Raw genomic sequence first — 45,619 nt, 5'->3', positions numbered from 1 at the left:
TCAAATCCAGCCCCCGCAACCAAACACATCACAACCACCGAACCGATCCGCCAAGGCCCGCGCCCCCAACAGCGCGGGCCTTGGCGCGTTCAGGGGCATGGATCGTCATGCTGGGACGGCCCGACACCGGGTTGAGCGGTTCCGGCGGGCTTTTGCCGGTCCAGTGCCAGCGACGCGGTGCGGCGATCCGGGAGGGCAGGGGAGGGCGCTCGGGGCCCACGGACACTCTGTTCGTATGCGGGCACTTGGCCCTCAGATCGCAGTCGGCATCCGGCCTCGTTCCCACCGCCCTGCGGTCACCTGAGGCAGAGCCGTAGCAGCGAAAGGGACAATTGGGGGTAACGCGAAAACACCTCGGCGACCGGTCGGGCCTGGTATGAAGGGGAGGCGGATCCCGCCGCCGCCGTCTCAACCCATCATCCGAAGGTTTTCCGCGGATCGAAGGCATCACGGACCGCTTCGCCTGCGAAGACCAGAAGGCTCAACATCGCCGCGACCACGAAGAAGCCAGTGAGCCCGAGCCAGGGCGCGTTGATGTTGTCCTTGCCCTGCGCCAGCAGCTCCCCGAGGGAGGGCGAGCCCGGTGGCAGGCCGAAGCCGAGAAAATCGAGGGATGTCAGCGTCGTGATCGAGCCGTTGAGGATGAACGGCAGAAAGGTCAGCGTCGCCACCATGGCATTGGGCAAAAGGTGGCGCGTCATGATGCGGATGTTGGAGAGCCCCAGCGCGCGCGCCGCGCGGACATACTCGAAGTTCCGCGCGCGCAAAAACTCCGCCCGCACGACGCCGACCAGCGCCGTCCAGGCGAACAGCGTCAGGATCGCGAGCAGGGTGAAGAAGCTCGGCACGAGGAAGGCCGACATGATGATGATGAGGTAGAGCGTCGGAATCGCGCTCCAGATCTCGATGACGCGCTGGAAGATCAGGTCGGTCCACCCACCGAAATAGCCTTGCACGGCACCCGCGACCACGCCGATGACCGAAGACAGGCTGGCCAGGACGAGGCCGAACAGCACTGAGATGCGGAAGCCGTAGATCACGCGGGCAAGAACGTCGCGGGACGCGTTGTCGGTACCGAGCCAATGCCACTCGATATCGCGACAGCCGAGTTCGCGCCCCTCCACCTTCTTCCCAGCCCGTTCGGCAACCGGTCTACATTGATCGTCGGACAGCGTCCAAGTGGGCGGCGAAGGCGACGGCGTCGGCAGATCGCTCATGAAGGTGTTGTAGGAATACGGAATCGGCGGCCACAGCACCCAGCCATTGGCCTCGATCTCCTGCCGCGTTTCCGGTGCGCGGTAATCGGTCTGGGCCAGGAAGCCGCCGAACTTCTCGTCCGGATAATCGACCAGGACGGGAAACAGCCATTCGCCCTTGTACTGCATGACGATCGGGCGATCGTTGGCGATCAGCTCGGCGAAGAGGCTGACGACGAACAGCAGCGCGAAGATGAGCGCCGACCAGTAGCCACGGCGGTTGGCGCGAAAATTGGCGAGGCGACGCCGGTTGAGCGGCGAGAGACTCCGACGGCGCTCCGTCAGCGGGTCCCGTGGGAGAGGCTGCATCTGCGGCGCGTTGCCCGGCGCGGTGACGGGCACCGCATCGGGCTCGGGTCGCAGGACTTCGTTCATCGACTCACCCTTCCTGAAGGGCGGCCGATGACCGACTCAGTCGAGCCGAACGGCCTTGCCCTCGATCTCGCTCGGCCGCAGCCCACCCTTGCGCTCCAGATGGCGACGCAGGAGAGCGACGTTGCGACGGTTCGCCTTGAAGGCGGCGTCGAGCAGGTCGCCGGCCAGCGGCACCGTGCCGATCGCGCCGTCCAGGGCGACATTCGCCATCATGCGCCAGACGAGCCATCGCGGCGCGCCGAGCCGTCTCGCCTCGTAGACGATGTAGGACGCGATCGCCATTCCGGCGATGTCACCGACGATCGGAACCAGTCCGATCACGGCATCGAGGCCGACGCGACGATTGATGCCCGGCACGACGAAGGCCGAGTCCATGAGATGAGCGAGCTGCTCCAAGCGCAGGAGGCTGGTCTCCGGGCTCGTGTCGGTGAGACGGCGCATCTGCGCCGCGCCCGCAGGCTCGCGGACGATGGTGTGGGGAGTGTCGACGCGCGTGGTCATGGCGAGGATGTGGCCCCGCCCCTCGGCTTCGACAAGGAAGCGGGAAACCGGTTTCGCTCACCGTGCTCGCTTCATTCCCGCCAAGCGGTCGAGCGCGGCGTCGAGGGTCGCATCGGTCTTGGCGAAGCACAGGCGCACGAGGCTGCGCACCGCGCCCTGCTCGTAGAAGGCGCTGACCGGGATGGCCGCGACGCCGTGCTCGCGCACCATGCGTTCGCAGAACTGCGTATCGTCCTCCGGACCGTCGCCGAGATCGATCGATAGAAAGTAGGTTCCGGCGCTCGGCAGCACGGTGAAGCCGAGTCGCACCAGTCCTGCCGCCAGCCGATCGCGGGAGCGACCGAGCCCGGCGCGCATCTCCTCGAAATAGGTGTCGTCCTTCCCCATCCCGTAGGCGACCGCCTCCTGCAGGTTTGGTGGCGTCGTGAAGGTGAGGAATTGATGCGCCCGCGATAGCCCGCGCATCAGCGGCTCCGCCGCCATGACGAAGCCGACCTTCCAGCCGGTGAGCGAGAAGATCTTACCGGCCGAGCCGATCTTGACCGTGCGCTCCCGCATCCCCGGCAGGCCCATCAGCGGAATGTGATGGCGGCCGTCGAACACCACGTGCTCCCAGACCTCGTCGCAGACGGCGACCGCGTCGAAGCGGTGGCAAAAATCGGCCAGCAGGGCGAGATCCTCCCGCGAAAACACCGTCGCACTCGGGTTGAGCGGGTTGTTGAGGAGAACGACCCGCGTCCGCTCGGAGAAGGCTTCGGCGAGCGCCGCTTCGTCCAGGCCGAACCGGGGAGGCTTGAGGGTGACGAAGCGCGGCACACCGCCGGCCCGGCGCACCAGCGGCAGGTAGGCGTCGTACATCGGCTCGAACAGCACGACCTCGTCGCCCGGTCGCACCAGGGCCATCAGGGCGCCGGCCAGGGCCTCCGTAGCGCCGGAGGTCACCATCACCTCGTGCTCGGGATCGAGATCGAGACTCTGGTGGTGCCGGTAATGCGCCGCCACGGCCCGACGGAGCGAGGCGAGCCCCATCATCGGCGGATATTGATTGCTGACCGTCTCGAGTGCAGCCGCCGCGGCGGCGCGGATATCGTCCGGTCCCTGGCCATCCGGGAAACCCTGGCCGAGATTGATCGCCCCATGGCGCCGGGCGAGGCCCGACATTCTCTCGAACACGGTCTCGGGCAATGTGGCGAAGACGGGATTGAAGCGGGACGTCATCTCTCGAACGCAGTCATGCCGTGTCATCGTGGCCCCGCCACCGGCGTTGGGGTCACCGGATCATGGATTGTCGCAAAGCCCGTTTCAGGGCCTCTTCGTTATCCCTGGCAGATCCCGGCAGGCCATCCAAGCGCCTCACCCTATGCGCCGCCCCATGCAACAGGGGCGGGTAATGACTTGCCCGTGCTGCAGCTCGAACTTCACAAGACAAGGGTCTCATCGATCAAATCTTCGATGAAGCAGCCGAATTCCATCGGATCGCGTGCGTTCACGCACATGACTTGATGATAGTGTGACGAAAACCGAACGGGACGGGCGTCTCGACGGCTGACGAATGTTGACGATCGTCATCCGTGAAGTCATGGTCTGTCCACGGTCGGACTGGTCGCCGCGCTTGAGGAACTTCGCCCCCTCGTTTCTCCGGTGTGGTCGGCCAGTCCGGTCGCTTGAAGAGGCCGCCGCTCGACACGGCGGCCTTTTTCATGTCCGCTCCCCGCCCATGATCCACACCGGATCCGGCAGTGCCTCGACTCTCTGGGGAATGGTCATGCGCCTCGTCACGTGCCTGCTGCTCGCTCTCGGCACGGGAATCGCCGGCCTGGCGCTGCGGGCGGCCGTACCGGTGACACCGGCGGATGACGGGTTCCGGCAGGTCATGCACCTCTACTGGTCGCAGGACGGAGCGCAGGTCAGCAATAAGCCGGAAACGTCGGCGCCCTAGAGAGACCGTATTGCCCGCCGAGGATCGATCAGCGCCGCAGCCGTACATTCTCAGGGGATGCGGCAACCCGCTGCTGCATCCATAGGCCGGATTCTCGCTATGTTCGGTCGGGGAGGGCAGTCGTGCCGCGCCGTGTCGCTCCATTCGCCGACGAGTCTTGAGGGATGAACGAGAGTTCGCCGATCCGCACGGAGACGGCCCGCCAGTATCCGGAGGCCCCGGCGCCGGAGATACCGACGCGTCCGGCGACCCCGGTCCGACGGCAACGCCGGTTCGGGCGCTGGATGCTCGTGCTTCTGGCACTCGGCGGCGCGGGCGCCGTTGCCCACCGCAGCTACGAGGCGCGCAAGCAACCCGCCGAACCATCGGCGGCGACTGCGCCTGCCGCCACAGGTCGCCCCGGGCGCCCGGCCGATATGAAGCAAGCCGTCGGCGTCGCGCCGATCGTGACCGGCGACATGCCGGTCGTGCTCCAGGGCCTCGGCACGGTGACGCCGCTGGCCACCGTCACCGTGCGCTCCCAGATCAGCGGCTACCTCACCAAGATCGGCTATCGCGAGGGCCAGACGGTGAAGGAAGGCGACTTCCTCGCCCAGATCGATCCGCGCCCCTACGAGGCGCTGCTCGCCCAGTATCAGGGCCAGCTCGCCCGCGATCAGGCGCTCCTGCAGAATTCGAAGCTCGATCTCCAACGCTACCAGACGCTGAACCGCCAGGATTCGATCTCCAAGCAGAACGTCGACACCCAGGGCGCGCTGGTGAAGCAGAACGAGGGCACGGTCGCCGCCGATCAGGCATTGGTCGATCAGCAGCGTCTCAACCTTACCTATGCCCGCATCGTCTCCCCGGTGGAGGGCCGGGTCGGCCTGCGGCAGGTCGATCTCGGCAATTACGTCACGGCCGGCTCGACCAATATCGTGGTGGTGACGCAGCTCCATCCGATCTCGGTGGTCTTCACGCTTCCCGAGGATGACGTAGCGCGGGTCATGCGCCGCTTGCGGCAGGGGGCCAAACTCACCGTCCGAGCCTATGACCGCGGCGATCAGCACGAGATCGCCACGGGCAAGCTCGATACCGTCGACAACCAGATCGACGTCACGACCGGAACGGTGAAGCTGCGCGCGCTGTTCGACAATGCCGACGACGAGCTGTTCCCGAACCAGTTCGTGAATGCCCGTCTCACCGTCGAGACGATCGAGAACGCGGCCCTGGTGCCCAATGCCGCGATCCTGCGCGGGACGCCCGGCACCTACGTCTACCTGATGGACGGCGACGACAAGGTCACGGTCCGCCCGATCAAGACCGGCGAGACCGACGGGACCCGTACCGTGGTGCTGTCCGGCCTCAATCCCGGCGACCGCGTCGTCACCGACGGGACCGACCGCCTGCGGGAGGGGGCGTCGGTGCGCGTCGTCGGCCACGCCGCCGGCCCGCAGGCCGGAGCCCCTGCCTCGGGGGCACCGGGCGGGACCGCCGGTTCGGCCGCGCCCGGTGCCCCGGCCACGCCCGCCGCCGGCACCCCGCCGAACGAGACCGGCGCGACCGAGAGCAGCGGCGAGCGCCGAGGCCGCAGGCGGCAGCAGTGATGGGCACGTCGGTGCGCGCGCGCAAACACACGCCCGCCTGCGCGGGGGAGGGAGCCTGCGGAGCAGGCGAGAGGGGGGACTGGGTTCGGAGGCAGCGCCCATGAATCCCTCCCGCCTCTTCATCCTGCGCCCGGTCGCCACGACGCTGATGATGCTGGCGATCCTGATCGTCGGCGCGGTGTCATACCTGAACCTGCCGGTCTCCGCGCTGCCCGCCGTCGATTACCCGACGATCCAGGTCCAGTCCTTCTATCCCGGGGCGAGCCCCGAAGTGATGACCTCGGCCGTGACCGCGCCGCTGGAGCGGCAATTCGGCCAGATGGCCAATCTCAACCAGATGTCCTCGCAGAGTTCGGCGGGGGCCAGCGTCATCACGCTTCAGTTCAATCTCGACATCCCCCTCGACATCGCCGAGCAATCCGTCCAGGCGGCGATCAACGCGGCGGGCAACCTGCTGCCGTCCGACCTGCCCGCGCCGCCGATCTACGCCAAGGTGAATCCCGCCGACGCGCCGGTGCTGACGCTGGCGCTGACCTCGACGACGATCCCGCTCACGCAAGTCAGGGACTTGGCGGAAACGCGTCTGGCGCAGAAAATCAGTCAAGTGGCGGGCGTCGGCCTCGTCAGCATGGGCGGCGGCCAGCGGCCGGCGGTGCGGGTGCGGTTCAACTCGCGGGCGCTGGCCGCCTACGGGCTCAACATCGACGATCTGCGCACCACCATCGCCAATCTCAACGTCAACACGCCCAAGGGCAATATCGACGGGCCGACCCAGTCCTACGCCATCAACGCCAACGATCAGGTCCGCGACCCGTCCGTCTACGCGAACTCGATCATCGCCTATCGCAACGGCGCCCCGGTGCATCTCACGGACGTCGCCGACGTGGTCGATGCCCCCGAGAACACCCGCCTCGGCGCATGGGCCGACCGCACGCCCGCGGTCATCCTCAACATCCAGCGCCAGCCCGGCGCCAACGTCATCGACACCGTCGACCGCATCAAGAAGCTGCTGCCCCAGCTCCAATCGACGATGCCGGCGGCGGTCTCGATCGCGACGCTGACCGACCGCACGGTGACGATCCGCGCCTCGGTCCACGATGTGCAATTCGAGCTGATGCTCGCCATCGCCCTCGTCGTGATGGTGATCTTCCTGTTCCTGCGCAGCTTCTCGGCGACGCTGATCCCGAGCCTGTCGGTGCCGCTCTCGCTCATCGGCGCGCTGGCCGCGATGGATGCCTGGGGCTTCTCGCTCGACAACCTCTCCCTGATGGCGCTCACCATCGCCACGGGCTTCGTGGTCGACGATGCCATCGTGGTGATCGAGAATATCGCCCGTCACGTCGAGGAGGGCGACGATCCGTTCGAGGCGGCGCTGAAGGGCTCCCGCGAGATCGGCTTCACCATCATCTCGCTCACCGTCTCGCTGATCGCCGTGCTGATCCCGCTGCTGTTCATGGCCGATGTGGTTGGGCGGCTGTTTCGCGAGTTCGCCATCACGCTCGCGGCCACCATCGTGATCTCGGCCGTCGTCTCGCTGACCCTGGTGCCGATGCTGTGCGCCCGGCTCCTCAAGCCCGTCGCCCATGGCGCCGACAGCCCGGTCGCCCGCCGCGAAGGCGCTCTTGCCCGTTTCGGCCGGCGCCTCAACGACGGGGTCATCGCCCTCTACGGCCGTTGCCTGCGCGTCGTGCTCGCCCATCAGGGCCTGACGCTTCTGGTGACGCTCGGGACCGTCGCGCTGACCGCCTACCTCTTCGTCGTCATCCCGAAGGGCTTCTTTCCGGTGCAGGATACGGGGGTGATCCAGGGCATCTCCCAAGCCGATCAGAGCGTGTCCTACGAAGCCATGGCGGAGCGCCAGCAGGCGCTGGCCGACGTGGTGCTCCAGGACCCGGACGTGGCGAGCCTGTCCTCGTTCATCGGCGTCGACGGCCAGAACGTGACGCTCAATTCCGGCCGCTTCCTCATCAACCTGAAGCCGAAGGAGCAGCGGGCAGCGGATGCCAGCGCCATCATCCGCCGCCTCACTGCGGCCACCGCGAACGTCCCCGGCGTGCGGCTCTACATGCAGCCGGTGCAGGATCTGACGATCGATACCGCGGTTTCGGCGACGCAGTATCAGGTGATCCTCGAGAACCCGAACCTGACCGATTTCGAGACCTGGGTGCCGCGCTACGTCGAGGCGCTGCGCCGCTCGCCGTACCTGGCCGACGTCACCAGCGACTACCAGGGCAACGGACTCGCGGCCTACGTCACGATCGATCGGCCGACCGCGGGCCGCTACGGCATCACGCCCGCGACGATCGACAACGTGCTCTACGATGCCTTCGGCCAGCGCATCGTCTCGACGATCTTCACGCAGTCGAACCAGTACCGGGTGATCCTCGAGGCCGACCCGGCGCTCCACACCTCCCTCGACTCCCTCGACAATCTCTACCTGCCGTCCTCGACCGCGCCCTCCGGGCAGGTGCCGCTCTCGGCGGTGGCCAAGGTCGAGGAACGGCGCGCGCCGCTCCTCATCGGCCATCTCGGCCAGTTCCCGGCCACCACGGTGTCGTTCAACTTGGCACCCGGCGTCGCCCTAGGGCAGGCGGTGGAGGCGCTGGAGACCGCCCGTCAGGACATCAAGCTGCCGGCGAGCTTCAACGTGGTGCCGCAGGGCTCGGTCTTCGCCTTCGAGACCGCACTCTCGAACGAGCTGTTCCTCGTCTGCGCCGCGATCGTCACCGTCTACATCGTGCTCGGCGTTCTCTACGAGAGCTTCATCCACCCGATCACCATCCTCTCGACCCTGCCCTCCGCGGGCATCGGCGCGCTGCTCGGGCTGATGTGGTTCGGGCTGTCCCTCGACATCATCGCGATCATCGGCATCGTGCTCCTGATCGGCATCGTGAAGAAGAACGCGATCATGATGATCGATTTCGCGCTCCAGGCGGAGCGCGAGGAGGCCAAGGCGCCCCGCGACGCGATCTACGAGGCCTGCCTGCTCCGCTTCCGCCCGATCCTGATGACGACGCTCGCCGCCCTCTTCGCGGCGGTGCCGATGATCCTCGGATCCGGCGTCGGCTCGGAACTGCGCCAGCCGCTCGGGATCGTCATCGCGGGCGGCCTGATCGTCAGCCAGGTGCTGACTCTGTTCACGACACCGGTGATCTATCTCGCCTTCGACCGGCTGGAGCGGCGCATCACCGGACGGCGGGAGGGCGGAAGCCGCCTGACGCCGGGCGAGGCGGTGCCGTGAGACGAGTCGCACCCGGGCTGGCGCGCATCCCCTCTCCGGATCCTCGCTCGTGCGACGACCAGACCCATCCATTTCGAGGTGAGGGCGGTGCCTGCCGGAGAGGGCGGTCATGAACCTCTCCGAACCCTTCATCCGCCGCCCAGTGGCGACCACGCTGCTGACGATCGGCCTGCTGCTCGCCGGGCTGTTCGCCTATGTGCGCCTGCCCGTCGCGCCGCTGCCCCAGGTCGATTTCCCGGTCATCCTCGTCCAGGCGCAGATGGCCGGCGCCTCGCCGGAGACCATGGCGACCACGGTCGCCGCGCCGCTGGAGCGGCGGCTCGGCGTCATCGCCGACGTCAACGAGATGACCTCGACGAGTTCGCAAGGCAGCGTCCGGATCATCCTGCTGTTCGGGCTCAACCGCGACATCGACGGCGCCGCCCGGGACGTGCAGGCGGCGATCAACGCCGCGCGGGCCGATCTGCCGACCTCGCTGCGTACCAACCCGACCTACCGCAAGTTCAACCCCGCCGATTCGCCGATCCTGATCCTGGGGCTGACCTCGGACACGCTCACGCCCGGGCAGCTCTACGATTCCGCCGCGACCATCGTGCAGCAGCGGATGAGCCAGATCGAGGGGGTCGGCAATGTCGATATCGGCGGCTCCTCGCTGCCGGCGGTCCGGGTCGAGCTCGATCCGACCGCCCTGTTCCACTACGGCATCGGCCTGGAGGGCATCCGCGCGGGGCTGGCCTCGGCCAACGCCAACTCGCCCAAGGGCGACATCGTCGCGGGGGATCGCCGCTACCAGCTCTACGCCAACGATCAGGGCCGGCAGGCCAGCGACTACCGCGACATCGTCGTGGCCTATCGCAACGGCGCGGCGGTGCGCCTGTCCGATGTCGGCGAGGTGGTCGATTCCGTCGAGGACAAGCGCAATCTCGGCCTCGTCGACGGCAAGCCGGGCGTGATCCTGTTCATCTACAAGCAGCCGGGCTCGAACGTCGTCGAGACGGTGGCGCGGGTGCGCGCGGCGATCCCGCAGGTGAAGGCCGCTCTTCCCGGCGATATCGACCTCGACATCTCCGGCGACCGCTCCGCCACGATCCGCTCCTCGCTCGCCACCACCGAGGAGACGCTGCTCATCGCGATCGTCCTCGTGGTGTTCGTGACCTACGTGTTCCTGCGTTCGTGGCGGGCCACGCTGATCCCGGCGGTGGCCGTGCCGATCTCCATCGTCGGCACTTTCGCGGCGATGTGGATGCTCGACTACTCCCTCGACATCCTCTCGCTGATGGCGCTCATCATCGCGACCGGCTTCGTCGTGGACGATGCCATCGTCGTGCTGGAGAACATCCAGCGCCACATCGAGATGGGCAAGCCGCGGGTCGAGGCGGCTTTGGTCGGCGCCCGCGAGGTCGGCTTCACCGTCGTCTCGATGAGCCTGTCGCTCATTGCCGTGTTCCTGCCGATCCTGCTGATGGGCGGCATCGTCGGACGCCTGTTCCAGGAATTCGCCGTAACGCTGTCACTGGCGATCCTCGTCTCGCTGGTGCTGTCGCTGACGACGACACCGATGATGTGCGCGCTGCTGCTCCGGCCCGCGGCCGAGCAGCACCGGGGCAAGCGCCCCAACCTGTTCCTGCGCATCCTGGAGGGCGGCTTCGACCGGGTGCTGCGGGGCTACGAGCGGACCCTGCGCCTCGCGCTCCACCACCGGCGCATCACGGCGCTGAGCGTGTTCGCGGCGATCGGGCTCACGGTCTACGGTTACGTCATCGTGCCGAAGGGGTTCTTCCCCGATCAGGATACCGGCCAGCTCATGGGCGGCATCCAGGCCGACCAGCGCATCTCGTTCCAGGCGATGAAGCAGAAGCTGGAACAGGCGAGCGCCATCGTGCAGGCCGATCCGGCCGTGGAGAGCATCGTCGGCTTCACGGGCGGGCGCGGCACCAATTCGGCCAACGTGTTCGTCGGCTTGAAACCCCTCGGCCAGCGCGATCCCATCGAGAAAGTGATGGCGCGGCTGCGGCCCAAGCTCGCCCAGGTGCCCGGCGCCCGCCTCTACCTGTTCCCGCGCCAGGACCTGAAGATGGGCGGGCGCCAGAGCTTCGCCCAGTTCCAGTACACCCTCCAGGGCGACACAGCCGCCGAACTCTACGCCGCCGCGCCGCAGCTCCTCCAGGCGCTGCAGAAGCGCACCGACATCTTCGCCGACGTCACCTCCGATCAACAGGAAGGTGGACTGGAGAGCCGCCTCGTCATCGACAGGCCGACGGCCTTCCGCTACGGCATCACCCCGGATCAGATCGACAACACCCTCTACGACGCCTTCGGCCAGCGTCAGGTCTCGACGATCTACAACCCCCTCAACCAGTACCACGTGGTGATGGAGATCGCGCCGCGATACCTGCAGAACCCGGAGGTCCTGAAGACGATCTACGTCTCGACCACCGGGGGAAAAGCGCGGGGCTCGGCCACGACCAACGCCGTCGCCGGCACCGTCTCGGCGACCACGCAGGACGCCGCGACCGCACAGGCCGCCACCACCTCCGGCTCGACGCCGACTGCGGCGAGCATCGCCGCCGATTCCGCGCGCAACGCCGCCGGCAATGCCATCGCGGCGAGCAAGGGCGGCGCGTCGTCGAGCGCGCCGGTATCGAGCGCCAAGGAAACCATGGTGCCGCTGTCGGCTTTCGCCCGGTTCGAGACCGGCAGCGCGCCGGTGCAGGTGGCCCATCAGGGCCTGTTCGTGGCGACGACGATCTCGTTCAACCTCGTGCCGGGCAAGAGCCTCGGGGATGCCACCGCGGTCATCGAGAAGACCATGGCCGAGCTGCAACTGCCCCAGACCATCCACGGCGAGTTCGCCGGCACCGCCAAGAGCTTCCAGGAATCCTCCTCGCGCCAGCCGCTGCTGATCCTGGCGGCGCTGCTGGCCGTCTACGCGGTGCTCGGCATCCTCTACGAGAGCTACGTCCACCCCCTGACGATCCTCTCGACGCTGCCCTCCGCCGGCATCGGGGCGATCGTCGCGCTGCTCTCCACCGGCACCGAATTCACGATCATCGCGCTGATCGCGGTGTTCCTGCTCATCGGCATCGTCAAGAAGAACGCGATCCTGATGATCGATTTCGCCCTCGACGCCGAACGCAACCGAGGCCTGCCGCCCGGCGAGGCGATCTTCGAAGCCTGCATCCTGCGTTTCCGCCCGATCATGATGACGACGGTGGCGGCCTTGCTCGGCGCCGCCCCGCTCATCATCGCGGGCGGCGAAGGGGCGGAGCTGCGCCGGCCGCTCGGCATCGCCATCGTCGGCGGCCTGATCGTCAGCCAGATCCTGACCCTCTACACGACGCCGGTCGTCTACCTGTATCTCGACCGTCTCCGGCTCTGGGCGAAACGTCGCCGCCGGGGCGGGGCGGCGGCGATGCCGGCCGAGTGATGGATGTCTCGAACGTGACGCATGCGGACGACAATAACGCTCCCGCCGACGGATCTCGGGCTTGCCCGCGTTCCGCAGGTCGGTGCCCAAGTCGAGCCGGCTCGATTTGGGTGGGGGAGGGCGCCCGCCGTGCCGGCGGGACAGGTAGCGAAGCGTCCGACAAGGCCGCTGCGCTCAGGCGACCCGCGTCGCGAGCCATCCCCTCCCGCCTCAACGAGAGGGTTTTCGCGCGCGCGCGGTTCTTGGGCGTCGCTGCCCTGGCCCTGTCCACCTCCGGCTGTCTGGTCGGTCCCGACTACACCCGGCCCTCGGTCGAGACCCCGCTCGGCTTCAAGCAGGGCGGCCTCCGCGAGGACAGCCTTGCCTACGTTCAGTCCAAGAAGGGCTGGCGCACGGCGCGCCCGAGCGATGCCTCCGAGCGCGGCGATTGGTGGCGGGTCTTCAACGACCCCACCCTCGACCGGCTGATCCGCGCGATCGACGTCGACAACCAGAACCTGCGCGCACAGATCGCCCTCTACGATCAATCCCGCTCCCTCGTGGCGCAGGCGCGCGCCGCCCTGTTTCCTACGGTGATCGGCGCCCCGAGCATCACGCGCTCGCGCACCTTGGGCACCGAGCGCACCACCGTCTCGCTTCAGGGGCAGGCGAGCTGGGAACTCGACTTGTTCGGCGGCATCCGCCGCCAGATCGAGAGCGACGTCGCGGCCGCCCAGGCCTCCGCCGCCGATCTCGCCCTGGTGCGCCTCAGCCTGCAGGCCGAGCTCGCCACCTCCTACCTGCAGATGCGCTACTACGATGCGCTCAAGCGCGTGCTGCAGGAGAATGTCGAGGGGTTCAAGAAGAGCCTCGCCATCGCGGAGAACCAGTACAATGCCGGCGTGGCGGCGCGCTCCGACGTCATCACCGCGCAGACGCAAGTTCAGACGACGCAGGCGACGCTGATCGCCGTCGATCTCCAGCGCGCCACCTTCGAGCACGCGGTGGCGATCCTGACCGGACGTCCACCCTCCGAGCTCAACCTACCGTTCTCGCCCCTCCCGGTGCGCCCGCCCAGCGTCCCGGTCGGCATTCCCTCGGACCTCCTGGAGCGGCGCCCCGACATCGCTCAGGCCGAGCGGCTGGTTCAGTCGCAAAGCGAACAGATCGGAGTCGCGGTGTCGGCCTTCTATCCGACGGTGACGCTCTCGGCCTCGGGCGGCGTGTCGGGCCTGACCAGCAACGGCGTGTTCTCGGCGGCCAACCGGGTCTGGGCGATCTCGGCCGCGGGCGAGCAGGTGTTCTTCGATGGCGGCGCCCGGGCGGCGGTGCTGCAATCGGCCCGCGCCGCCTACGAGGCGGCGGTGGCGAGCTATCGCCAGACCGTGCTGACGGCCTTCGGCGAGGTCGAGAACGGCCTGGCCGGCGTGCGCATCCTGGCGCAGCAGCAGGCCAAGCAGGACGAGGCGGTGGCCTCCGCCCGCCGCGCCGTCGAGATCACGCTCAACGAGTATCGGGCCGGCACCCAGAACTTCACCACCGTCGTGACGGCCCAAGCGCTGCAGATCAACAACGAGATCACCGCGCTCCAGATCCGGCTCAACCGCTTCACCACCGCGGTGTCGCTGATCCGGGCGCTCGGCGGCGGCTGGGACGCTCGAAGCCTGCCGACCGGCGAGGAGTTGAAGGGGCCGCGCCTGCCGATCGATCGGGGGCAGGCCTTGCGCACCGAGGAATAGGGCGGCCCGCCGGGGAAGCGGGGCAGCGTTGCCGGAACACGGTCCCGTGGGGGGTGTTGACGTCGCATTTCCACCGGCTGATCCGGAGCCGCTTATGGCCGACGCCCGAGACGAGAAGCCCGACCGGACAACTGTCAGCCCCCCGGCGCCGCCCTGCACGCTGGTGGTGTTCGGCGCGGCCGGCGACCTGACCAAGCGCCTTCTGATGCCGGCCCTCTACAATCTCGCCGGCGGAGGGCTCCTGGATCGGAACTTCTCCGTCCTCGGCGTCGACCACAATCCCCTGACCGACGAGGGCTGGCGCAAGGATCTGTCCGACACGATGGAGTCGTTCACCCGCGACCCATCCGCGGAGTTCCACCCGGACAAGATCGACCCGGAGAACTGGGGCTTCGTGCGCGATCGCCTCCACGTGATGCAGGGGGATTTCACCGACGACGCCACCTATCAAGCGCTGTCGTCCCGCCTCCACGGGAACGTCATGTTCTACTTGGCGGTCGCCGCCCGCTTCTTCGGACCGGTGGTCGAGGGCCTCGGCAAGGCGGGCCTGCTGAAACAGGAGGAGGGCGCCTTCCGCCGGGTCATCATCGAGAAGCCGTTCGGCTCCGATCTCGAATCCGCCAAGGCGCTCAACCGGACGATCCTGGCGCAGGGCGACGAGAGCCAATTCTACCGCATCGATCATTTCCTCGGGAAGGAGACGGTTCAGAGCATCATGGCGATCCGCTTCGCCAACGGGATGCTGGAGCCGGTCTGGCGGCGCGAATATGTCAGCCATGTCGAGATCACCGCCGCCGAGACGATCGGCGTCGAGGAGCGCGGCAGCTTCTACGAGCCGACCGGGGCACTTAGGGACATGGTGCCGAACCACCTGTTCCAACTGCTCTCCATGGTGGCGATGGAGCCGCCGAATTCCTTCGACGCGGAAGCCGTGCGGGGCGAAAAGGCCAAGCTCGTCGAGGCGGTACGCCCGATCCAACCGGAGGATGCGGTGCGCGGGCAATACGCCGCCGGCCGCATCGATGGGCGGGACGTGCAGGCCTATCGCGACGAGCCGGATGTCGCGAAGAATTCGCGGACCGAGACCTATGTCGCCCTGAAACTCCAGATCGAGAACTGGCGATGGGCCGGCGTGCCGTTCTACCTGCGCACCGGCAAGCGCATGGCGAAGCATCACACCGAGATCGCGGTGCATTTTCGGCCGCCGCCCTTCCGCCTGTTCCGCGACACGGCGGTGACCGATCTGGCCCCCAACGTCATGCGCCTGCGCATCAGCCCGGATCCCGGCGCCGTCACGACCCTGAACGTGAAGCGTCCGGGGCCGCAGATGCACATCGCCTCGGTGGATACCGGCTTCCGCTACGGCGACTTCTTCGCCTCCTCCCCGACCGTCGGCTACGAGACGCTGCTCTACGATTGCATGATGGGCGACGCCACGTTGTTCCAGCGGGCCGACAACATCGAAGCGGGCTGGGCCGCGGTCGAGCCGCTGCTCAAGGCCTGGAAGGACGCGCCGGTCGTGTTCTACGAGGCGGGCAGCGCAGGCCCGAAGGAGGCGGACGCGTTGCTCGCCCGCGACGGGCATGAGTGGCTGACGCTCTGAGGCGGCTCCGGGGCTCGCCTCCGCACCTTTGTCCGCTTGTCGGTATGAAGCGGCGGGGGCCTTTCAGCGCCGCAGAAAGTCGATCAGCGCGGCGTTCACCGCCTCGGCTTCCTCGTGCTGCACCCAGTGGGTCGCTTCCGGGATCCACTGGATGCGCCCTCGCTCGCAGAGGTCGAGGCTCGCCTCGGCGAGGCCTGGCTGGAGCGCCGGATCGCGCCGTCCCCACAGGATCAGGGTCGGCGCCGCGATCCGTGGCGGTTGGCGCGCGCGCGGGAGGCGAGCCAGGGCGCGGTACCAGTCGAGCATCGCCGTCACCGCGCCGGGGCGGCGCCATTCGGCGGCGTAGCGGTCGAGATCGACGTCGGTGAACGTGCCGGGGCGGCTGGAACGCCGCAACATCTCCCTCAATCCGTAGCCGTCGCGGGCGGTAAGCAGACGCTCGGGCAGCAGCGGGAGCTGGAAGGCACCGGCATAGGCGCTGCGCAGGATCTGCCCCGGATGGCGGCGCAGATAGGGGCCGAAGATGCCCGGATGGAATGCGTTGAGGATCGCGAGCCGCTCGACCCGATCGGGAAAGAAGCTCGCGGCCCAGAAGGCCACCAGCCCCCCCCAATCGTGACCGACGAGGCGAAAGGATCGGAAGCCGCAGGCTTCGGCGAGCGCGACCACATCGCCGGCCAGTCGGTCGAGATGGTAGGCCTCGATCCCCCGCGGCCGGTCGCTGAGGCCGTAGCCACGCTGATCCGGCACGACGAGGCGCAGGCCGCTTGCCGCCAGCGGGCCGATCTGCCGGCGCCAGCCGAACCAGCATTCGGGGAAGCCGTGCAGCAGAATCGTCGGCGGGCCGTCCGCAGGTCCGGCCTCCGCGACGTGGAGCTGCAAGGAGCCGACCGGGACGTGACGGTGGCGGAGATCGGCTTCGGGCATCGGAAGATTGTCCGCGGGATGGGTCACATGCCCGAACGCCGCGGCGCGGACGGGGTTCGAGCGGACGCCGAACCCGCTATAGAGGGTCGGATCTCACAAGGCTTCCGCTCGATGCCGTTGCTGCTGCGCTGCCTGCTCGCGCTCGCCTGTCTGTCCGTCTGGCCCGGACCGGCCGCCGCGCGCATGGTGACCGATGCCGCCGGGCGCCGCGTCGAGGTACCGGAGCGGATCGAGCGGGTGCTCGCCGCCGGCCCACCGGCCGCGGTGCTGCTCTACACCCTCGCGCCGCGAAAGATGATCGGCTGGCCCCGCGCGCCGAGCCCTGAGGAGCGCGCTTTCCTCACCCCCGACGCGGCGGCCCTTCCGTCCACCGGGCGGCTGACCGGGCGAGGCGGCACCGCGAATGTCGAGGCGGTGCTGGCGCTGAAACCCGATCTCATCGTCGATATCGGCAGCACAGGGCCGACCTACGCGTCGCTGGCCGACCGGGTGCAGGCGCAGACGGGCATTCCCTATCTCCTCCTCGACGGCAGTTTTTCCAAAGTGCCCGAGACGTTTCGCACGCTCGGCGCCGTGATCGGGGTGCAAGCCGAAGGCGACGCGCTCGCGGCGGAGTCCGAACGCATCCTGACGGCGGTGACCGCGGCCGTGGCCGCCGTACCGCCGGAGCGACGGCCGCGGGTCTATTACGGGCGCGGCCCCCGCGGCCTGGAGACGGGGCTGGCGGGCTCGATCAACACAGAGATCATCGAGGCAGCGGGTGGGCGCAACGTGGCGACCGCCGAGGGAATGGGCGGGCTCGCCGGAATCTCCCCGGAGCAGGTGCTCGCGTGGAACCCGGACGTGATCGTCGCCCTCGACCCGGCCTTCGCGGCGAACCTGCCCAACGATCCCCTCTGGAGCGGATTGAAGGCCGTGCGCGACGGACGGGTCTACGCCGCACCGGTCCTTCCCTTCGGCTGGGTCGATGCGCCGCCCGGCGTCAACCGCCTCATCGGCCTACGCTGGCTCGCCGGCCTGTTCTTCCCGGACAGCTTCCCGGAACCGCTGGCCGAGGCCGTGACCCGCTTCTACCGGCGCTTCTACCATGTCGAGCCGAGCCCGGCGCAGGTCGAAGCTCTGCTCGGCGCCACCGCGCCCTTGGACAAGCGCCGATGAGCGAGGCCGCCTCCACCGCCGTGGCACCGGGCGGGACCCGGCGGCGCCTGGCCGGGCTGAGCCTCGCGACCCTGCCGGTCCTGGCGCTCCTCCTGCTGGTCGTCGTCTCGCTCGGGACCGGCCGTTACCCGGTCCCCCTCGCCGACGTGTTTTCGCTGCTTCTGGCCAAGGCCCTCGGGCTGTCCACAGCCGTCGATGCCACGGCGCAGACCGTGGTGCTGCAGGTGCGCCTGCCGCGGGTGCTCGGCGCCCTCGTGGTCGGTGCGGGGCTGGCGGCGGCCGGGGCGACCTATCAGGGATTGTTCCGCAATCCCCTGGTCTCGCCCGACATTCTCGGTGTCTCCGCAGGCGCGAGTCTCGGGGCCGTGCTTGGCATCGTGCTGACGCTCCCGGCCGCCGCGATCCAGGGACTCGCCTTCGCGGGGGGGCTCGCTGCCGTGAGCGCCGTCTACGCGGTCGGGATCGCCGTGCGTCGGCGCGGCGCGTCCGATCCGGTGCTGACACTGGTCTTGGCGGGCGTCGCCGTCGGGGCGCTGCTGGGAGCGGGCATCGCCCTGTTGAAGGTGATGGCCGATCCCTACAACCAGCTCCCCGCCATCACCTTCTGGCTCCTGGGCAGCCTCGCTTCGGTCAATCCGGGCGATCTCGGGGCGATCCTGCCCGCGATGCTGATCGGCCTCGTCCCGCTGGTGCTGCTGCGCTGGCGCGTCAACCTGATGAGCTTGGGCGATGAGGAAGCCCGGGCCCTGGGCGTCGAGACCCGCGTGATCCGCCCGGTGCTGGTGGCTGCGGCCACGTTGGTGACCGCGGCGGCCGTCTCGGTGACGGGCGTGATCGGCTGGGTCGGGCTGATCGTGCCGCACGTCGCCCGGCTGCTCGTCGGGCCGGATTTCCGGCGATTGCTGCCGGCCTCGCTCCTGCTCGGCGCCGGGTACCTCACCGCCGTCGATCTCCTGGCGCGCACGGTCGCCACCATCGAGGTGCCGCTCGGCATCCTCACCGCCCTCGTCGGCGCGCCGTTCTTCCTGTGGCTGCTGGCCACCGCTAAGCGCGGCTGGGCGTGATGCTCGCGCTTCGCGAACTCGCCTTCGGCTACGGCACCCGCAGGGTCGGCGCCGGCGTCAGCCTGACGGTCCGGCCCGGCGAGGCCCTGTGTCTGCTCGGGCCGAATGGGGGCGGAAAGACCACCCTGTTCAAGACCATGCTCGGCCTGCTGCCGCCGCTCGCCGGGCAGATCGTTCTGGAGGGCCGAGACCTCACCACGCTGCCCCGGCGCGACGTTGCGAAAACCATCGCCTACGTGCCGCAGGCGCATGCGGCCTTCTTTCCGTTTCGGGTGCGCGAGGTGGTACTCATGGGCCGGGCGAGCCGGCTCGCCGCCTTCGCCAGTCCCGGCGCCGCCGACCATGCGGCGGCCGACCGGGCACTCACGATGCTCGGGATCGGCCATCTCGCGGAACGGATCTACACCGAGATCAGCGGCGGTGAGCGCCAACTCGTCCTGATCGCCCGGGCGCTGGCGGGCGAGCCGCGCCTCCTCGTGATGGACGAGCCGACCGCCAGCCTCGATTTCGGCAATCAGGCCCGGGTGCTGGCGCAGGTCCGACGGCTGTCGGAACGCGGCATCGCCGTCGTGCTCTCGACCCACGATCCCGGCCACGCCTTCCTCTGCGCCGATCAGGTCGCCCTGCTCCATAATGGCCGCTTGGCGGGCCTGGGACCACCGGCGGAGACCGTGATCCCCGACACATTGCGGCTGCTCTACGGCGTCGAGGTCGCGGTGGTGCCGCTGCCGGGAGCGAGGCGGGGGGAGGCGTTGTGCGCGCCGGTGCTGCCGTGAGCGGCCTCGATTCTACCCATCCCCCCTTTTCCCGAGTGCGGAGCAAAGCGCCGCCTCGAAGGAGAACTCCGGCAATCATTCGATCCTCGGAGACTGCCTTCGAGGCCGCTGCCGCGGCGCCTCAGGATGAGGAGGATGGGTGAGAGGGAAGCTGTTCCCTCACCACGCCGTCGGTTTCGGGTTGCGCTCGTCGAAGCCCATCTGGTGCCAGTAGGGGTAGACCGGGTTCTCCCGGCTCGCGGCATCGAGGCGGGCGATCTGATCGGGGGTGAGCGACCAGCCGACAGCGCCGAGATTCTGCCGCAGCTGCTCCTCGTTGCGCGCACCGATGACGATGTTGCAGACGGTCGGACGCGTCAGAAGCCAAGCCAGCGCCACCTGCGAGACCGTCTTGCCGGTCTCCTCCGCCACGGCGTCGAGGGCGTCGACCACGCTATAGAGATACTCTTCTGAGACGGTCGGCCCGCCCTCCGCGCCGCCGGAAGCGATGCGCCCGGACGAGGCCGGCTGTCCGCGCCGGATCTTGCCGGTCAATCGGCCCCAACCCAGCGGACTCCAGACCATCAGGCCGACGCCCTGGTCGAGGCCAAGCGGCATCAGCTCCCACTCGTAGTGGCGCCCGATCAGGGAATAGTAGCCTTGGTAGACGACGTAACGGGCGAGCCCGTAGCGCTCGGACGTGGCGAGCGCCTTCATCAGCTGCCAGCCGGAAAAATTCGACGCGCCGATATAGCCGATCTTGCCCGACCGGGTCAGGTCGTCGAGCGCCCGCAGGGTCTCCTCGACGGGGGTGAGCGCGTCGAAGCCGTGCATGAAATAGACGTCGATATGGTCGGTCCCCAGCCGCTTCAGGCTGGCCTCGCAGGAGCGGATCAGGTGATGGCGCGAGGAGCCGACGGCGTTCGGGTCGTCGCCTGAGCGGAAGGTCGCCTTGGTCGAGATCAGGAGCCGGTCGCGGCGCCCCTTGATCGCCTCGCCCAGGATCTTTTCCGAGTCGCCGCTCGAATAGATGTCGGCGGTATCGAGGAAGTTCACCCCCGATTCCAGGCAGATGTCGATCAGGCGGCTGGCCTGGGCGACGTCGGTGCTGCCCCAGGTCTTGAAGAAGGCGTCGGTGCCGCCGAAGGTCCCCGTGCCGAGGCTCAGGACGGGCACCGTGAGGCCCGAGCGTCCGAACTGGCGGTGTTCCATGATGTGCCGCTCCGATTGAATTGCGCGCGCAGCGTCTCCGAGGACCTGCGTGCAGTGCGGCAACGCCGGCATCGGGGGGTCGGTTCGCGATCGGTCCGCCACATCCCCGCCACGGATGGCCCGCGCTTCCGCCACCGAAAAAATCAGTTTTCGCGAAGACTTCGTCAACCAAGAGCCACTATCGAAGCTCAACCTTACCGTATCCAGGGCCGGGGTGACGCCACGCAGAACGCCGGCGACACCCGCCGCGCCGCACCATTTTCGGGATCACATCGTGAGCTTCACCGTTACCGCCGGCGCCGCCCCGCTCGTCTATTCCTGGCAGCACGGCTCGATGCTGAGCGCCCTTGAGCAGAGCCTCTCGCTTGCCACCACCGGCTTGGCCGAGGTGCGGATCACCGACGGGGAAGGCCGCGCCTACAGCCCCGCCGCGCTCTACCAAGTGCTGTTCGGCCAGAAAACGGCGGCGCGCGACACCAATGCGGCCCCGCACGCCCGCGCCGCTTGATCGCCCCTCACGCAGCGGTGCGGTGCGTCGCTTCGATCGCACCGGAGCCGTCGCCGAGCCCGCCATGCGCTTCGGCCAGGATCGCGTAGGAGCGCAGACGCGCCGCGTGATCGTGGATGGCACTGGCGACGATGACCTCGTCGGCGCCCGTCTCGGCGGCAAGCGCCTCGAGTCCGGCCCGGATCGTCCCGGCGGTCCCGACCAGCGAACGCGCCAGCATCCGTGAGGCCTGCCGCTTCTCCGGCAGCGTCCAGTACCCCTCGATATCGTCGATCGGCGCCGGCAGCAGGCCGCGGGTGCCGCGCACGAGATTGGTGAAGGCCTGCTGCGGCGTGGTGAACAGGCGACGCGCCTCCGCCTCGCTCTCCGCCGCGACGACGTTGATGCCGACGATCGCGTAGGGCTCTGCCAGCTGGGCCGAAGGGCGGAAGCGGGCGCGATAGGTCTCGAGCGCGGGCAGCAACGCGTCCGGCGCGAAATGCGACGCGAAGGCGTAGGGCAGGCCGAGCATCGCCGCGAGCTCGGCCCCGAACAGGCTCGAACCCAGAATCCAGAGGGGCACCTTTGTCCCGGCACCGGGCACCGCCCGCACCGCCTGACCCGGCTTCGGATCGTCGAGAAGCGCCTGAACCTCCAGCACGTCCTGCGGAAAGGTCTCGGCGGCGCCGTAGTCGCGGCGCAGGGCCCGCAACGTCGCCCCGTCGGTGCCGGGGGCGCGGCCGAGGCCGAGATCGATCCGGCCGGGATAGAGGGTGGCCAGCGTACCGAACTGCTCGGCGATCGTTAGCGGCGCGTGGTTGGGCAGCATGATGCCGCCCGCGCCGACGCGGATGCGCTGGGTGCCCGCCGCCACATGGCCGATCACCAGGGCGGTCGCGGCGCTGGCGATCCCCGTCATGTTGTGATGTTCGGCGAGCCAGAAGCGCCGGTAGCCGAGTTGCTCGGCGTGTCGCGCGAGATCCCGGCTGCGGTCGAGGGCGTCGCGCGGCGTGCCCCCTTCCGGGATCGGGGCGAGGTCGAGAACGGAGAGGGGCGGGAGCGGCATCGACGAACCTTTCCGAACGCTTTCACGCCGCCGGGCGGCGCAAGACATCGTTCCCCCTCATGAAAAAGTCAGATCGTGAGCCGCGACAGAAACCGCAAGACGGGGGCTTGCGCTCCGCCCCGGACCCGTCCTAGCCTTCCTTCATCGGCGCCGCAGCAGCGCCGTCCTGCGATAAGGAGGTTGGCCATGAGACATCAGGGCAGCACCGTCTCCGCCGCGCGCACCGCCGATGCGGATCAGGACAAGCCACCCAACCACAACCGGCAGGGATAGAGGCCGCCGACAGGCGCGGTCACCGGTCGAGTTCCCCCGCCCATCCGGGGTCGGGGCCGTAGCTCCCGGGACGCGCGAGGCAGCGTGGCCCCTGCAAGAGCCCGTCGGCGCGAGCCGGCGGGTTTTTCTGTTCGGCGCACGGGTATCGAGAGAATCTAGCTACGACTGAGATCTGCTTCGAGAGCGGATCCTGCTCACTCCGGTCAGAGCCGAAACTGCCAGAAGCACGTGGTCCCGCCCCCGATGTTGCTCTCCGGGCGGAGTCTGTGGGCCAGCTTTTCTCGAACCGATGGGCGTTAGGTCCCACCTCGGCATCACGATACACCCCGGGGATGGCCGCGTATTCATGATACGCGGCGCAAGCCTTGCAGAGACGGCGTCCGAGTGCACCTCGGAGCCCGGCGCCCGGATGACGATCTTTCATTTCGAGCTGTGCCGGAACGGCGAAAGGATCGGTGCGATCGAGTCCCGGGACTGTCCCGATTGCGGCATGGCCTTCCGCGCCGCTCGGGACATGATCCGAAGCTACCGGGACGAGGATAGCCTGCCGAACGGAGCGCGCGACCATACCCTTCGGGTCACCTACGTCGATCACTCGTTGCTCTTCGACCTGCCCTTCGACCTACGGATCTGAAGGCGCAGCCGTAATCGTCTTATCCCTTCCAGTTCTTCAGCGCCGCGAACGGGCTCGCCGACGGATCGGGGGAGGGCGGGTTGAGAACCGGCTCGACCTGCGCGACCGCATCGGCCAGGGAATGGGCGCTCCCCTGCGGAAGCTTGCCTCCGGCCGCATCGCGATGGCCGCCGCCGCGGAAGGCGCGGGCGCCGTCGAGGGCGGTGCCGTTGATCGAGCGGAACGAGAGCGTGCCGGCCCGCTGGACGTTGACGACGCGGGTGGCGCGCCCGCCCTCCATCACCAGATCCGAGACCCGTTGGAACGTGCCGGAATCAAGCCCGAACGACAGGAGGGTCCCGTCCGAGAGGGGATGGAACAGGCTCTCCGAGCGGGCGAGCATACGGGCAAGGCGCATCCGCGTGGTGAGCGTCGGATCGTCGGCGGGCTCGTCCGCCAACAGGGCATCGACGATGCCGGCCCGCAAACTGCCGGCCCTCCGCTCCAATTCGGCAGCGGTCGCACCCTCCGCAAGGCAGCGCGCCGCCGCGAGCAGCAGATCGGACAGAAAACGATCATGCCGGGGATGGCCCACCGGCACCAGGGGAGAGACGCTGTCCCAGAAGATCTCGTCGAGGGCCAACCCGCCGGTGAAGGCCGGATCGCCCTTGCGCCAGAGATCGAGCGCTTCCACCGCCTCGATCAGGGTCGGAAGTTCCGCCGGCCCTTCGGCCTCCTGCGGCGCGTAGAGCGCGCGCTGGTCGAAGGCCATCCGCGTCGCGCAATGCGCCTCGTCGATGAGCACGAAGATGTCCGCATCCCCCAGATCGGTCCGCGTCAGGCCCGGACGCTCCGGATCGGGCGCGGGCTCCAGGCCCTGGCGCCGGAGCTGATCTAGCGAGGAGGCGTGATGATCGAGAACGACGAGGCGATGGCGGCTGCCTTCGGCCCGGTTGCGGTTCATCGCGGCAAACCGCCGGAAGAAGGCGATGGCGGGCTCTTCCAGCCCGAGATCGGTCATCAGCAGCGTTTCGGGTTCCTGCGCCTTGCGCAGGCGCTTCAGCTCGTCCTCGACCACCGGGCCGACATCGCTGTAGCGGGCGACGTGCACCACGCGCTCGACCGGCGCGAGGCAGGCGGCAACGGTGGAGGCCCCGTAACCGTCGAGGTCGTTATGGGTGATCTGGACGAGCGTCATGCCGCTTCCATAAGCGCGAAGCCGCGGGAAGGCCACGCCGGATCAGCGCCGTCGACAGGCCCGACCGAGAACTTGATCCTGCTCAAGCGCGGCTGCTCTTGCCATCCTTCCCCTGCCGGGCAAGACGGGCCCGCAACCTTAACGCCGGGTTCAGACGTTGAGGGCTAACCGCGACACATCCAATACCGATCCGGCGAGGGCATGACGCAACCGACCGATTTCCCCCGCCATGCCGATTCCGCTGGTCGGACGGGCCTGAGCCGCCGTCAGTTGATCGGCACGGCCGCGGCCGCCGGTGCCGCGGCCGCGATGCTGCCCGGCGCCGCGCCCGCGCAGGAGGCTGCGCCGGCCCTGCCGGCGGCGGGCGCCCCCTTCTCCGATGCGACGGTGCCGGACCTCGCCCGCGCCTTCGGCAATCGGCCCTTCGTCGCGCGTCCCACCGACGACGTGCCGGAGAGCCTGAAATCCCTGTCGCGGGAGCAGTACGAAGCGATCCGCATCCGGCCGAACGACCTGATCTGGGGCGGCGAACCGCACGGCTTCGCCCTCGAGCCGCTGCTGCGCGGCTTCTACTACACCGATCGGGTCGCGCTGTTCCTCGTCGAGGACGGCGTGGTGCGCCCCGTCGGTTACGATCCGGTGGGTTACGACAGCGGCGGCGCAGCGCTCCCCGAAGCCGCCAAGGCACCGGGCTTCTCGGGCCTGCGCATTCGCGCGAAGATTGGTGAAGCCCATCAGGATTTCGCGATCCTGCAAGGTGCCTGCTTCTTCCGCCTCGCCGGACGCGGACAGATCCTCGGCGTCAACGGCCGCGCCCTGATGCTGCGCCCGGCCGATGCCCGAGGCGAGGAGTTTCCGCGCTGGCGCGCCCTGTTCATCGAGCGGCCCAAGACGCCCGGCGCGCCGCTGGTGATCCACGCCCTGATCGACTCGGAATCGCTCGCCGCCGCCTTCCGCCTGGAGCTGACGCCGGGCGAGACCACGAACGCGGCGATCACCGCCACGCTGGTGACGCGCAAACAGATCGACCATCTCGGCCTCGGCGGCATGCAGGCACCGTTCCTGTTCGGCCCGCACGACCGGCGCGGCGCCGACGACGCCCGCGCGGCGGCCTATGCCGCGGGCGGCCTGCAGATCCGCAACGGCGGCGGCGAGGCGATCTGGCGGCCGGTGCGCAATCCGGAGACGCTGCAGATCTCGAGCTTCGTCGATGCCGGGCCGAAGGGCTTCGGCCTGATCCAGCGGGATCGGGAGTTCGAGACCTTCGAGGACGACGCCCATCCCTGGGAGCGCTGCCCATCCCTCTGGGTCGAGCCCGGGGAGGCGACGGGCGTCGAGGGTCTGTGGGGGGAGGGGGCCGTCACCCTCATCGAGATCCCGAGCGATGCCGAGATCAACGAGAACGTCATCGCCTATTGGCGTCCGAAGGCATCGCTTCCCGCCGGCACCGAGATCCGCCTCGCCTACCGCCAGGGTTGGGGCCGCGAGCCGGAGATTGGCCCGATCGCCCGGATCGCGGGCACGCGCAGCGGGCGCGGCAGCGCCGACCCGCGCCGGCTGTTCCTCGTGGACTTCGCCGGCGATGGTCTGTTCACCCCCGAAGGTCAGGCCGTGCCGTTAGAGACCGTGCTCATCGCCGGTCCCGGCAAGATCGTCGAGGGCGCCACCCGCTGGTACATGCGCCCCGAGCGGCGCACGGTGCGGGTGGCGTTCGAGCTCGATCCCGGCAACGCCAAGGCCTGCGAATTGCGCCTCGCGCTCAAGACGCAGGGCCGGCAGATCACCGAGACGTGGCTGTATCGCTGGACGCCGTGAATGATCTTGGCCGCGCGGCTCCGCGATTCCTGACATAACGCTCCTTGTGCCGCCGGGCCGGAACCAAAGTCCGGGGCACAGCGGGCGCATCACGAAGTCATCCACGGGCCGGGGCCGACCGGAGAGCCGATGTCACAAACCGCCGAGATCGTCCTGGACCGCGCCGCGGCGCAGGATGTCGCCCCGGAGCCGGCCATGCCGCCGCGGGCGCCGCTTGCCATGCCGGTGCAGGATCTGCGCACAGCGTCGCCCCCGGCGCGCCGGGGCGGGGGCGGGCCGCTCGCCGCACGGCTGTTCGTGTTCGGCGGCGCCCTCCTGCTCACGGTCTACGGCGCGTGGCAGATGTACGAGGTGATCTCGGTCTCGGGCGGGGCCACATGGTTGCAGTACGTGCTGCTCGTGCTGTTCGTGCTGAACTTCTCGTGGATCGCGTTGGCCTTCACCGGCGCCCTCGTCGGCTTCGCCAGCCTGCTGCGGGCCGGCCCTGCCGCGCCGATACCGACGAGTCTTTCGACCCGCACGGCCATCGTGATGCCGGTCTACAACGAGGGCAGCGCCCGGGTCTTCGCCGGCCTCCAGGCCATGCATGAATCCGTCGCCGCCACGGGTTTGGGCGCGCATTTCGACTGGTTCGTGCTCTCGGACTCGACGCAGGCCGATGCCTGGGTTGCCGAAGAGCGCGCCTTTCGCCAGTTGCGCGCGGAGCTCGGCCCGGATGCCCGGCTCTACTATCGTCATCGCGAGAAGAACCATCACCGCAAGGCGGGCAACATCGCCGGCTTCGTCACCGGCTGGGGCGGGGCCTACGACCACATGCTGGTGCTCGATGCGGACAGCCTGCTCACCGGCGACTGCATCGTGCGGCTGACCGCAGCGATGGAGGCCGATCCGGATGTCGGCATCGTCCAGAGCCTGCCGCTCATCATCAACCGCAACACCCTGTTCGCTCGCCTCCAGCAATTCGCGGCGCGCATCTACGGCCCGGTCATCGCCACGGGCTTGTCGGTCTGGTCGGGCCGCGACGGCAATTACTGGGGCCACAACGCGATCATCCGGATGCGCGCCTTCGCCGAGGCGGCCGGATTGCCGGACCTGAAGGGCCGCCCCCCCTTCGGTGGGCATATCCTCAGCCACGACTTCGTCGAGGCGGCACTGATCCGCCGGGCCGGGTGGGGCGTGACCATGCTGCCGCGCCTCGAAGGCTCCTACGAGGAAAGTCCGCCGTCGCTGATCGACCTCGCGGTGCGCGACCGGCGCTGGGCGCAGGGCAACCTCCAGCACGCCCGCGTCATCGGCGCGGCGGGTCTTGCCCCGGCCTCGCGCCAGCACTTCGCCACGGGCATCGCGGGCTACGTCGCCTCGCCGCTCTGGCTCGCCCAGCTCGTCATCGGTCTCATCATCGTGCTGCAGACCGCCTGGGTGCGGCCCGAATACTTCTCGGCGGAATTCGGGCTCTATCCCGTTTGGCCACGCTTCGATCCGGTGCGCGCGCTCCAGCTCTTCGCGCTGACCATGGGCATCCTGCTGGCGCCCAAATTCCTGGGGCTGATCCTGGCGCTGCTGGACGGTCGCGTGCGGCAGGCGAGCGGCGGGGCGGGGCGCCTGACGGCTTCGTTCCTCATCGAGATCCTGCTCTCGGCGCTGATCGCGCCGATCGCGATGGTGGTGCAGTCGGGCTCGGTGTTCCAGATCCTGGCCGGGCGCGACACCGGCTGGAACCCGCAACGGCGCGACGACGGCTCGATCCCGCTGTCGGACATCATCCGCCGCCATCGCTGGCACACGGTGCTCGGCATCGTCACCGGCATCGGTGCCTTCGCCATCGCGACCTCGCTGTTCCTCTGGATGTCGCCGACGATCCTCGGCCTCGTCCTGGCCATCCCCCTCTCCTGGGCGAGCGGGCAGCTGGCCCTGGGTCTCGCCCTCAAGCGGCGCGGCCTGCTCGTGACCCCGGAGGAGGAGACGCCGCCCGCCATCGCGACCCGCGCCTGCGCCCTCGCCGCCCGCAACGCCGCCCGCGGCTTCGACGACGCCGATGCGCTCGCCGCCCTGCATGCCGACCCGGACCTCGCCCGCGACCATGCCGCGATGCTGCCTGAGGGTCGCTCCCGCCCGCGCGGCCAGATCGATCCGGACCACACCCTCGCCCGCGCCAAGATCGTCGAGGCCGAAACCCTCACCGAGGCGCAGGGCTGGCTCTCACCCCGCGAGCGCTTCGCCCTCCTGCACGATCGCGCCCTGCTCGATCAGCTCACCCGCCTCAATCCCGTCTGAAACAGGAAACGTTGACGCTGATCCGGCTGCCGCCCTAGAGAGAAGCGGTCGCCGGTGCGACGCCGGAAGGGTGGCCGAGTGGTTTAAGGCAGCGGTCTTGAAAACCGCCGTGGGGGCAACTCCACCGTGGGTTCGAATCCCACCCCTTCCGCCAACAATCCCCGCCACCGACCGCCGCGATTTATGAGCACGAAACCTATAGCGGCTGGTGGCGCAGTCGTGGCACTCGGCCGATCGTGACGGCGCGCAGGATCCACTCGACAGGACCGTAGGCGAAATTCCGCAGCCACCAGCGGCTGACGATCACTTGGCCAATGAAAATCACGAGGGCCGCCGCCAGTGTCGTCGCTAAGGACAGGCGATCGATGAGATCACCTGTCGAAATAAGCGATACAGGATACAACGGATCTATCGGCATCTCTCATGCCCATTCGTGCATCGGCATATGATGGTCTTCGCAATCGCGTAGATAAGTCATACAGATACAAATTCCTTAAATTCAATCGAATATGAACTCAGGACGATCTTGGCAATATAACAATATCGATGGTCTGCAGAATTATTTCAAAAGGCTGATTCGGACAATTTATTTGCATGATACACGGCGTAATAAAAAGCCGTTCTAATCCACCATCGAACCCTAAGATGTGTTGCGAAATTCCCTCACTGCTTGAGCAGGCGTAATCTTGTCTCAAGGGGGCGCAACGGATCACATCCCTGGTACGATCTCCGCTACCATTCAGCGTGAGCCGGTCTCGCGACGATCCGTCTCCAATTGTTCGAGCAAAGCGGCCAGGCGAGGATCGAGGGCCTCATCGACCACGGGCTCGTACAAGGCTTGGAGATACCGCCCCAGCCGCTCACGGGTTTGAGCGTCGAGCGAGGGCGTCGCGTCGGCGGGGGAGGGGGCGGTCTGTGTTCGCACCTGGACCATGCTGCGTACATTGCTCATCGGTATCATAAGGCAAGCACGGCTTGCTCCGTTCCGTCGTGGCACGGTCCCCGGCCGAATGGATGGGAGCGTCGAACCGTGCCAAAAATGTGCATTATCGTGCAGTGAACGCATGCGCTGCGATTCATATCGGCTAAAGGCTGCGTCAGCCGCATGGCTTGTATATGGCATCTGGCATACCAGAATTGTTGGTGCAGTGCGATATTCCGTTCATCAGATTGCTTCACGGAGCCGCCGCCATGATCCTCGCCACCGTCGCCCTGTTCGCCGCCGCTGCCGCCAACGTTCTCCTGGTCACTATCATCGCCGATCGGTTCGGCTTCGAGGGTCAGGATGCCCGGATCGCGGGCGGCGTGCCGACGGCCGCTTAAAGCGGTTCGACCACGCGCCGTGATGCCGAAGCTGCGTATTCGGTTTCGGCACACGAATTGAGTCGAACCATGCCCCGCAGCCTCCGGCTGTGGGGCATTTTCATGCGCCAGCGCACTTGCATGACAGCCTCGATCAGCACGCTGCCCTGCCCGCAGCGATGACCAGCGCCTTGGAAGGCCCCGATCGTCGATCGACCCATCAGGCAGGTCCCGGCGGCTCGGCGTTTCGCACCCATCGGCCGTCCGGGGCGCGGCCGTAGAGCAGGAATTCGGCGGTGCCGATATTCACCTCCTCGATGGCCTCGGGCGCGATGCGATCGAGATGCACGAGGAGCGAGCGCAGCGAGTTTCCGTGCGCGACCACCAGCACGGACGCCCCCTCCGTCAGCCGTGGCACGATCCTACCCTCGAAGAACGGCCAGACCCGCGCGGCGGCCATCGCCAGGCTCTCGCCGCCCGGCGGGACGGCCTTGTAGGATTTTCGCCACGAGCGCACCTGCTCGACGCCGAAGCGAGCCCGCGCCTCTGTCTTGTTCAGGCCAGCCAAGGCGCCGTAATCGCGCTCGTTCAGTGCCGCGTCCGTCTCGACGGTCAGGGTCGGCTGGCCAAGCTCACCCAGAAGCAGTGCAAGAGTGTCCTGAGCCCGCCGCAGCCGGCTCGTGAAGGCGCGATCGAAATGCAGGCCGCGCTCCCGCAAGGCTCGGCCCGCGGCCCGAGCCTCCTCGATCCCGCGCGGCGTCAGGGCCGGGTCCCGCAGTCCCGAGAACAGATCGCGCGCATTGTCCTCGCTCTGGCCATGGCGCATCAGCACCAGAATCCCCTCGCGCCGCGCTGCGCCGTCCATCCGATCCCCCGTCAGGCGTCTGCTGTCCCGTTCCGCAGGCCTTTGCCCCAAGCGCGGCCGCGCGGCGAGGAGATTTTACGGGTTGTGCCGCCAGCGAAGTGACGTTCCGGGAGGCATCTCCCGTCGTTGTCCGGCCGGATGCCGGTTCGCGCATCCAGCGCACGCGCCCGAAGCGTACGTCGCGCCCGTCGGAAAACACGTATCACTCGGTAGGCGAGGCACCGGGCACACAGATCCCAGCCCGATCACAATCGCCCCCCTCCGGCCCGCTGCCGGAGCGTGCCCAGGGCAGCAGGTAACCGGTCCCGTCCGCGGCCCGGCCGCGCTCCGCCGTCACCCCGAAGGCGTGGGCCAGCAAGCCGTCGCTCAAGGCCGCGTCCGGCGGGCCGTCGGCCAGAAGCCTTCCGCCGGACAAGACGACGATCCGGTCGCAGAACCGGGCGGCGAGGGCGAGGTCGTGCAGGACGGCGACGACACCCGTCCCCTCTCGGGATGCGGCGCGCAGGAGCGTCATGGCATCGAGTTGGTGCGCGGGATCGAGCGCCGTGACCGGCTCGTCGGCCAGCAGCCACTCGGCCTCGACTGCCAGCGCGCGGGCGAGCAGCGCGCGCATGCGCTCGCCCGAGGACAGGCTCGTCGCGATTCGCTCGGCGAGATGAGCGATATCGGCTCGCGCCATCGCACGGGTGATCGCCGCCCCGTCGGCCGCGGACGGATCGGCGAAAGCACGGCGATGGGGGAGGCGCCCGAGGGCCACGACCTCCCGCACGGATATCGGCCACCCGATCTCGCCCCCCTGGAACAGCACCGCGATGCGGCGCGCGCGCTCGTCGCGGGGGAGGGCGGACAGAGCCCGCCCGTCGAGGGTGACGCCGCCCTGAACCGGGGCGACGAGGGAGGCGAGCGCCCGCAGGAGCGTGGTCTTGCCGGCACCGTTCGGACCGACGAGGCCGGTCAGCATCCCGCGCGTCAGGCTGAGATCGATCCCATCAAGGATCGTGCGGCCATCGAGCCGTATCCCGAGATCCCGGGTGGCGAGGGTCACGCGGCCCTCCCACGGGTCCTCAGGAGAAGGACGATGAGGAACGGCGCGCCGATCAGGGCCGTCACCACGCCGAGCTTCAGTTCGGGGCGGGTGGCGAGCAGGCGCACGCCGATATCCGCCGCCAGCACCAGGATCGCGCCGGCCAGCCCGCTCGGCCAGAGGCTCGCGCCGGGCCGCGCCCCGACCAGGGGGCGCACCAGATGGGGCACCACGAGCCCGACGAAGCCGATCGCACCGGAGACCGCGACGCCGCTCCCGACCGCGAGCGCCGCCCCGGTGACGAGGCGCAGGCGCACCGAGACGAGGCCGATGCCGAGGCTCGCCGCACTGTCCTCGCTGAGGGTGAGGGCGTCGAGGGCAGGAGCGGTCGAGAGCATCAGGATCCAGCCGATCGCCATCAGCGGCAGGCAGAGGAGAACGTGGTCGGGGCTGCGGTCGGCGAGGGAGCCCATCAGCCAGAACACGATTTCCAGGGCCGCATAGGGATTGGGCGAGAGGTTGAGGGCGAGCGCCGTCAGCGCCCCGGCGAGGCTCGAGAGAGCGATCCCGGCCAGGATCAGTCCCAGCGTACCGCTGCCCCTGGCGGCGAGCGCCCCCAGAAGGGCGGCGGCGAGGGCGGCTCCGGCGACGCCGCCGAGGGGCAGGGCGAGGCTCATGGAAGCGGCAAGCCCGCTATAGAACACTAGCACGGCGCCGAGAGCGGCGGCCGAGGAGATGCCGAGGATACCCGGATCGGCGAGCGGGTTGCGCAGGTAGCCCTGCATCGCCGCCCCCGTCAGGCCGAGGCTGAAGCCGACGAGCCCGCCGAGCAGGGCGCGCGGGATGCGCAACTCCCACAGCACCAGGGCGGGCAGGGTGGTCCGGCCGGCGACGAGATCGGCGAGGGCGGCCGGCACGTCGAAGGGCGCGTAGCCGATGGCGACGGAGGCGAGCGTCAGGGCGAGCACGGCCAGCGCGAGGAGCAACATCACGAGACGCCGCCGATGCGGGACCGCGCGGCGGGATGGTGGTGTCGTCTCGGATCCGATCATCGCCGGGCAGCCTCGGCGAGCCGCTCGACGACCTCGGCGATCTGGGGCCCGGGGCAGGTCCAGAGCCGGTTCGGGATCGCCACGACGCGGCCGCCGCGAGCGATGGCCCGGAAAACCGGATGGTGCGAGACGGTATCGGCGAGCGAGGGTGCCCCCGGCTCAGCCTCGTCCACCACGACGAGATCGGCACCCGACAAGGCCGCGGCTTCGAGCGGCACTTGCCCGAATCCGTCCCGGCCGATCTCGGCCGCGACGTTGGTAAGACCGGCGGCGCGGATCAGCGCGTCCCCGAGGCTGCCGGGCGCGACCGTGAAGGCGTTGGGCCGCATCACCAGGGTGCGCAACGGCCGGGGGGCCGGTTCGATCGCGGCGAGCCGGGCGTCGAGCGCCGCGATCATGGCGGAGCCGCGCGCCTCCCGCCCGAGAGCGGCCGCCACGAGGCGGATCTGATCCCGAACCCCGTCGAGATCCGCCGGCACGCGAAGTTCGAGCACCGGGAAGCCCAGGCGCTTGAGCATGCCGACGGTGGTCCGGGTGGTGAAGGCGCCCGCGATGACGAGATCGGGCCTGAGGGCGACGATCTCCTCCGAAAGACCCCGCATCACCGGCAGCCCGGCAGCGGAGGCGGCCACCGTCGAACCGCGCGGATCGCCGGCGAGATGGGTCACAGCCGCGATCTGGTCGCGGTCGGCCAGCCGCAGGACCAGTTCGTCCGCGCAGAGATTCATCGACACGACGCGCGCGGGCGCCGCCGCCGTCTCCGGCGGCGGCGGAAGAATGAGGAGCGCGAGGGCTCCGAGGACGCTTCGCAGCGGCATGGCGTGCGGGGATGTCAGAGTCAGAACGAAGTCAGCCGCACGCCGCCATAGACCGCGAGCCCCGGTCCGAGAAAGCCGGTCGGGTTCTCGTAGCGCTGATCGAACAGGTTATCGATTCGCCCGAACACACTGACGGCCTCCGACACCTCGTAGCTCGCCGCGAGATTGACGATCGCGAAGCCGGGATTTCGGATTCGCGAGAAGGAGGCGTCGCGGGCTCCATCGACGAAGGATCCGAGCACGATCACCGTGCCGCTCACGGTCAGGCCCGGCATCGGCGTCCAGATCGCCGTCGCGCTGCCCTTATGACGGGGGCGGCGCAGCAACTCCCGGCCCGCGACCTCGTCCTTCGACACCGTGTTGGTGTAGTCGATCCGGCCCGACAGCGTGTCGGTCAACTGTACCGCGAGGAAGGCCTCCGCCCCGTAAGTCTCGGCGCGGCCGATATTGACGTTGGTGAAGGTGAAATTGACCGGATCGAACGTCCCTTGGATCAGGTTGCGGAAATCGTTGGCGAAGTAGGTCGCCCCCGCGAGGATGCGCGCGCCGAAGGGCTGCTCGAAGCCGGCATCGTAGCCGAAGCTCTCCTCGGGCCGCAGGTTGGGATTGCCCACCTGCCCGAAGGCCGGGACGGTGACGAAGAGCTGGTTCAGGGTGGGCGCCTTGAAGCCGGTACCGACGCTGCCCTTCAGCCGCGTCGCGGTGCCGGGAAGAATGTAGCTCGGCGCCACCCGATAGGTTGTGGCGGGGCCGAACGCGTCGTTCGCGTCGTGGCGCAGATTGGCCACGAGAAAGGCGCCGTCGAAGGGCGTCACCTGCATCTCGCCGTAGCCGGCGGTGTTGCCGTTGCGGGCCGTGATGACGCCGTTCGGGTTGTTGGTGAAGAGGCGTTCCTCGTCGCGCTGGGCTCCGAACAGCACGAGATTGCCGGGGGAGAGGGCGTAGTCGCCGCGATACTCGGTGCGCAGCCGCTCGCCGAGCGCGTTCGAGTCGGCCGGCGTGGCGAGCGGATTGTAGATGTCCTGGAATTGCCGGTTGAAGAGATTCGAGTAGTTGACGGCGACCACGTTGTGGAACCCCGGCAACGGCGTCCATTCGGCCTCGTTGCGGGTGAAGATTTGCTGGACGTCCGCTTGGTTGCGAAACTCTCCGACGCCGAGCTGGGGGAACGGGCTGTAATCGTCGTTGCTGAACCGCAGCTTCGACTGAATGAACCGGGTGATCGAGTTCACCCGGAACGTATCCGTGAACTGGTAGCCGAACCGCGCCGAGACGGTCTCGTTATCGTAGAAGTTCGGGTAGATCGGCCTGCCCGGTCGCACGAGCTCGAGCGGCGTCACCGGGGTCGCGGCGGCCCGCAGATGCGAGACCGAGACCGCGTAGTCGAACCCGCTCTCCGCGCCCGCAATTCGGCCGTACTGGTTGAAGGTGCCGAACGAGCCGCCTTCGACCTTAGCGACGATGCGGGCCGGCCCTTCGCCGCGTCGCGTCGTGAAAGAGATCACGCCGCCGATGGCGTCCGAACCGTAGAGACCGCTCTGAGGGCCGCGCAGCACTTCAATGCGCGAAAGGTCCTCGGTCAGGAGTTGGCCGAAATCGAACGAGCCGTTCGGATTCGAGGGATCGGTGGCGTCGATGCCGTCGATCAGCACCTTGGTGTGATTGGAATTCGCGCCGCGGATGAAGACCGAGGTCTGTCCGCCGGGGCCGCCGGTCTGCACGACGTTGAGGCCCGGCACCTGCTGCAGGGCGTCCGGAACGGTGCGCCGCTGCTGCTGTTCCAGTTGCGCCGCGGTCAACACGGTCACGCTCGACCCGACCTGGGCGGTCGGCGTCGGCACGCCGGTGGCCGAGACCGAAATTTCGTCGAGCGTGGCGGCGGCGCCCGCCGGAGCGTCGGCGAAGGGCCGCGCGGTCTGCTGGGCCAGGGCGGAGCCCCATGGGAGGATGGGCAGGGCGCAGGACAGGGCAAGCGCTCCCCGGAGCGCGGATCGGGAGGGATGGGGCACGGTGGAAGGGCCTCGGGCAACGGCAGTGGCACGTCACCGCGAACGAGGCCTCGGCACCCACGTCCCAACGGGATTCGTGGCGCCTCGACACCCGCCAGGACACCCCGCCCGACGCGTTTCGCGTGTGACCACGACTGACGGCAGGTCTCCTGGCTCGCGGGTCATGGCCCTCTCACCGTCTTCCCGGGCGAGGCTGCCCAGTGACATGGTGGCGGAAGGCTCGCCGCTTACAGTTGCGGGGGCAGCCGCGGCATCGAGCGGAAGCTCTCACCGCGTTCCCTTTTGATCCCCGAGGGGAACCGTCACGCTATCGGTATTGGACGCAATCGCACGGAGTCAATCACGGTCGATCCGGGGCGCCACGAAGACGGCTACTGTACCATACCGGACACAGCGGCCCGATCGGCTCACCTGTTCACTCGGCCTTGGGCCGCGCGGGCCTAACCGCCCTGCAGGGTTTCGGCGAAATCGTCGGGCACCTCGCCGAACGCCTCCAGAATCGCCACGCTCTCCAGCTCGCCGGTCTCGTCGTCGGCCACAATCCGCAGCGCAGCCGCCCCGGGGAGACGGCCGGCCACCGCCTGCGCCTTCTTCAAGGCGCCGCTCTCGGTGCCGACGACCTCCTTCGTGCCGGGCACCAATCGCTTCCGTTTCACTTCGAACGACTGGACGACATAGGTGGTCTTCATGGCCATGGTCGGCTCTCTCGCAATTTCGGGCACCCCGCGGCGACGGGGCGACGCCGTTCGGGGACCTCGCGTGCTCCGCTCTCCCACGGGCGGGCGACGAAAGCGATGGCCGCGACGGCGCCGCGAAGGAGCGCTATGTGACGCGGGCGCTGGCATTCGCGCGGTCGGGGCGGCCCCGTGTTCAACTTCAGATTCGAGCGGATGCGCAACAGCCTGCTGGCACGGCTCGTCGCCCTCTGGATCGCGCTGCTCGCTTCGGCGGCGGCGACCGCCTACCTCCTGTTCGGCCTCTACACGCAATCGACCGCGGTTCAGATCTCCCAGGCCGAGATCGCCGTCGGGCGGGCCTGCCGCGAGATCATCGACCGCTACACGGTCTTCATCCGCAAGGGGGAGGCGGTTCCGGGAAGCGAGGATCTCGTCGGGATCGTGTCCCGGGCGCTCGGCGCCTCACCCGGAATCGAGGGCGGCATCTGGAGCAGCGCGGCGGGCTCGATCGCCTACGCCTTTCCGAGCTACGAGGGCTCGGGCCCCAAGACCGATCTGCCGGAGGCGGAGCGCGGAGCGATCTCCGCCGTGAACGCCGAATCGCTGCATCTCGGCCGCTCGGTGGTGAATCAGCGGTTGAGCCGCACCCAGGCCCTGCTCGTTCAAGCCTGCCCGCTGCCCGGGCGCGAGGCGGGCCTGACCGCCTGGACGATGACGCGCGCCCACGTCAACGACGGGCCCGCCTATACCCGCTTCCTCGCCGCCCTCGGCTTCCTGAGCGTCGCGGTCATCGGCGCGGCCGCCTTCCTGGGGCGCTTCCTCTACGGGTATTCCCGCCGTATCGCCCGGCTCGAGGCGGCCCTCGCGGCACCGAGGCGCGAAGATGCCGATCTCGCGCATCTCGAGCGCACCGGCGAGCGCGAACTCGACCGCTTGGTCGATGCCCTCAACGCCGCCGGTCTGCGCCTGCGGGAGGCGCGCGAGCAGGCGGTCGCCGCCGAGCGCTTCGCCGTCCTCGGGCGCCTGAGCGCCGACATCGCCCACGAGATCCGCAACCCCATCGCCGCCATGCGGCTGAAGGCCGAGAATGCCCTAGCGACCGGCGATCCGCAGCGGGCGGAAATCGCCCTGCGCGCGATCCTCGGCCAGATCGGGCGGGTCGATGCCCTGGTGCGCGATCTGCTCCATCTCACCCAGCCCCGCATGCTGTTGCGCGAGCCGACCGACCTGCGCCGGCTGCTGTCCGAGACCGCGCAGCTCCACGAGGATCAAGCCAGGGGCTGCGGTCTCCGCATCGTGGTCGAGACCGACGGCCTTCCCGGCGCGGAGCATCCGCATATCGACCGCCCCCAGGTCCAGCGGGGCCTCGACAACCTCCTTCTCAACGCGCTCCGGCACGGCCCCCCCGGCAGCGTGGTGACACTCACCGGCCGTCGTATCCTCCGTGAGGGGGCCGCCCGCCTGCATCTCCTCGTGTCGGATCAGGGTCCCGGCGTCGATCCGGCCCTCCGCCCGCAGATCTTCGAACCCTTCGTCACCGGGCGTTCGGACGGGACCGGCCTCGGTCTCGCGATCGTGAGCAAGGTCGCCCTCGCGCATCGCGGCGAAGCCCGGCTCCTTGAATCGGAGCGCGCGACCACGTTCCTCCTGGATCTGCCATGGCAACCGTCCTGATCGTCGATGACGACGACGCCCTCCGCGAGGGGCTTGCCGAGACCGTCTCCGATCTCGGTCACACCCCCGTGCCGGCCCGCTCCGGCCGCGAGGCCGTGGCGCGGCTCGCGGATCGGGGAATCGCCGCGATCTTCCTCGACCTGCGCATGCCGGGCGATCTCGACGGCATCGCCACGCTGGCGCAGATCCGCGCGCTGCCTGATCCGCCGCCGGTCACCGTGCTGACCGCCTATGCCAGCCCAGCCAACACGATCGAGGCGATGCGGCTCGGGGCGCACGATCACCTCACCAAGCCGATCGGCCGCGCCGATCTCGCGGCAGCCCTCGATGCCATGCTGATCTGCACTCGCACCGAACCCGAACAGGCCGGTGTGCCGGAGGCGGGCGGGGGGCTGATCGGCTCGAGCGAGGCGATGCGGCGCGTCCAGAAGGCGATCGGGCTCGTGGCCGACAGCGCCGCCACCATCCTGATCCAGGGCGAGACCGGCACCGGCAAGGAGGAGGTCGCCCGCGCCCTCCACGCCTTTTCCGGGCGCCGCGATCGCCCGTTCGTGCCGGTCAATTGCGCCGCCACTCCGGCTGAGCTGCTGGAGAGCGAGTTGTTCGGCCATGTTCGCGGCGCGGTGGGCGGGGCGACGGCGGACCGGGCCGGGGCCTTCCACCTCGCCGAAGGCGGCACGCTGTTCCTGGACGAGATCGGCGACATGTCCCCGGTGATGCAGGCCAAGATCCTGCGGGTGATCCAGGACCGTCTCGTCACGCCCGTCGGCGGGCGTCCGGGACGGGTCGATGTCCGTCTCGTCGCCGCCACCCATCGCGATCTGCAGGCGATGGTGATCGAGGGAGGCTTTCGCGCCGACCTCTATTATCGCCTCAACGTCGTCCCGATCGCCCTGCCGCCCCTGCGTGAACGGCGGGACGACATCGTTCCGCTGGCCGAACATTTCCTGGCGGCCTCGGGCAAGCGCCTCGGCCCATCGGCCGCCGATCGTCTGCTGGCCCATCGCTGGCCGGGCAACGTGCGCGAGCTGCGCAACGTCGTCGAGCGGGCGGCGGTGATGGTGCGGGGACGATTGATCGAGGCCGCCGATCTCCACCTTCCCGAGCACCTGCCTCCCACCGACGGCGATGCATCCGCGGAAGATAATCTCGACCTGCCCGGTGCCGTGGCGCGGCTCGAACGGGCGATGATCGCCGCCGCGCTCCAGGCGGCGGACGGCAACCGGACCAAGGCCGCGCGTCGCCTCGGAATCCAGCGCCAGCTCCTCTACGCCAAGCTGGAGCGTTACGGCCTCGCCGGGACGACGGACGGCGAGGTGTCGCCGGATACGACGACGGATGTCGGGAAAGACGACGATTCCGGCGCTGCGGGCACGTCGTAAGCGCCTGCCCGATAAAACATTCGTGTGTGGTGCCGCAAGGCCTCGCACGGGCCGGAACTGCGCCCTGCCTCATGCGTCGAGCCCGTCGCATGGGCCCCGCTTGACGGCCCCTGAACGGTGGGACGCGTCCAGTGATGAAGCGGAGCGGCGGCGTGACGGCGGCGCGGGCACGGCGATGAGCGCGCATGGCGTCTTCGCCTTCGCCCATATCGGCGATCTGCATCTGGAAGAGCCTCAAGATCAGAACGCCGTCGATTTGAGCCGCTGCCTCGCCGAGGTAGCCGGTCTGCACGCGCGAGGCCTTCTCGACTTCGCCTATCTGCCGGGGGATCTCGCGGAACACGGCACAGCCGCGCAATACGCGATCTTGGAGCGGGCATTGGATGCCCATCCCGACCTTCCGGTTCGCCTCATCGCGGGCGATCATGATCGCCAGCTCGGCTCGATGCAGGATTTCGAGGCGTTCTTTTCCCGGGCGGCCAAGAGCCCGCGCGGCGGCGGACACGAAACGGTCAGCAACCATCTGCCGCGCCCGCGGGAACGCAGCGCGGCCGTGCAACACTACTACGCCGAGACCATCGGCGGCGTCCGTTGCCTGTTCCTCGACATGATCAGCGCCGGCTACGGTGAGGAGGGCTTCGGGCTCGACTTCCGGCTCGGCCCCGACCAGCGATCGTGGCTGGCGGCGCAATTGGCGAAGGCCGACGCCGACGGTCTGCCCTGCGCGATCTTCACCCATACCTACCCGGACGATCTCCGGGAGCCGGCCGAGCGCGCGGAACTGTGCGGCCTCATCCGCGGCCATGGCGTGCGCCTCGTCGAGATGGGCCACACCCACTACAACGAACTCGCCTCGGATGGCCGGACGCTCTACGCCTCCGCTCGCTCGGTCGGTCAGAACGAGGACGGCTCGGTCGGCTACGCGGTCGCGGCGATCGACGGCGACGTGGTCAGCTGGCGCTTCAAGCCTCTCGACCAAGCTTTGCCTTTCGTCATGATCACGAGCCCCGCCGACCGCCGCCTCGCGACGCGGCCGCTGCCGGACGGGCGTGTCGACGTGCGCGCCCTGGTTCTGTCGCACGAACCCCAGAGCGCGTGGCGTTGCCAAGTCCGGGTCGATGACGGCCCCGCGCAGTCGATGGTGCCGGTCGGGCCGCGCATGGTCCATGCCGCGATCGAGTGGCCGCAGGGCGCCCGGCGCCTGTCGGTCGAGGTCGCGGACGGCACCGTGAATCCCCGCAAGAACGGCGCGCTGCGGAAAGATACCGACGTGATCGAGCCGGTCGGGCGGTCCTTCGTGCCGCCGCTTGCGCCGGAGCGTCCCGGCAGCGATGCGTTCCGGATCCAGGCTTGGCCGGAGAAGGGGATTCGCGGCGATCAGCTCGGGCCCAACCGCCGCGGCCGGCACTGGTAGCAACGCTTTTCATCCTCGCTGATTTTCAAGGACGACCCCGGCCATGGGCGCACTTTCCCTGACCCCCCATCTCGCGACCTGGGGCATCGCCGCGCTCGCGATGCTCGGGGTCATCCTGCGACCGTTTTCCTGGCCCGAGGCGATCTGGGCGGTGCTGGGCGCCGGCGCCCTCGTCGCGCTCGGTCTCCTGGCACCCGGCACCGCCCTGGAGGGCGTGCTCAAGGGAACGGATGTCTACCTGTTCCTGGTGGGCATGATGCTTCTCTCCGAGATCGCCCGGAAGGAAGGCCTGTTCGACTGGCTCGCCTCCCACGCGGTGCGGGCGGCCAAGGGTTCGGCGACGCGACTGTTCCTGCTCATCTACGTCGTCGGCACGGTGGTGACGGTGTTCCTGTCGAACGACGCCTGCGCCGTCGTGCTGACGCCGGCCGTCTTCGCGGCGACGAAGGCGGCCGGCGTCAAGCAGCCGCTCCCCTACCTGTTCATCTGCGCCTTCATCGCCAACGCGGCGAGCTTCGTCCTGCCGATCTCGAACCCGGCCAACCTCGTCGTCTTCGCCGAGCACATGCCGCCCCTCGGACGTTGGCTCGCCACCTTCACGCTTCCCTCGGTGCTCGCGATCGTGACGACCTACGCCGTCCTGCGCCTCACCCAGAACGCGCAGCTGAAGGCGGAGACGGTGGCGAAAGATGTCGAGACCCCGGCGCTGAGCTTCGGCGGCAAGGTCGCGGGCGCCGGCATCGTCGCCACCGGCGCGGCGCTCATCGCCGCCTCGGCCGCGGGGATCGAGCTCGGCCTGCCGACCTTCATCGCGGGCTTTGCGACCACGGTGGCCGTCATCCTGATCAACCGGGGCGGCGCGGTCGAGGTGGCGCGTGACGTGTCGTGGAGCGTGCTGCCCCTGGTGGCCGGGCTGTTCGTGCTGGTCGAGGCGCTGGAGAAGACCGGCGTCCTGCAGATGCTCGCGGACCTCCTCAAGCGTACCGCCGACGGCGACCCGGCGCTCGCCGCCTGGGCCGGCGGCGCCATCGTCGCGTTCGGGTCGAACCTCGTGAACAACCTGCCCGCGGGCCTGCTGGCGGGCGCGGCGGTGCAGGCCGCGCACGTGCCGGAGAAGGTCGCGGGTGCGATCCTCATCGGCGTCGATCTCGGTCCGAACCTGTCGGTCACCGGCTCGCTCGCGACGATCCTGTGGCTCACCGCGATCCGGCGCGAGGGTCAGGACGTCTCGGCCCTCGCCTTCCTCAAGCTCGGGTTCCTGGTGATGCCGCCGGCCCTGATCCTGGCGCTCGGCGCCCTTCTCTTGGTCTGATCGGAGACGCGCGCCCGTGAACGCCGCCCTGCTCTATCCCTTCATCATCGTGGCCGGCGCTCTCCAGGCGCTCGGCAATTCCATGAACGCGCAGCTGCGCGGGCATCTCGTCAACCCGTTCCTGGCAGCCTCGGTCTCGTTCCTGCCGATCGTCTTCGTCTTCGCGACGCTGTTCCTCGTGATGCCGATGCCGCTCCCGACCGCGGAGAACCTCGCTTCGATGCCCTGGTACGCGCCGCTCGGCGGCGTCGCCGGAGCGGTCGCGGTGTTCGGCGGCCTTGCCTTCGTCGACAAGGTCGGCGCCGGCCCGTTCAACGGTCTGACGCTGACGGCGAACATCCTGACCTCGCTGGCGCTCGACGCCTTCGGCCTGTTCGGCCTGCAGGGCGGCGGCTTCAAGCTGATGCCCTGGATCGGCGGCCTGCTGATGGCGGTGGGCGTCACCTTCATCGCCCGTGTCACCCCCGACAAGGGAGATTCGGGGGGCGGGGCGAAGGATTCCGGCCACGGCCTCAACCCGCGGCTGCTCTATCCCTTCATCGTCGTGGCGGGCGCGCTCCAGGCCATCGGCGTGGTCTGGAACGCGCAGCTGCGCGGAGCCCTGATCAACCCCTGGCTCGCCGCCACGGTCTCGTTCCTGCCCGTGGTCTTCGTGTTCGTGCTCGTGTTCCTGCTGCGCCCCAAGCCCCTGCCGCAGCGCTCGGACATCGAGGGCGTGCGCTGGTGGATGCCGCTGGCGGGCCTCACCGGGGCGGTCGCGGTGTTCGCCGGCCTCCTCTTCGTCGACAAGGTCGGCGCGGGCGCCTTCAACGGCCTGCTGATCACGGCGAACCTCCTCACCTCGGTGGCGCTCGATCATTTCGGCTGGCTCGGCATGAAGCAGGTACGGGCCGGCCCGTCGCGCCTGGGCGGTGCCGCCCTCATGGTAGCCGGCATCGTCCTGATCTCCCTGGCCTGACCGCGCGGGGACGATGCGGGTCGAACTGTCCTGGTTGCTGCGCAAGGAGGCGCTCGTCGTCGCGGCCTTCGCCGTTTTGGCGGCGGGCGCGGCCGCCGCGTGGTACCTGCTCCAGGCCAGCGTGCTGACCATCGCGGTGGCTCCCCGCGACGGGACCGAGCCGGACCTGATCAAGGCCTATGCCGATGCCCTCGACACCGCGGGGGAGGGCGTCCGCCTCAGGATCCTCTCCTTCGACGATGTGCGCGAGAGCGCCGCCGCGTTGCAGGACGGGCGCGCCGATCTCGCGGTGGTCCGACCTGACGTCCTCCTGCCGACCAACGGCCTCACCCTGGCGATCCTGCGGGATCAGGCGATGATCATCGCCTCCCCGGATCAGGCGCCGATCAAGAGCTTCCCGAGACTCGCCGGCAAGCGTCTGGGCATCGCGGCCCACCGGGACGCGGATTTTACGCTCCTCAAGAATCTGCTCGGCTATTACGGCCTGATCCTGTCGACGGATGCGGGCGGCCCGAGCCACGACCGCGCGGTGCACCTCGTGCGGATCGATCAGGACGCGGTGGCGGCGAGCTTCCGCGAGAAGCGGATCGACGCCTTCGTCAGCATCATCGCCCCTTCCGCCCCGAAAGCCCTCGCCATGATCGGGGCGGTCCGGTCCGCCGCCCGCGCCGGTCGGGTCGAGTTCGTCGCGGTGGAGGATGACGGCGCCGTGATCGAGCGCTTCCCACGCCTCCAATCGGTGACGGTGCCGGGCGGCCTGTTCGGCGGCGATCCGAAGCTGCCGAGCGACGATGTGAAAACGGTGGGCGCTTCCTACCGGCTGATGGCGCGCGCGACGCTCAGCCGGGCGCTCGCCGCCGACGTGACCCAACAGCTGTTCGAGAAGCGCACGGCGGCGGCGGAGAAGACGGATGCCGCCGAATACGTCCAGGCACCGTCCTACGACACCACGGCGGCGGCGACGAGCGCGCGCATCCCGATCCATCCCGGGGCGATCGATTATTTCGAGCGCGAACAGCACGGCTTCGTCGAGCGCTACGGCGACACCCTGTACCTGCTCGGCGCCATCGCCGGCGGTCTGGTTTCGGTCCTGGCTTGGATCCGCCAACGCCTCGCCGCCCTGCGGCGGGAGCGGATCGACGAGATCATGGACCGTCTGCTCGACCTGATCGGGCAGGCCCGTGCGGCGAGTCATGTGAGCAATCTCGATGCCCTGACCGCCGAGGTCGACAGCCTCGCCGCCGACGCCGTCCGCTACGCCCGCGAGCGGGATCCCGACGCGCGGACGATGTCGGCGCTCTCTATCGCCATCGAGACGGCGCGAGCGACGCTGTCGGACCGACGTCGACGGGTCTGCGGTCCGTGAACGTCCCGATGGACCGGCCGATGACCGGCACCAATCCAACCCCGATTTTCTTCCAACGGCCTGGGAGCGTCGCTCCCGCCGATTTCCTGCGAGAGGCTCCGATCCGATGACGAATTGCCTTGCGGAACCTCTCGAGGGGCGCGGAGCCGATCCGGCGGACCCATTCCTGACAATCCTCACGCAGGCGGCGGGGAATGCCTCGGGGCCGGAATGGGCGGGCTGCGCCGCCGCCGACATTCCAGCCCACCTCACCGCACCCTTGCGGGATTATTTCGCACCGGCACAACCCGACCTCATCCCGGAACGCCTGTCCGCGCTGTTGGGTCTCTTCGCGGTCCGGGCGGGGCAGCGCATCGATACGAACGTCCGCGACGCCCTCGTCGAATGTGTGCCGGCCCTGCGGGTGTTCGCCCTGTCGCTCTGCGGGAATGCGGCGCGGGCGGAGGATCTGGTTCAGGAGGCGCTGGTGCGCGCTTGGGCGAACCGCGAGCGGTTCGTGCCGGGCACCAATTTCTCCGCCTGGATCTTCACGATTCTGCGCAATCATTTCTACAGCGAGTGCCGCCGCAAGCGGCGCGAGGTCGAGGATGCGGAAGGCCATCACGCCGCCTCGCTGACGACGCCGGCCGGGCAAGAGCACACCGTGGCGCTCGGCTCCGTCATGGACCTGATCCACATGCTGCCCGCATCGCAGCGGCAAGCCCTCCTCCTCGTCGGGGCCGAGGGCTTCACCTACGAGGAAGCGGCGGCCCGCCTCGAATGCCGCGTCGGCACGGTGAAGAGCCGGGTCAGCCGCGCGCGCAGCTTCCTGGCCGAGAGGCTGGGACGCGGGACCGCGGAGTTGGCCGAAGCGGAGATGTGATCAGACCGCCGCACACTGAAAACGGCACTACGCTCAGCTCCCCTCCCACACGCACGAACAACGACGCCCGGCCGGATCGAGAGCGGCCCGCCGGGTCGGGCGCGCACCGTCCGTCCCGATCGCCCGCAAACAGAAACGCCCCCGGTCGCGGATGCGGCCGGAGGCGTTTCGCGAATCCGACGGCGCCTTCCGGATCACCGGAAGGCGCATGCGGCGCTTAGTTGTTCGGCAGGGCGAAGACGGTGAGCTGGCCGCCGAGGTTGGTGTAGCTCGACAGGGCCGCGTAGCCGCCCACCGCGCCGAGACCGGCGTTCGGGTCGGTCAGGCCGGCCGCAAGGCCGATGCCCGCCCAGCCGCCGACGCCCGACAGGACGCCCACGTACTGCTTGCCCTTGTGCTCGTAGGTCATCACGTTG

General features: G+C 69.0%; 36 protein-coding genes, 1 tRNA gene, 1 pseudogene and 1 riboswitch. Of the genes and pseudogenes, 22 read left to right on the top strand and 16 right to left on the bottom strand.

Annotated features, from left to right (window positions below):
* Positions 1–416 precede the first annotated feature (416 nt).
* The 3 genes from MFF26_RS25535 to MFF26_RS25525 are packed head-to-tail and all read right to left on the bottom strand — an operon-like array spanning position 417 to position 3,350.
* On the bottom strand, positions 417–1,631 hold the full coding sequence (locus tag MFF26_RS25535) for an ABC transporter permease (RefSeq protein WP_137829809.1): 1,215 nt from the start codon (positions 1,629–1,631) through the stop codon (positions 417–419).
* A 36-nt stretch (positions 1,632–1,667) separates the two neighbouring features.
* A complete protein-coding gene (locus tag MFF26_RS25530; protein WP_137829808.1) occupies positions 1,668–2,132 on the bottom strand; it encodes a DUF4112 domain-containing protein in 465 nt (154 codons plus the stop codon).
* A 57-nt stretch (positions 2,133–2,189) separates the two neighbouring features.
* On the bottom strand, positions 2,190–3,350 hold the full coding sequence (locus tag MFF26_RS25525; RefSeq protein ID WP_137829807.1) for an aminotransferase: 1,161 nt from the start codon (positions 3,348–3,350) through the stop codon (positions 2,190–2,192).
* A gap of 547 nt (positions 3,351–3,897) precedes the next feature.
* Here MFF26_RS25525 and MFF26_RS25520 point away from each other — a divergent pair.
* From MFF26_RS25520 to zwf, 6 genes are all read left to right on the top strand, one after another.
* A complete protein-coding gene (locus tag MFF26_RS25520) occupies positions 3,898–4,071 on the top strand; it encodes a hypothetical protein (RefSeq protein WP_171015473.1) in 174 nt (57 codons plus the stop codon).
* Between the two features lie 164 nt (positions 4,072–4,235).
* Positions 4,236–5,657, top strand: a complete 1,422-nt coding sequence (locus tag MFF26_RS25515; RefSeq protein ID WP_137829806.1) for an MdtA/MuxA family multidrug efflux RND transporter periplasmic adaptor subunit — start codon at positions 4,236–4,238, stop codon at positions 5,655–5,657.
* 100 nt (positions 5,658–5,757) lie between these two features.
* Positions 5,758–8,898, top strand: a complete 3,141-nt coding sequence (locus MFF26_RS25510) for a multidrug efflux RND transporter permease subunit (RefSeq protein ID WP_137829805.1) — start codon at positions 5,758–5,760, stop codon at positions 8,896–8,898.
* Between the two features lie 109 nt (positions 8,899–9,007).
* Positions 9,008–12,325, top strand: a complete 3,318-nt coding sequence (locus MFF26_RS25505) for an efflux RND transporter permease subunit (protein WP_137829804.1) — start codon at positions 9,008–9,010, stop codon at positions 12,323–12,325.
* Between the two features lie 242 nt (positions 12,326–12,567).
* Positions 12,568–14,043 carry an efflux transporter outer membrane subunit gene (locus MFF26_RS25500; protein ID WP_137829803.1) on the top strand — a complete coding sequence of 492 codons (1,476 nt, stop codon included), beginning with the start codon at positions 12,568–12,570 and terminating at the stop codon, positions 14,041–14,043.
* Positions 14,044–14,137: 94 nt separating this feature from the next.
* The gene (gene zwf / locus MFF26_RS25495; RefSeq protein WP_238308852.1) at positions 14,138–15,646 is read left to right on the top strand and encodes a glucose-6-phosphate dehydrogenase; all 1,509 of its coding nucleotides are present in this window, start codon (positions 14,138–14,140) and stop codon (positions 15,644–15,646) included.
* A 63-nt stretch (positions 15,647–15,709) separates the two neighbouring features.
* Here zwf and MFF26_RS25490 read toward each other — a convergent pair whose 3' ends face one another.
* Positions 15,710–16,573 (bottom strand): alpha/beta fold hydrolase, encoded by an 864-nt coding sequence (locus MFF26_RS25490; RefSeq protein WP_137829801.1) that lies wholly within the window; start codon positions 16,571–16,573, stop codon positions 15,710–15,712.
* Positions 16,574–16,684: 111 nt separating this feature from the next.
* On the opposite strand from MFF26_RS25490, the gene MFF26_RS25485 reads away from it, so the two are divergent.
* The 3 genes from MFF26_RS25485 to MFF26_RS25475 are packed head-to-tail and all read left to right on the top strand — an operon-like array spanning position 16,685 to position 19,571.
* On the top strand, positions 16,685–17,731 hold the full coding sequence (locus tag MFF26_RS25485; RefSeq protein ID WP_137829800.1) for an iron ABC transporter substrate-binding protein: 1,047 nt from the start codon (positions 16,685–16,687) through the stop codon (positions 17,729–17,731).
* A complete protein-coding gene (locus MFF26_RS25480) occupies positions 17,728–18,795 on the top strand; it encodes a FecCD family ABC transporter permease (RefSeq protein WP_137829799.1) in 1,068 nt (355 codons plus the stop codon). The genes MFF26_RS25485 and MFF26_RS25480 overlap by 4 nt, the downstream gene beginning before the upstream one ends.
* On the top strand, positions 18,795–19,571 hold the full coding sequence (locus MFF26_RS25475) for an ABC transporter ATP-binding protein (RefSeq protein ID WP_373324536.1): 777 nt from the start codon (positions 18,795–18,797) through the stop codon (positions 19,569–19,571). Before MFF26_RS25480 ends, MFF26_RS25475 begins: the two co-directional genes overlap by 1 nt.
* Positions 19,572–19,730: 159 nt before the next feature.
* Here MFF26_RS25475 and MFF26_RS25470 read toward each other — a convergent pair whose 3' ends face one another.
* Positions 19,731–20,762 carry an aldo/keto reductase gene (locus MFF26_RS25470; protein WP_137829797.1) on the bottom strand — a complete coding sequence of 344 codons (1,032 nt, stop codon included), beginning with the start codon at positions 20,760–20,762 and terminating at the stop codon, positions 19,731–19,733.
* Between the two features lie 274 nt (positions 20,763–21,036).
* Here MFF26_RS25470 and MFF26_RS25465 point away from each other — a divergent pair, with 274 nt between their 5' ends.
* Positions 21,037–21,270, top strand: a complete 234-nt coding sequence (locus MFF26_RS25465) for a hypothetical protein (protein WP_137829796.1) — start codon at positions 21,037–21,039, stop codon at positions 21,268–21,270.
* Between the two features lie 7 nt (positions 21,271–21,277).
* Here MFF26_RS25465 and MFF26_RS25460 read toward each other — a convergent pair whose 3' ends face one another.
* Positions 21,278–22,315 (bottom strand): LLM class flavin-dependent oxidoreductase, encoded by a 1,038-nt coding sequence (locus tag MFF26_RS25460; RefSeq protein WP_137829795.1) that lies wholly within the window; start codon positions 22,313–22,315, stop codon positions 21,278–21,280.
* Between the two features lie 682 nt (positions 22,316–22,997).
* Between MFF26_RS25460 and MFF26_RS25455 the strand changes: the two genes are divergently transcribed.
* The gene (locus MFF26_RS25455; RefSeq protein ID WP_137829794.1) at positions 22,998–23,222 is read left to right on the top strand and encodes a hypothetical protein; all 225 of its coding nucleotides are present in this window, start codon (positions 22,998–23,000) and stop codon (positions 23,220–23,222) included.
* Positions 23,223–23,241: 19 nt separating this feature from the next.
* Here the strand turns inward: MFF26_RS25455 and MFF26_RS25450 are convergent, their stop codons facing one another.
* Entirely contained in the window at positions 23,242–24,399 is a 1,158-nt protein-coding gene (locus MFF26_RS25450; RefSeq protein ID WP_137829793.1) for a dimethylmenaquinone methyltransferase, read from the bottom strand.
* Positions 24,400–24,600: 201 nt separating this feature from the next.
* Between MFF26_RS25450 and MFF26_RS25445 the strand changes: the two genes are divergently transcribed.
* From MFF26_RS25445 to MFF26_RS25435, 3 genes are all read left to right on the top strand, one after another.
* On the top strand, positions 24,601–26,214 hold the full coding sequence (locus MFF26_RS25445) for a glucan biosynthesis protein D (protein WP_137829792.1): 1,614 nt from the start codon (positions 24,601–24,603) through the stop codon (positions 26,212–26,214).
* Between the two features lie 129 nt (positions 26,215–26,343).
* Complete coding sequence (gene mdoH, locus MFF26_RS25440) at positions 26,344–28,488, top strand: glucans biosynthesis glucosyltransferase MdoH (protein ID WP_137829791.1); 2,145 nt, start codon at positions 26,344–26,346, stop codon at positions 28,486–28,488.
* 64 nt (positions 28,489–28,552) lie between these two features.
* Positions 28,553–28,642 (top strand) — tRNA-Ser (locus tag MFF26_RS25435).
* A 42-nt stretch (positions 28,643–28,684) separates the two neighbouring features.
* Here MFF26_RS25435 and MFF26_RS25430 read toward each other — a convergent pair.
* On the bottom strand, positions 28,685–28,906 hold the full coding sequence (locus MFF26_RS25430) for a DUF418 domain-containing protein (RefSeq protein ID WP_137829790.1): 222 nt from the start codon (positions 28,904–28,906) through the stop codon (positions 28,685–28,687).
* Positions 28,907–29,227: 321 nt separating this feature from the next.
* Positions 29,228–29,440, bottom strand: a complete 213-nt coding sequence (locus MFF26_RS25425) for a hypothetical protein (protein WP_137829789.1) — start codon at positions 29,438–29,440, stop codon at positions 29,228–29,230.
* 239 nt (positions 29,441–29,679) lie between these two features.
* On the opposite strand from MFF26_RS25425, the gene MFF26_RS26530 reads away from it, so the two are divergent.
* Positions 29,680–29,811, top strand: a complete 132-nt coding sequence (locus MFF26_RS26530) for a hypothetical protein (protein WP_281405170.1) — start codon at positions 29,680–29,682, stop codon at positions 29,809–29,811.
* 199 nt (positions 29,812–30,010) lie between these two features.
* On the opposite strand, the gene MFF26_RS25420 is transcribed toward MFF26_RS26530, so the two are convergent.
* The 6 genes from MFF26_RS25420 to MFF26_RS25395 form a co-directional block, all read right to left on the bottom strand.
* Positions 30,011–30,655 carry a 2,3-bisphosphoglycerate-dependent phosphoglycerate mutase gene (locus tag MFF26_RS25420; protein ID WP_137829788.1) on the bottom strand — a complete coding sequence of 215 codons (645 nt, stop codon included), beginning with the start codon at positions 30,653–30,655 and terminating at the stop codon, positions 30,011–30,013.
* A 202-nt stretch (positions 30,656–30,857) separates the two neighbouring features.
* Complete coding sequence (locus MFF26_RS25415) at positions 30,858–31,700, bottom strand: ABC transporter ATP-binding protein (protein ID WP_137829787.1); 843 nt, start codon at positions 31,698–31,700, stop codon at positions 30,858–30,860.
* The gene (locus MFF26_RS25410) at positions 31,697–32,731 is read right to left on the bottom strand and encodes a FecCD family ABC transporter permease (RefSeq protein WP_238308851.1); all 1,035 of its coding nucleotides are present in this window, start codon (positions 32,729–32,731) and stop codon (positions 31,697–31,699) included. The genes MFF26_RS25415 and MFF26_RS25410 overlap by 4 nt, the downstream gene beginning before the upstream one ends.
* Positions 32,728–33,549, bottom strand: coding sequence for an ABC transporter substrate-binding protein (locus tag MFF26_RS25405; protein WP_238308850.1), 822 nt, complete (start codon positions 33,547–33,549; stop codon positions 32,728–32,730). Before MFF26_RS25405 ends, MFF26_RS25410 begins: the two co-directional genes overlap by 4 nt.
* Positions 33,550–33,569: 20 nt before the next feature.
* Positions 33,570–35,558 carry a TonB-dependent receptor plug domain-containing protein gene (locus MFF26_RS25400; protein WP_238308849.1) on the bottom strand — a complete coding sequence of 663 codons (1,989 nt, stop codon included), beginning with the start codon at positions 35,556–35,558 and terminating at the stop codon, positions 33,570–33,572.
* Positions 35,559–35,680: 122 nt separating this feature from the next.
* Positions 35,681–35,877, bottom strand: a riboswitch (cobalamin riboswitch).
* Positions 35,878–35,998: 121 nt separating this feature from the next.
* A complete protein-coding gene (locus MFF26_RS25395) occupies positions 35,999–36,253 on the bottom strand; it encodes a hypothetical protein (protein WP_137829783.1) in 255 nt (84 codons plus the stop codon).
* A 171-nt stretch (positions 36,254–36,424) separates the two neighbouring features.
* Between MFF26_RS25395 and MFF26_RS25390 the strand changes: the two genes are divergently transcribed.
* The 7 genes from MFF26_RS25390 (at position 36,425) to MFF26_RS25360 (ending at position 45,203) form a co-directional block, all read left to right on the top strand.
* The gene (locus MFF26_RS25390) at positions 36,425–37,909 is read left to right on the top strand and encodes a sensor histidine kinase (RefSeq protein WP_308447771.1); all 1,485 of its coding nucleotides are present in this window, start codon (positions 36,425–36,427) and stop codon (positions 37,907–37,909) included.
* Positions 37,894–39,291 carry a sigma-54-dependent transcriptional regulator gene (locus tag MFF26_RS25385; protein ID WP_137829782.1) on the top strand — a complete coding sequence of 466 codons (1,398 nt, stop codon included), beginning with the start codon at positions 37,894–37,896 and terminating at the stop codon, positions 39,289–39,291. Before MFF26_RS25390 ends, MFF26_RS25385 begins: the two co-directional genes overlap by 16 nt.
* A 175-nt stretch (positions 39,292–39,466) precedes the next feature.
* Entirely contained in the window at positions 39,467–40,705 is a 1,239-nt protein-coding gene (locus tag MFF26_RS25380) for a metallophosphoesterase family protein (RefSeq protein WP_137829781.1), read from the top strand.
* Between the two features lie 43 nt (positions 40,706–40,748).
* Positions 40,749–42,017: an arsenic transporter gene (locus tag MFF26_RS25375; RefSeq protein WP_238308848.1), complete on the top strand. Its 1,269-nt coding sequence runs from the start codon at positions 40,749–40,751 to the stop codon at positions 42,015–42,017.
* A gap of 16 nt (positions 42,018–42,033) precedes the next feature.
* A complete protein-coding gene (locus tag MFF26_RS25370; protein ID WP_137829779.1) occupies positions 42,034–42,975 on the top strand; it encodes a DMT family transporter in 942 nt (313 codons plus the stop codon).
* Positions 42,976–42,988: 13 nt separating this feature from the next.
* Positions 42,989–44,341 carry a TAXI family TRAP transporter solute-binding subunit gene (locus tag MFF26_RS25365; protein WP_137829778.1) on the top strand — a complete coding sequence of 451 codons (1,353 nt, stop codon included), beginning with the start codon at positions 42,989–42,991 and terminating at the stop codon, positions 44,339–44,341.
* A gap of 166 nt (positions 44,342–44,507) precedes the next feature.
* Entirely contained in the window at positions 44,508–45,203 is a 696-nt protein-coding gene (locus MFF26_RS25360; RefSeq protein ID WP_373324537.1) for a sigma-70 family RNA polymerase sigma factor, read from the top strand.
* Between the two features lie 217 nt (positions 45,204–45,420).
* Here the strand turns inward: MFF26_RS25360 and MFF26_RS25355 are convergent.
* A pseudogene (locus MFF26_RS25355) lies at positions 45,421–45,619 on the bottom strand (PQQ-dependent dehydrogenase, methanol/ethanol family); the annotation flags it as partial.

It is taken from the genome of Methylorubrum suomiense (assembly GCF_022179765.1).
GTDB classification, from domain to species: Bacteria; Pseudomonadota; Alphaproteobacteria; order Rhizobiales; family Beijerinckiaceae; genus Methylobacterium; species Methylobacterium suomiense.
Note: the sequence above shows the minus strand (reverse complement) of the source record. Positions and strands in the feature narration are given on the sequence as shown.

What these genes read in the sequence shown, in the direction of transcription:
- zwf (WP_238308852.1), top strand. Translation starts at nt 14,138, where the DNA reads ATGGCCGACGCCCGAGACGAGAAGCCCGACCGGACAACTGTCAGCCCC.
- MFF26_RS25405 (WP_238308850.1), bottom strand. Translation starts at nt 33,549, where the DNA reads ATGCCGCTGCGAAGCGTCCTCGGAGCCCTCGCGCTCCTCATTCTTCCG.
- MFF26_RS25365 (WP_137829778.1), top strand. Translation starts at nt 42,989, where the DNA reads ATGCGGGTCGAACTGTCCTGGTTGCTGCGCAAGGAGGCGCTCGTCGTC.
- MFF26_RS25535 (WP_137829809.1), bottom strand. Translation starts at nt 1,631, where the DNA reads ATGAACGAAGTCCTGCGACCCGAGCCCGATGCGGTGCCCGTCACCGCG.
- MFF26_RS25475 (WP_373324536.1), top strand. Translation starts at nt 18,795, where the DNA reads ATGCTCGCGCTTCGCGAACTCGCCTTCGGCTACGGCACCCGCAGGGTC.
- MFF26_RS25460 (WP_137829795.1), bottom strand. Translation starts at nt 22,315, where the DNA reads ATGCCGCTCCCGCCCCTCTCCGTTCTCGACCTCGCCCCGATCCCGGAA.
- MFF26_RS25380 (WP_137829781.1), top strand. Translation starts at nt 39,467, where the DNA reads ATGAGCGCGCATGGCGTCTTCGCCTTCGCCCATATCGGCGATCTGCAT.
- MFF26_RS25425 (WP_137829789.1), bottom strand. Translation starts at nt 29,440, where the DNA reads ATGAGCAATGTACGCAGCATGGTCCAGGTGCGAACACAGACCGCCCCC.
- MFF26_RS25525 (WP_137829807.1), bottom strand. Translation starts at nt 3,350, where the DNA reads ATGACGTCCCGCTTCAATCCCGTCTTCGCCACATTGCCCGAGACCGTG.
- MFF26_RS25530 (WP_137829808.1), bottom strand. Translation starts at nt 2,132, where the DNA reads ATGACCACGCGCGTCGACACTCCCCACACCATCGTCCGCGAGCCTGCG.
- MFF26_RS25430 (WP_137829790.1), bottom strand. Translation starts at nt 28,906, where the DNA reads ATGCCGATAGATCCGTTGTATCCTGTATCGCTTATTTCGACAGGTGAT.
- MFF26_RS25515 (WP_137829806.1), top strand. Translation starts at nt 4,236, where the DNA reads ATGAACGAGAGTTCGCCGATCCGCACGGAGACGGCCCGCCAGTATCCG.
- MFF26_RS25505 (WP_137829804.1), top strand. Translation starts at nt 9,008, where the DNA reads ATGAACCTCTCCGAACCCTTCATCCGCCGCCCAGTGGCGACCACGCTG.
- MFF26_RS25420 (WP_137829788.1), bottom strand. Translation starts at nt 30,655, where the DNA reads ATGGACGGCGCAGCGCGGCGCGAGGGGATTCTGGTGCTGATGCGCCAT.
- MFF26_RS25490 (WP_137829801.1), bottom strand. Translation starts at nt 16,573, where the DNA reads ATGCCCGAAGCCGATCTCCGCCACCGTCACGTCCCGGTCGGCTCCTTG.
- MFF26_RS25485 (WP_137829800.1), top strand. Translation starts at nt 16,685, where the DNA reads ATGCCGTTGCTGCTGCGCTGCCTGCTCGCGCTCGCCTGTCTGTCCGTC.
- MFF26_RS25520 (WP_171015473.1), top strand. Translation starts at nt 3,898, where the DNA reads ATGCGCCTCGTCACGTGCCTGCTGCTCGCTCTCGGCACGGGAATCGCC.
- MFF26_RS25410 (WP_238308851.1), bottom strand. Translation starts at nt 32,731, where the DNA reads ATGATCGGATCCGAGACGACACCACCATCCCGCCGCGCGGTCCCGCAT.
- MFF26_RS25455 (WP_137829794.1), top strand. Translation starts at nt 22,998, where the DNA reads ATGACGATCTTTCATTTCGAGCTGTGCCGGAACGGCGAAAGGATCGGT.
- MFF26_RS25375 (WP_238308848.1), top strand. Translation starts at nt 40,749, where the DNA reads ATGGGCGCACTTTCCCTGACCCCCCATCTCGCGACCTGGGGCATCGCC.
- MFF26_RS25450 (WP_137829793.1), bottom strand. Translation starts at nt 24,399, where the DNA reads ATGACGCTCGTCCAGATCACCCATAACGACCTCGACGGTTACGGGGCC.
- MFF26_RS25445 (WP_137829792.1), top strand. Translation starts at nt 24,601, where the DNA reads ATGACGCAACCGACCGATTTCCCCCGCCATGCCGATTCCGCTGGTCGG.
- MFF26_RS25510 (WP_137829805.1), top strand. Translation starts at nt 5,758, where the DNA reads ATGAATCCCTCCCGCCTCTTCATCCTGCGCCCGGTCGCCACGACGCTG.
- MFF26_RS25385 (WP_137829782.1), top strand. Translation starts at nt 37,894, where the DNA reads ATGGCAACCGTCCTGATCGTCGATGACGACGACGCCCTCCGCGAGGGG.
- MFF26_RS25480 (WP_137829799.1), top strand. Translation starts at nt 17,728, where the DNA reads ATGAGCGAGGCCGCCTCCACCGCCGTGGCACCGGGCGGGACCCGGCGG.
- MFF26_RS25395 (WP_137829783.1), bottom strand. Translation starts at nt 36,253, where the DNA reads ATGGCCATGAAGACCACCTATGTCGTCCAGTCGTTCGAAGTGAAACGG.
- mdoH (WP_137829791.1), top strand. Translation starts at nt 26,344, where the DNA reads ATGTCACAAACCGCCGAGATCGTCCTGGACCGCGCCGCGGCGCAGGAT.
- MFF26_RS25470 (WP_137829797.1), bottom strand. Translation starts at nt 20,762, where the DNA reads ATGGAACACCGCCAGTTCGGACGCTCGGGCCTCACGGTGCCCGTCCTG.
- MFF26_RS26530 (WP_281405170.1), top strand. Translation starts at nt 29,680, where the DNA reads ATGATCCTCGCCACCGTCGCCCTGTTCGCCGCCGCTGCCGCCAACGTT.